Source organism: Bradyrhizobium sp. AUGA SZCCT0283 (genome assembly GCF_018130385.1).
Lineage (GTDB): Bacteria > Pseudomonadota > Alphaproteobacteria > Rhizobiales > Xanthobacteraceae > Bradyrhizobium.
In genome coordinates this window covers 112,656-170,154 of record NZ_JAFCLU010000017.1, presented here as the reverse complement: position 1 = coordinate 170,154, position 57,499 = coordinate 112,656, and the positions used below count along the sequence as shown (strand labels likewise).

The 57,499-nt window shown below is 62.6% G+C and carries 48 protein-coding genes (1 of these 48 running past the window's edge); 18 read left to right on the top strand and 30 right to left on the bottom strand.

Annotated features, from left to right (window positions below; translation table 11 throughout):
* Positions 1-299: 299 nt before the first annotated feature.
* Entirely contained in the window at positions 300-506 is a 207-nt protein-coding gene (locus tag JQ624_RS23215) for a hypothetical protein (RefSeq protein ID WP_212421225.1), read from the top strand.
* A gap of 282 nt (positions 507-788) precedes the next feature.
* On the opposite strand, the gene JQ624_RS23210 is transcribed toward JQ624_RS23215, so the two are convergent.
* From JQ624_RS23210 to JQ624_RS23190, 5 genes are all read right to left on the bottom strand, one after another.
* Positions 789-1,379: a DedA family protein gene (locus JQ624_RS23210; protein ID WP_212421224.1), complete on the bottom strand. Its 591-nt coding sequence runs from the start codon at positions 1,377-1,379 to the stop codon at positions 789-791.
* 371 nt (positions 1,380-1,750) lie between these two features.
* The gene (locus JQ624_RS23205) at positions 1,751-3,262 is read right to left on the bottom strand and encodes a tetratricopeptide repeat protein (protein WP_212421223.1); all 1,512 of its coding nucleotides are present in this window, start codon (positions 3,260-3,262) and stop codon (positions 1,751-1,753) included.
* 340 nt (positions 3,263-3,602) lie between these two features.
* Entirely contained in the window at positions 3,603-4,016 is a 414-nt protein-coding gene (locus tag JQ624_RS23200) for a Rieske (2Fe-2S) protein (RefSeq protein ID WP_212421222.1), read from the bottom strand.
* Positions 4,016-5,119 (bottom strand): amidohydrolase family protein, encoded by a 1,104-nt coding sequence (locus JQ624_RS23195; protein WP_212421221.1) that lies wholly within the window; start codon positions 5,117-5,119, stop codon positions 4,016-4,018. Before JQ624_RS23195 ends, JQ624_RS23200 begins: the two co-directional genes overlap by 1 nt.
* The gene (locus JQ624_RS23190; protein WP_212421220.1) at positions 5,116-6,201 is read right to left on the bottom strand and encodes an amidohydrolase family protein; all 1,086 of its coding nucleotides are present in this window, start codon (positions 6,199-6,201) and stop codon (positions 5,116-5,118) included. Before JQ624_RS23190 ends, JQ624_RS23195 begins: the two co-directional genes overlap by 4 nt.
* Positions 6,202-6,335: 134 nt before the next feature.
* Here JQ624_RS23190 and JQ624_RS23185 point away from each other — a divergent pair, with 134 nt between their 5' ends.
* Both JQ624_RS23185 and JQ624_RS23180 read left to right on the top strand, forming a co-directional pair.
* Positions 6,336-6,818 (top strand): CinA family protein, encoded by a 483-nt coding sequence (locus tag JQ624_RS23185; RefSeq protein ID WP_212421219.1) that lies wholly within the window; start codon positions 6,336-6,338, stop codon positions 6,816-6,818.
* Positions 6,819-6,968: 150 nt separating this feature from the next.
* Complete coding sequence (locus JQ624_RS23180; RefSeq protein WP_212421218.1) at positions 6,969-7,859, top strand: hypothetical protein; 891 nt, start codon at positions 6,969-6,971, stop codon at positions 7,857-7,859.
* Positions 7,860-8,472: 613 nt separating this feature from the next.
* Here JQ624_RS23180 and JQ624_RS23175 read toward each other — a convergent pair.
* From JQ624_RS23175 to JQ624_RS23165, 3 genes are all read right to left on the bottom strand, one after another.
* Positions 8,473-9,783 carry an HlyD family type I secretion periplasmic adaptor subunit gene (locus tag JQ624_RS23175; protein WP_212421217.1) on the bottom strand — a complete coding sequence of 437 codons (1,311 nt, stop codon included), beginning with the start codon at positions 9,781-9,783 and terminating at the stop codon, positions 8,473-8,475.
* Complete coding sequence (locus JQ624_RS23170) at positions 9,780-11,525, bottom strand: type I secretion system permease/ATPase (protein ID WP_212421216.1); 1,746 nt, start codon at positions 11,523-11,525, stop codon at positions 9,780-9,782. The genes JQ624_RS23175 and JQ624_RS23170 overlap by 4 nt, the downstream gene beginning before the upstream one ends.
* Before the next feature lie 139 nt (positions 11,526-11,664).
* Positions 11,665-12,480: a thioesterase family protein gene (locus JQ624_RS23165; protein WP_212421215.1), complete on the bottom strand. Its 816-nt coding sequence runs from the start codon at positions 12,478-12,480 to the stop codon at positions 11,665-11,667.
* Positions 12,481-12,570: 90 nt separating this feature from the next.
* Here JQ624_RS23165 and JQ624_RS23160 point away from each other — a divergent pair, with 90 nt between their 5' ends.
* Complete coding sequence (locus JQ624_RS23160; protein ID WP_212421214.1) at positions 12,571-13,503, top strand: LysR substrate-binding domain-containing protein; 933 nt, start codon at positions 12,571-12,573, stop codon at positions 13,501-13,503.
* Between the two features lie 6 nt (positions 13,504-13,509).
* On the opposite strand, the gene JQ624_RS23155 is transcribed toward JQ624_RS23160, so the two are convergent.
* Positions 13,510-13,779, bottom strand: a complete 270-nt coding sequence (locus JQ624_RS23155) for a GlsB/YeaQ/YmgE family stress response membrane protein (protein ID WP_212421213.1) — start codon at positions 13,777-13,779, stop codon at positions 13,510-13,512.
* 140 nt (positions 13,780-13,919) lie between these two features.
* Here JQ624_RS23155 and JQ624_RS23150 point away from each other — a divergent pair, with 140 nt between their 5' ends.
* Positions 13,920-14,159 (top strand): hypothetical protein, encoded by a 240-nt coding sequence (locus tag JQ624_RS23150; protein WP_212421212.1) that lies wholly within the window; start codon positions 13,920-13,922, stop codon positions 14,157-14,159.
* A gap of 129 nt (positions 14,160-14,288) precedes the next feature.
* Here the strand turns inward: JQ624_RS23150 and JQ624_RS23145 are convergent, their stop codons facing one another.
* The 7 genes from JQ624_RS23145 to JQ624_RS23115 all read right to left on the bottom strand — a co-directional run bounded on the left by JQ624_RS23145 (position 14,289) and on the right by JQ624_RS23115 (position 21,684).
* Positions 14,289-15,272: an ABC transporter ATP-binding protein gene (locus JQ624_RS23145; protein WP_212421211.1), complete on the bottom strand. Its 984-nt coding sequence runs from the start codon at positions 15,270-15,272 to the stop codon at positions 14,289-14,291.
* On the bottom strand, positions 15,269-16,681 hold the full coding sequence (locus tag JQ624_RS23140; RefSeq protein WP_212421210.1) for an amidase: 1,413 nt from the start codon (positions 16,679-16,681) through the stop codon (positions 15,269-15,271). Before JQ624_RS23140 ends, JQ624_RS23145 begins: the two co-directional genes overlap by 4 nt.
* Entirely contained in the window at positions 16,678-16,875 is a 198-nt protein-coding gene (locus tag JQ624_RS23135) for a hypothetical protein (RefSeq protein WP_212421209.1), read from the bottom strand. Before JQ624_RS23135 ends, JQ624_RS23140 begins: the two co-directional genes overlap by 4 nt.
* A complete protein-coding gene (locus tag JQ624_RS23130; protein ID WP_212421208.1) occupies positions 16,872-17,951 on the bottom strand; it encodes an ABC transporter ATP-binding protein in 1,080 nt (359 codons plus the stop codon). The genes JQ624_RS23135 and JQ624_RS23130 overlap by 4 nt, the downstream gene beginning before the upstream one ends.
* Before the next feature lie 4 nt (positions 17,952-17,955).
* On the bottom strand, positions 17,956-18,834 hold the full coding sequence (locus tag JQ624_RS23125; RefSeq protein ID WP_409334364.1) for an ABC transporter permease: 879 nt from the start codon (positions 18,832-18,834) through the stop codon (positions 17,956-17,958).
* Between the two features lie 27 nt (positions 18,835-18,861).
* Entirely contained in the window at positions 18,862-19,815 is a 954-nt protein-coding gene (locus tag JQ624_RS23120; protein ID WP_212421206.1) for an ABC transporter permease, read from the bottom strand.
* A 210-nt stretch (positions 19,816-20,025) separates the two neighbouring features.
* Complete coding sequence (locus tag JQ624_RS23115; protein WP_212421205.1) at positions 20,026-21,684, bottom strand: ABC transporter substrate-binding protein; 1,659 nt, start codon at positions 21,682-21,684, stop codon at positions 20,026-20,028.
* A gap of 198 nt (positions 21,685-21,882) precedes the next feature.
* Here JQ624_RS23115 and JQ624_RS23110 point away from each other — a divergent pair, with 198 nt between their 5' ends.
* Positions 21,883-23,496, top strand: coding sequence for an ABC transporter substrate-binding protein (locus JQ624_RS23110; RefSeq protein ID WP_212421204.1), 1,614 nt, complete (start codon positions 21,883-21,885; stop codon positions 23,494-23,496).
* A 117-nt stretch (positions 23,497-23,613) separates the two neighbouring features.
* On the opposite strand, the gene JQ624_RS23105 is transcribed toward JQ624_RS23110, so the two are convergent.
* From JQ624_RS23105 to JQ624_RS23095, 3 genes are all read right to left on the bottom strand, one after another.
* Positions 23,614-25,842 carry a CHASE2 domain-containing protein gene (locus JQ624_RS23105; protein ID WP_212421203.1) on the bottom strand — a complete coding sequence of 743 codons (2,229 nt, stop codon included), beginning with the start codon at positions 25,840-25,842 and terminating at the stop codon, positions 23,614-23,616.
* Between the two features lie 136 nt (positions 25,843-25,978).
* Positions 25,979-32,776, bottom strand: coding sequence for a VCBS domain-containing protein (locus JQ624_RS23100; protein ID WP_212421202.1), 6,798 nt, complete (start codon positions 32,774-32,776; stop codon positions 25,979-25,981).
* Between the two features lie 394 nt (positions 32,777-33,170).
* The gene (locus JQ624_RS23095) at positions 33,171-33,314 is read right to left on the bottom strand and encodes a hypothetical protein (protein WP_212421201.1); all 144 of its coding nucleotides are present in this window, start codon (positions 33,312-33,314) and stop codon (positions 33,171-33,173) included.
* A 73-nt stretch (positions 33,315-33,387) separates the two neighbouring features.
* On the opposite strand from JQ624_RS23095, the gene JQ624_RS23090 reads away from it, so the two are divergent.
* From JQ624_RS23090 to JQ624_RS23075, 4 genes are all read left to right on the top strand, one after another.
* Positions 33,388-34,188 (top strand): transglutaminase-like cysteine peptidase, encoded by an 801-nt coding sequence (locus JQ624_RS23090; RefSeq protein ID WP_212421200.1) that lies wholly within the window; start codon positions 33,388-33,390, stop codon positions 34,186-34,188.
* A gap of 268 nt (positions 34,189-34,456) precedes the next feature.
* On the top strand, positions 34,457-36,121 hold the full coding sequence (locus JQ624_RS23085; protein WP_212421199.1) for a methanol/ethanol family PQQ-dependent dehydrogenase: 1,665 nt from the start codon (positions 34,457-34,459) through the stop codon (positions 36,119-36,121).
* Between the two features lie 13 nt (positions 36,122-36,134).
* On the top strand, positions 36,135-36,488 hold the full coding sequence (locus tag JQ624_RS23080) for a cytochrome c (RefSeq protein ID WP_212421198.1): 354 nt from the start codon (positions 36,135-36,137) through the stop codon (positions 36,486-36,488).
* Entirely contained in the window at positions 36,485-37,405 is a 921-nt protein-coding gene (locus tag JQ624_RS23075) for an ABC transporter substrate-binding protein (RefSeq protein ID WP_212421197.1), read from the top strand. The genes JQ624_RS23080 and JQ624_RS23075 overlap by 4 nt, the downstream gene beginning before the upstream one ends.
* Positions 37,406-37,617: 212 nt before the next feature.
* On the opposite strand, the gene JQ624_RS23070 is transcribed toward JQ624_RS23075, so the two are convergent.
* The 6 genes from JQ624_RS23070 to JQ624_RS23045 all read right to left on the bottom strand — a co-directional run bounded on the left by JQ624_RS23070 (position 37,618) and on the right by JQ624_RS23045 (position 44,443).
* Positions 37,618-38,817, bottom strand: coding sequence for an ABC transporter substrate-binding protein (locus JQ624_RS23070; protein ID WP_212421196.1), 1,200 nt, complete (start codon positions 38,815-38,817; stop codon positions 37,618-37,620).
* A 94-nt stretch (positions 38,818-38,911) separates the two neighbouring features.
* A complete protein-coding gene (locus tag JQ624_RS23065) occupies positions 38,912-40,750 on the bottom strand; it encodes a long-chain fatty acid--CoA ligase (protein WP_212421195.1) in 1,839 nt (612 codons plus the stop codon).
* A 121-nt stretch (positions 40,751-40,871) separates the two neighbouring features.
* Positions 40,872-41,651 carry an ABC transporter ATP-binding protein gene (locus tag JQ624_RS23060; RefSeq protein ID WP_212421194.1) on the bottom strand — a complete coding sequence of 260 codons (780 nt, stop codon included), beginning with the start codon at positions 41,649-41,651 and terminating at the stop codon, positions 40,872-40,874.
* Between the two features lie 10 nt (positions 41,652-41,661).
* A complete protein-coding gene (locus tag JQ624_RS23055; RefSeq protein ID WP_212421193.1) occupies positions 41,662-42,420 on the bottom strand; it encodes an ABC transporter ATP-binding protein in 759 nt (252 codons plus the stop codon).
* Entirely contained in the window at positions 42,417-43,568 is a 1,152-nt protein-coding gene (locus JQ624_RS23050; RefSeq protein ID WP_212421192.1) for a branched-chain amino acid ABC transporter permease, read from the bottom strand. The genes JQ624_RS23055 and JQ624_RS23050 overlap by 4 nt, the downstream gene beginning before the upstream one ends.
* Entirely contained in the window at positions 43,568-44,443 is an 876-nt protein-coding gene (locus JQ624_RS23045; RefSeq protein ID WP_212421191.1) for a branched-chain amino acid ABC transporter permease, read from the bottom strand. Before JQ624_RS23045 ends, JQ624_RS23050 begins: the two co-directional genes overlap by 1 nt.
* 295 nt (positions 44,444-44,738) lie before the next feature.
* On the opposite strand from JQ624_RS23045, the gene JQ624_RS23040 reads away from it, so the two are divergent.
* From JQ624_RS23040 to JQ624_RS23025, 4 genes are all read left to right on the top strand, one after another.
* Positions 44,739-45,491 (top strand): ABC transporter ATP-binding protein, encoded by a 753-nt coding sequence (locus JQ624_RS23040; RefSeq protein WP_212421190.1) that lies wholly within the window; start codon positions 44,739-44,741, stop codon positions 45,489-45,491.
* Positions 45,488-47,011: a permease gene (locus JQ624_RS23035; RefSeq protein ID WP_212421189.1), complete on the top strand. Its 1,524-nt coding sequence runs from the start codon at positions 45,488-45,490 to the stop codon at positions 47,009-47,011. The genes JQ624_RS23040 and JQ624_RS23035 overlap by 4 nt, the downstream gene beginning before the upstream one ends.
* Positions 47,011-47,592, top strand: coding sequence for a tetratricopeptide repeat protein (locus JQ624_RS23030; RefSeq protein ID WP_212421188.1), 582 nt, complete (start codon positions 47,011-47,013; stop codon positions 47,590-47,592). The genes JQ624_RS23035 and JQ624_RS23030 overlap by 1 nt, the downstream gene beginning before the upstream one ends.
* A 142-nt stretch (positions 47,593-47,734) precedes the next feature.
* Entirely contained in the window at positions 47,735-47,992 is a 258-nt protein-coding gene (locus tag JQ624_RS23025; RefSeq protein WP_212421187.1) for an AbrB/MazE/SpoVT family DNA-binding domain-containing protein, read from the top strand.
* Between the two features lie 146 nt (positions 47,993-48,138).
* Here the strand turns inward: JQ624_RS23025 and JQ624_RS23020 are convergent, their stop codons facing one another.
* Both JQ624_RS23020 and JQ624_RS23015 read right to left on the bottom strand, forming a co-directional pair.
* Positions 48,139-49,158 carry an alpha/beta fold hydrolase gene (locus JQ624_RS23020; protein WP_212421186.1) on the bottom strand — a complete coding sequence of 340 codons (1,020 nt, stop codon included), beginning with the start codon at positions 49,156-49,158 and terminating at the stop codon, positions 48,139-48,141.
* A 3-nt stretch (positions 49,159-49,161) separates the two neighbouring features.
* Positions 49,162-50,046, bottom strand: coding sequence for an alpha/beta fold hydrolase (locus JQ624_RS23015; protein ID WP_212421235.1), 885 nt, complete (start codon positions 50,044-50,046; stop codon positions 49,162-49,164).
* Between the two features lie 212 nt (positions 50,047-50,258).
* Here JQ624_RS23015 and JQ624_RS23010 point away from each other — a divergent pair, with 212 nt between their 5' ends.
* Both JQ624_RS23010 and JQ624_RS23005 read left to right on the top strand, forming a co-directional pair.
* Positions 50,259-51,089 carry an MBL fold metallo-hydrolase gene (locus JQ624_RS23010; RefSeq protein ID WP_212421185.1) on the top strand — a complete coding sequence of 277 codons (831 nt, stop codon included), beginning with the start codon at positions 50,259-50,261 and terminating at the stop codon, positions 51,087-51,089.
* 138 nt (positions 51,090-51,227) lie between these two features.
* Positions 51,228-52,277 (top strand): amidohydrolase, encoded by a 1,050-nt coding sequence (locus tag JQ624_RS23005; protein ID WP_249130003.1) that lies wholly within the window; start codon positions 51,228-51,230, stop codon positions 52,275-52,277.
* A 24-nt stretch (positions 52,278-52,301) separates the two neighbouring features.
* Here the strand turns inward: JQ624_RS23005 and JQ624_RS23000 are convergent, their stop codons facing one another.
* Entirely contained in the window at positions 52,302-53,558 is a 1,257-nt protein-coding gene (locus JQ624_RS23000) for an aminopeptidase (RefSeq protein ID WP_212421183.1), read from the bottom strand.
* Between the two features lie 337 nt (positions 53,559-53,895).
* Here JQ624_RS23000 and JQ624_RS22995 point away from each other — a divergent pair, with 337 nt between their 5' ends.
* Entirely contained in the window at positions 53,896-54,222 is a 327-nt protein-coding gene (locus JQ624_RS22995) for a hypothetical protein (RefSeq protein WP_212421182.1), read from the top strand.
* Positions 54,223-54,451: 229 nt separating this feature from the next.
* On the opposite strand, the gene JQ624_RS22990 is transcribed toward JQ624_RS22995, so the two are convergent.
* Both JQ624_RS22990 and JQ624_RS22985 read right to left on the bottom strand, forming a co-directional pair.
* Positions 54,452-54,742, bottom strand: coding sequence for a DUF1330 domain-containing protein (locus JQ624_RS22990; protein ID WP_212421181.1), 291 nt, complete (start codon positions 54,740-54,742; stop codon positions 54,452-54,454).
* Positions 54,743-54,801: 59 nt separating this feature from the next.
* A complete protein-coding gene (locus JQ624_RS22985; protein WP_212421180.1) occupies positions 54,802-56,694 on the bottom strand; it encodes a DEAD/DEAH box helicase in 1,893 nt (630 codons plus the stop codon).
* A gap of 318 nt (positions 56,695-57,012) precedes the next feature.
* Between JQ624_RS22985 and JQ624_RS22980 the strand changes: the two genes are divergently transcribed.
* Positions 57,013-57,499, top strand: partial view of a DNA-3-methyladenine glycosylase I gene (locus JQ624_RS22980; protein WP_212421179.1) — the 5' portion only. The gene runs 230 nt beyond the window's last position; 487 of the gene's 717 nt are visible here — the first part of the coding sequence; its start codon is at positions 57,013-57,015; its stop codon lies off the right edge, out of view.

Here is a 57,499-nt window from a genome sequence, read left to right as displayed (position 1 = left end):
GATGTAGGGTGGGCAAAGGCGCAGTTGCGCCGTGCCCACCATTCCATCAGCAGCATTATCCTGGATGGTCGGCACGCTGCCGCCTGCGCTCGTTGAGCGACGGCGGATAAACCGCTCACGTCCTCATTCCTCAGCCGTTGATTCGATTCACCGGAATGTGACTGCTCCACGCATTTTCACGATGCAAATTAATGCACGAATGCGCGCAATTTGGTCTGGTGTTGGCGCTCACCAATACCTATCTCTCGATCAGGTAGGAAATTCGCCCCAAGGATAACTCCTAAAAAAGGAGCCATCTAATGGCGAATGTTCTAACCACTGGGGCCTGGATTTCTGCCCCGACCAAAAAACCCTCATTTTTCGTAAGATTGTTGCGCGCTCACGTTGAATCGAATCAGCGGCGGGCTGACCGCGTTGTCGAGGAGTACATCGCTACCCACGGGCTGCAAAAGCTGTCGGACGATGCCGAGCGTCAAATCAGTCGCTTGCTCGTCAAGGCGGGCTAATAGCCATGGTCACACTCATCATCATCCACGTAGCAACCAAGCTCGCTCGTTTTGGGAACGAGGTTCGTGAGACGTGGCGCGAAACGCAGCGCCTTCGTCGCACCCTTGCCGGCCCAATGGACGAGTAGCAAACGTAAGGGGTGGTCAAAGCGACTTGTCCGCCGTCGCTCAACGGGCGAAGGCGGAAGCGCGATCACCGTCCCGAGTGATGCGCGAGATGGTGGGCACGGCGCAGATGCGCCTTTGCCCACCCTGCGGCGATCCGCGACGCGCGCGCTCGCTTCAGTATCGCTCCACAATCTGCTCGAGCTTCCTGCTGAGCAACCAGGACAGGCCGAGAAACCCGACCAGCATCACGATGCCCAGGCCCGAAGAGGCATTGTTGATGGACGTCTCCGAGAACTGACCGAACGCATAGCCGGCCGAGACAACGGCGCCGGACCAAAGGCCGGCAGCTGCGAAGTTGAGCGCAAGGAATGTGGACCAGGGCAGCCGCGATATTCCGTAGGCAAACCCGGCAAGCCCGCGAATGCCATGCGGGAAACGATGAAACAGGATCATCCAGACATAGTGACGGTCCGTCAGGCGAACGACGGTCTGCACGGGGCGTTCGAACCGCGGAAAACGTTCGAGCAAGCGGGCGCCGTAGCGCCGACCGATCCAGAAGCGAATGACGTCGCCGGCGAAACTGCCGACCCAGCAGACCGCAATGAGCGTACCAAGATTCAGCGCACCCGAATGCGCCGCATAACCCGCGAACAGCGCCAGCAGCAGGCTATGCGAGGCCGCATAGGCAAACATGAAGCTGTGGGCCGCATCGCCGTGCTGCCGTATGAGGTCGAGGAACGAGGTCAGATCCGTCGGAAACAGCAATATAAGCCTACCCGCTCATGGAATGTTCCCCCCAAGATGAGTGGGTTCGGTCTGAACGCTAGCACCCCGCGGAAGGCCGCGGAAGCCGATAGGCAGGGGCTTACAGCCGCAGGCCTTGCACGCCGCTCGTGTTTGCGGGTGAGGCGACCCGTACAACGGGTCAGGACGCGTGCCCACTGGTCGAGCCCCATCGGTGCGGCTTGATCGATGTCCGTCATGCCCCGATAGCGACCAAATTCCGAGGCGCAGCGAAAATGACGCGAGGTGCCGAGAGCCGACATCGAGGGTTTGCCTCCGACGACTTCCTATGAAACCGATACCTGCCAATTCGAGTGGTAGCGATCAGATCTGCATTGCACTTCGTATGGAAGTTATTTGCCAGCCACGAAATAAAAGTCATGCCTTCCGGAAATCGAGCCGTAGCTGAAAGGCTTTTGCTTGCGACCGGTCGCTTCCATGACGTCGTCGCGAACGAAATCGAAGAGCCTGCGGACTTCGAGGCCTGGCGTAGGAAGATTTTTGACGAAGGCAGACGCGAACGGACTGTTAATCCCGTCACCGTCGAGCGCGGTCTCGCCATCCTTGGCGGCATAAACCACTAACGTTCCCGCCTCCGGCTCGACTGCGGCCAGACCTCGCGATACCGAACGGGACGCAACTGTTAGCGTACGCTTCATTTGGTTGGCGAATGGGTTGTCGCGGCAGGCATCGAGAATTACGAGGCGCAGTTTCTTGGCACGCTCCGCTGCATTTAGGACCTGTTCAAGCGGTACGGCTTCAAATCCAATATCGCGATCCGCCGCAATTTTGGCGTCGGTCGGAATGAGATAATTGATTCCGCCAACTTCCATACCATGTCCGGCATAATATACGACTGCCCAGTCCGCCGTTTCTGCACGGGCTGCGAAATCGCGCAGGACGCTAACCAAGGCGTCCTTTCGGAGATCGGTCAGCAAAGTAACTGCTTCAAACCCGGTGCGCTTTAAGACGTCGGCGACAAGGTTTGCGTCGCGCACAGGGTTCGGTAATGCGGCCACGTTTTGATAAGCAGAATTGCCAATGACAAGGGCGATGCGCCGATCATTATTCGACACCGGTGCAGTGGACGTAACAATGGCTGTAGCGGCGTTGGTTTTTTCGAGCAACGCCGCTGCAGGTTGCGGTGAAGGCAAGACGGCAAGTCGCTCTCGCGCCTTGTCCTGCGCCCATTTTGTGGCCTTTTGTCCCAATCCTAGCGTAGTATTGAAGTCAGATCGCGCTTTGGCGGAATCTGCGAGTTTCTCATAGGCCAGTCCACGATTGACGTACGCGTTCGCATACGTGGGATCCAGGTGTATCGCCTCGGTGTAGTCGGCAATGGCACGGGCCGTATCGCCTTTGTTGCCGTAGGCGTTCCCCCGGTTGTAGTACGCGTTCGCATTCTTGGGATCCAGTCGTGTCGCCTCAGTGTAGTCGGCAATGGCACGATCCGTGTTACCTTTGTTGCTGTAGGCGTTCCCCCGGTTGAAGTACGCGTTCGCATACGTGGGCTCCAGGCGTATCGCCTCGGTGTAGTCGGCAATGGCACGGTCCGTGTCGCCTTTGTTGCTGTAGGCGTTGCCCCGATTGTAGTACGCGTTCGCATACGTGGGATCCAGCCGTATCGCCGCGGTGTAGTCGGCAATGGCACGGTCCGTGTCGCCTTTGTTGCTGTAAGCGTTTCCCCGGTTGTAATACGCGTTCGCATACGTGGGATCTCGCCGCCCCGCGCTGGAGTTGATCGCACGCGTGCACGCAGCGATGGCGACTTCACCAGTTTCGCGGAAGCAGCGCGTCGTGTCATCTGCGGCTGCGGGGGCAGCGATGACAAGGATTGCAAAGCAAAACAATAATTTGCGAAGCATACGAAAGCCCCCATTACCGCAGCCTGGTCGGAACTAGCATTTGCGATGCAAACTTATCGAGGCAATTGGCCAGGCCTTGTGATCTAAATCACAAAGCCTAGCTCCAAGGACTGCGGGCGCGCCGAGCCGAAAGCATTTATAGGGCGCACGAACCACCAGCCGCCATGTGGCCTGTTTCGACCTTTGGCACCGAGCCGTAGGGCGGACAAAGCCACCGGGTCGCGCGAATGCGCGCCCGATGACAGGCTCCGCGTGCCCACGACCACCATCGAGCGTGAACAGGGTGGGCACGGCGCAGACGCGCCTTTGCCTACCCTGCAAATTTCGCAATGAGGCCCGACTACAAATCCACCACCACGTAATCGCTCTCGACCGAGACGGCGATGGTCTCGGCGATATAGGGCCCCTTCACCACCGCCGATCCCGGCTCGACATTGACCGGATAGGCCCGGGCGCGAAAGCGCTTGGGGTCGCAATAGGATTGGCCGGTGCGGATATCGAATTCCCAGCCGTGCCAGGGGCAGCGGATGATCTCGCCGAGTTTGGTGTATTCGATCTCGCCGGGATCGGAGGATTGCGCGAGCCCGATCAGCGGGCCCTCGCACAAGGCCGCGCCCTGATGCGGGCAGCGGTTCAACAGGCCGAAGAACTCGCCCTTGATGTTGAAGATCGCGATCGGCCGCTCGTCGATGGTGAGGAATTTTCGGGTGCCCGGCGGCAGCTCGTCCACCGGAGCAATGACGTGTCGAACCATCAAGATATCCCGTACAGCTTCTTCGCGTTGCCGAGATAGAACGCTTCGCGGTTGGCGTCGCTGACGCCGGCCGGCAACACGCGCGACGGTTCATCGAAATCCCAATGCGGATAATCCGTGGCGAACAACAGCTTGTCCCAGCCGATCCACTCGATCACCTGGAACAGATGGTCGCGGCGCTCCGGATCTTCCATCGGCTGCGTGGTCCACCAGATGTGGTCGCGGATATATTCCGACGGCTTGCGCTTGAGATACGGCACCTCGCTGTGCAGCCGCTCGAAATTCTTGTCCAGCCGCCAGCCAAGCGACGGCGCCCAGCCGAAGCCGGCCTCGATCATGACCATCTTCAGTTTGGGATAACGCTCGAACACACCTTCGAGCACGAGGCTCGCCAGCACGGTCTGCTGGCATTGCGCATGACCGACCATCTCCTCGATGTAGAAGCTCGGCCAGCCGGACGGGGTGAGCGGATTGCCACCGAAGCCGAAGGCGTGAACGCCGACCGGCAGGCCGATTTCCTGCGCCGCCTCGTAGATCGGCCAGTAGCGGCGCTGGCCGAGCGGCTCGACATTGCGCGAGAGCAGCAGCACCTGAACGAAGTTCTTGTCGCCGGCGCGCTTGCGGATTTCGGCGGCGGCGGAAGGGCCATCTTCATTGGCGACGACGATCGAGCCCTTCAGGCGGGAATCCTTAGCTGTCCATTTCTCGATCTGCCAGTCGTTGATCGCGGTGCAGATCGCGCCGGCCAGATCCTGGTTGCGCAGGCCCTGCCCGCTGGCAAGCGGATTGAGCACGCCGAGCGCGACGTTATAGGGATCGAGCAGCTGCTTCTGCATGAACGACAGCGAGGAGCCCTGCGGCCCGCCTTCCGGCGGCCAGGCGTCGCGGCGCGAGGCGTTGGGCTGCGCCTTCGGATAGGGCGGGCCTTCCATCATGCCGTGATAGGCCTGCTTGCCGTAGGCCTCGAGATGCGCGTGCCAGCGTTTTTCCAGGAAGGGGTACAGTTCATCCGGGGTGGCGCGCGCCGGATGAATGTCGCAATCGGCGATCGCGGTCTTGACGCCAACGGACGCTGACGGCTCGGGACGGAACTGCACGTTCATGGCGTCGTCTCCTTCACCGCCGCCTGACCGAGGCGGCTATAGGTCGCGCGCGGATTGTCGATCATGATCTTGCGAACAAGATCGGGCGACAACCCAGGCGGCAGCACCTCGTCGCCGTCGAATTGCCAGTGCGGATAGTCGGTGGAGAATAGGAGCAATTCGTCCGACTGCATATGGTCAAACAGGCGGTTCAGGGTTGCCGGATCCGGCGGTGCATCGACCGGTTGCAGCGAGAAACGGATGTTGCTGCGCACAATCTCCAGCGGCGCACGATCGACCCACGGGGTTTCCATCCGTATGCCGCGCCAGAACTTGTGCAGCCGCCACAAATAGGCCGGCAGCCAGGTGAAGCCACTTTCCAGCATCACCATCTTCAGATTTGGGTGGCGGGCGAACACGCCTTCCACGATCAGGCTGGTCAACTGGGTCTGGAACGCGGTGGCCTGCGCAACGTAATCCTCGATGTGGTAGGAGCCCCAGCCGACCGAGGTCGGCGGGTTGTGATAGGCGCTGCCGGCATGGATGCCGATGGCGAGGCCGAGCCGTTCGGCCGCCGCATAGATCGGCCAGTAAGCGCGTTTGCCCAGGGGCATGTCGCCCATCACCAGCATCAGCACCTGAACGAAGCGCTTGTCCTTGGCGCAGCGCTCGATCTCGGCGACGGATTTTTCGACGCTTTGCGTCGGGATCACGATCGAGCCGCCCAGCCGCGCATCCCTGTCGAGCCATTCCCTGGCCAGCCAGTCGTTCAGGGCGCGGCAGAACGCGTCCTGCATGTCTTCGGAGAACACCATCTGTACGCCGTACAGGGGATTGCAGATGCCGTAGCTCACCTGAAAGCGGTCCAGCGCCTGTTTCTGCAGGTCGGCGAGGTCTGAACCCGGCTTGCCCTGCGCTGGCCGCCAGTCTGGCCGCGACGAGATCGGCGAATTGGTCGGATAGGATTGCGAGACCAGATCGGTCATGCCGCGCGTCGTCACCTGGTCGCGCCAATAGTCGTTCATGTAGGGCAACAGGCTGGTCAGATGAGGAACGGCGGGATGCAGATCGCAATCCACGCCGCCGGGAAGCGGCGACGTCATGGTGTTTCCTCTTCGGCCCGCTTGGGCGCGGTCGTTTGAGGTATTCAATCAGGGCGGCCGGCGCGCCGCAACTCGGCAAATGTGGACCTCCTGTGCTAGGAAGACATGACTGGCGGCAATTCCGGGGAGTTGAGATGAAAGAGCTCGTGACGATAGCCGAAAAGATTGCCACTCAACTGGTCGCGCGGAAACAGACGATTGCAGTTGCGGAATCCTCAACCGGCGGCCTGATCTCGGCGGCGCTGCTGTCGGTGCCGGGCGCATCGGCCTACTTCCTCGGCGGCGCCGTGGTCTATACGCGCGACGCGCGGCGGCTGCTGATGGACATTCCGGACGAGGCGATGAAGGGCATCCGCTCGGCGTCGGAGCCCTACGCAAATCTGCTGGCAAGCCAGGTCCGGCAGCGCTTTTCGACCGACTGGGGACTTTCGGAAACCGGCGCGACGGGTCCGACCGGCAACCGCTACGGCGACGCAGCGGGCCATTGCTGCACGGCGGTGGCAGGTCCGCAAAACGAAGTGTTCACGCTGGAGACCGAGAGTGCCGACCGGCAGGCCAACATGCAGGCGTTCGCGAAGACGGCGTTGAATCTGCTGCTGGAGAATTTGTCGAAGTGAGGAAGAATCCGTAGGGGGGGCAAAGGCGCGCTTGCGCCGTGCCCACCATTTCGATCCGCAGAAGGAATGGTGGGCACGCTGCGCTTTGCCCATTCTACGATCTTTGCCCACGCTACGATTGTCACCGCAGGCTTATCGAGGATCGCATCCATGCAACAGCCGTTCGACCGCGCAGCAGAAGACCTCGGCAACTCGATCCATTTCGAGCATGTCAACGTCACCATTCCCGATCAGCGGCTGGCGACGCTGTTCTATATTGCAGGCCTCGGGCTGACCCGCGATCCCTATCTGATGGTGTCGGACACCAACATGTGGGTCAATGTCGGCAAGAGCCAGTTTCATCTGCCTGACGGCGCGCCGCAGGTGCTGCGCGGCCACGCCGGCATCGTCATCGCCGGCCGCGAGGCGCTGCTGGAGCGGCTGGCGGCGGTCGCCAAGAAGCTGGAAGGAACGTCGTTCGCGTTCACCGAGCACAACGACCATGTCGAGGCGATCTGCCCCTGGGGCAACCGCCTCCGCTGCTATGAGCCGGACGCCACACGCTTCGGGCGCATCACGCTCGGCATTCCCTATGTCGAGTTCGACGTGCCGGCAGGCACCGCGAAAGCGATTTCCGCCTTCTATCCCGCGATCATGGGAATGCAGGCCGAATTTCTGAACGGCGACGCCGCTGTGGCGCGGGTCAAGGTCGGCAAGGACCAGTATCTGCAGTTTCGCGAGACCGACCGACGGCTGCCGGAATTCGACGGTCATCACGTGCAGATCTACATCACGGATTTCTCAGGTCCCTACCATCGCCTGCGGGAGCGCGGCCTGATCTCGCAGGAAGACAACCAGTATCAATACCGCTTTCGCGACATCATCGACCTCGACGGCGGCAGGCACCTGTTCACCGTCGAGCACGAGGTCCGCAGCGCCACGCACCCGATGTTCATGCGGCCGCTGGTCAACCGCAACCCGGCCGAAACCAACCGCACCTACGCGCAGGGCCATGAGGAATGGGCTTGGGCGATGGGGCCGGATGAATACGACAGAAGGTAGATAGTGCTCCACTCCGAACCTCGCGGTGAAGCGTGTTCGGCAGCGGGTCCACATCCGTCGAGACGTCGCTTTGCGGAATATTTAAGTACTCTTCATCAGGCGCCGATAATAATGCCGGCGCCTGATGTCCCAGACTTGACCAGAGCTGACTGACGGGCAAACGAATGGTCGTCCTAAGATGCGTCAACTTTTTCGGATAATCGTTCTGCTCGTTTTTGCACTGTCCTTTGCTTTCTTGACCGTGTTCTTTGCGTACGTGGCCACGCTTCTGGCCTCGTATGTTTTTCGATTTAGCTTTATCGACGATCCGGCCGCCGCCACGTGGCTCTATGGATCAATGGCCGTTTTCGCGCCAATCTCATTGGCGTTCCTGACTTTCCTCGGGGTCAAACTAATGAGAGGCGAGCTATAGCCGGTCTCGTGGATCAGGTCGGCTTCTGGCACTTTTCGGACCTCGCGCAAGGAGTCCGACTTGAGTCCGGAATGCGCGCCAAAGCGGACGTTCGCCATCTATGGGTTCACACCCTGACCCGCGGGGACACAACACCCCTCATGGTGAGGGGCCGCGAAGCGGCGTCTCGATGGATGTGGCCGCGGTCACGCGCCCACCACCTCACCTCTCCCTGAACGAGCGCATCAGCTGGTCGCTGAACGGTTTCAGCAAATAGGAGAACATGGTGCGGTCGCCGGTCTGGACGAAGGCTTCGACCGGCATGCCCGGGATAATCTTGACGTCGTGGCCGAGGCGGGCGACTTCGGCTGGCGGCAGTGAAACGCGGATGGTGTAGTAGCTCTGGCCCGTGCGCTGGTCGGTGGTGACGTCGGCGGAGACGCGGGTGACGACGCCGTTCAATTCCGGCGTGGTGCGCTGGTTGAAGGCGGATAGCCTGAGCAGCGTCTTCTGGCCGATCTGCAGCTTGTCGATGTCCTGCGGATTGACCTTGGCCTCGACCGAAAGATCGTCGGCCCGCGGCACCACCATCATGATGGCGTCGCCGGCGGTGATCACGCCGCCCACGGTGTGCACCGTCGACTGCAGCACGACGCCGTCCTGCGGCGCGCGGATGTCGATGCGGCGCAATTGATCCTCGGCGGTGACCTTGCGCTCGACGAACTCGCCGATCTTGTCGTTGGTCTCGCGCAGATCCTTGGAGACCTCGCTGACCACGTCCTTGTCGACCTGGATGATCTGCAGCTCGGTTTCGGTGATCTTGCCCCTCGCCTGCGCCCGCGCGGCGATGTATTGCGCACGCTCGCCCGACAGCCGGGCGAGATCGCGCTCCAGCACCGTCAGGCGCGAGATCTGGATCAGGCGCTGTTCGTAGAGCTGGCGGACGCCGACCAGTTCCTTCTCGACCAGCGCGACTTCCTTTTCCTTGGCCTGTTCCTGCGCCGTGAGGCCTGCGATTTCCTCGTTGAGCTGCAACACCCGCTCGCGCAATTGCGATTTTTGCCCGGCGCGTCCGAATACGCGAACCTCGAACAGTTTCGTCTCGCTCGCCAGGATATCCCGCACATCGGGATCGTCGGCGCGATCAGTCAGCATCGACGGGAACTTGATCTTGTCGAGGCCGCGCTGCTCGGCTTCCAGTCGCGCCGCGCGTGCCCACAATCCGTTCAGCGTCTTGACGACGATGGCCAGGCTCGCCTTGACCACGGTCTCGTCGAGCCGCACCACGATGTCGCCGGCCTTGACGATATCGCCGTCGCGCACCCTGACCTCGCCAACCACGCCGCCGGTCGGGTGCTGCACCTTCTTGACGTTGGAATCGACTACCACCGAACCCGGCGCGATCAGCGCGCCCGAAATCTGCACGGTCGAGGCCCAACCGCCGAACCCACCGGCAAGCACCAGCATCAGCGAGAGGCCGACGATCAGATGCCCGCGTATCGAGCGGCGCGCGCCTTTCAGCTCGGTGGTCATGATTTTTTCGCAGCTCCGGCTTCGGACACGATCTTGATCGGCGTCGGCGGCGCAACGCGCTGCAGCACCTGGCCGAGCACGGTTTCCTTCGGACCGAACGCCTGCATGCGGCCGTCCTTCAATACCAGCAATTGATCGACGGCCTCGATGCCGATCGGCCGATGCGCCACCACGATCACGATGGCGCCGCGCTCGCGCGCGCCGCGCACTGCCCGCGTCAGCGCCTCGTCGCCCTCGCTGTCGAGGTTGGAGTTCGGCTCATCGAGCACGATCAGGAACGGATTGCCGTAAAGCGCGCGCGCCAGCGCCACGCGCTGGGCTTGCCCTGCCGAAAGCGCCGTGCCCTGCTCGCCGATCTGGGTGTCGTAACCCTCGCGCATCTTGATGATCATCTCATGCACGCCCGCTTCCTTGGCGGCGGCGATGATCGCGTCCGACTTTGCTTCGGGATCGAAGCGGCAGATGTTCTGCGCCACGGTGCCGGCGAACAATTCGACGTCCTGCGGCAGATAGCCGATGTGGCGGCCGAGCACGTCCGACGACCATTGGTCGAGCGCCGCGCCGTCGAGCCGCACCTTGCCGCGGGCCGGCATCCAGACGCCGACCAGCGCGCGCACCAGCGACGACTTGCCCGAACCGCTCGGACCGATGACGCCGACGCCGGTGCCGGCCTCGACGGCGAAGTTCACGTCCTGCACGATGACGCGCTGATCGCCCGGCGGCACGATGCTGACGGCCTCGACCGACAGCCGTTTCGAAGGCGCCTGCAACAGCGTCTGTTCATTCGCCGCCGGCATTTGCTGCAGAAGCTTGGCCAGGCGATGCCAGCTCTGGCGCGCGGCGACAAAACCCTTCCAGTGGGCGATGGCGAGATCGACCGGCGCCAGCGCGCGCGCGCTAAGGATCGAGCCCGCGATGATGATGCCGGCGGTGGCTTCCTGGTGGATCACGAGATAGGCGCCGACCGCGAGCACCGCCGATTGCAGCATCATGCGCAGCACCTTGGCGACCGCGCCCAGGCCGCCGGCGATGTCGCTGGCGCGCTGATTGCCCGCCAGATAGGTCTCGTTCGCTTCGCCCCAGCGCTTGCTCAGACGTCCGGACATGCCCATCGCGACCAGCACTTCGGCGTTGCGCCGGCTGGTGGCGGCGAGGTCATTGCGCCGCGCCGCCAGCGTCATCGCCTCCTTCGCCGGCGTGCGCGACAGGAACTCGGTGATCAGCGTCAGCGTCACCAGAATGATGGCACCCGCCAAAGCGGTGACGCCGAGCAGCCAGTGAAACGCAAAGCAGATCGCCAGATAGAACGGCAGCCACGGCAGATCGAAGAACGCGCCCGGCCCCATGCTGCCGAGAAACGACCTGACATTGTCGAGATCGCGCAAGGGCTGCAGGCCCTCGTTGCGGCTGCCGACCAGCAGCGGCAGGCGCACCACGGTTTCGAACACGCGCGTATTGATCGCTTCATCGAGTGCGGTGCCGATGCGGCCGAGAATCCGCCCGCGGATCAGATCGAGGCCGCCCTGGGCGATGTAGAGGCCGCCGGCCAGAATGACGAGGCCGACCAGGGTCGGCACGCTGCGGCTCGGCAGCACGCGGTCGTAGACCTCCAGCATGAAGATCGAGCCGGTCAGGTACAAAAGATTGATCATGCAACTCATGACGCCGACGCCGATAAAGGCGTTGCGACAGGCGCGCAGCGCTTCACCGAGCTCGGAACGCCGGACGGGAGCGGCTGCCATTTATGCGTATCTCTTCAAAAGGATAAGGTACGTGCAGGTTTTAGCGGTGTTTTCAGGCACCGTCTATTTATGTCACGTTAACCTGCATCCAGTTCATCCCCATGAAGCGGGGAAAGACGGAAGTCGCGCCTTTGGGCAGCTAATTTGATGCCGGCGCCAGCCCCGCGGCGGGTTCGGGCTTCGTTTTGTGCGGAAACGGCACCAGAATCACCGACATCGAGACCCGGCCGATCTCGCCGTGGATATCGAGCAGGACGCCGCTTCCGACGCCCAACCCGCCCGCCGCCCGCCATTTGGCCTCTGCGCGAACGCCAACCCATCGGCCTTCCGGCTGGCGGAACAATTGAACCGTCAGATTGGGGTTCGGATCCGCCACCACATCATGGAACGGCCGGGCGATGCCATGGGTCCAGTCCGCCGGTCCCAGCACCGAGGACAGCGGCACCTTCGACAGGGGTCCGGCGCCGTCGATGATCGCCTGGTTCATGCGAAACCAGGCGACGCCGTCGCCCGCGCGGGCCTCCATGGCATCCATGAACCAGGTCCGGCCATGTGCCGCCTGCCTTGTGCGGATCGGAAACCGGGTGGGATCGGCGGCGTCGCTTGTGGGCTCGGCAAAGCCGGGCACCTCCACGGCGCGTTCGCGCGACAGCGTCACCCGCACGGTGGCGCAGGGCTGTTCCTCGCCGTCGGGCCAGAGCGTGTTGTCGATTACACTGACGCGGCCGCCCTCGGTCACGACAGACAGTCCGGTCCGTAAAACCGTCATCGGTGTCGGCCGCAGGAACCAGGCCGACGACGTGATCGCCGTGCCCCATTGCCGCTCGCCCGCCAGCGCCTCGACTTCCGCCGTCAACAGGCTTGCGACCGCGCCGCCCTGCAGGCCGGCGAAGGGGCCAGCGGCAAGTGCCGTGGGTTGCCAGCGATTGGGGCCGGCGGGCTCGAAGATGGCCAAGGTTGCGGTATCCCGAGATGAAGAATGCTGAACGTTAGGCTATGCTGTCGGAAACCAAAGCCCGTTACAAAAGGGATTTTCTCACCTCAGATGAATATTATTCAACTCTCGGCGACCCCGCCCCCGCCGCTGCGCGCGATCCCGCCCTTGACCGCCTTGCTGGCGTTTGAGCGCGCCGCTTCGCAACTGAGCTTTCGCCGCGCGGCGCGTGACCTTTCGCTCAGCCCGTCGGCGATCAGCCATCAGATCCGGGGGCTGGAAGAGCAGTTCGGCGTCAAACTGTTCGTGCGCGGCGCGCGTTCGGTGCGGCTGACGGCCGATGGCGAACGCTATTTTGCAAAAATCTCGGCCGCGCTGGCGGCGTTACAGGACGCCAGCCGCGACATGCTGCGGCATCGCCGCGATGCGCACGCCGAACTCTGGATCAGCTCGCTGCCGTTCTTCACCTCGGCCGTACTGATCCCTGCCCTGCCGGAGTTCAAGCGGCGCAATCCCGCGCTTACGCTGCGCATCGAGGCCACGCATCAATATGCCGACTTCAGCGCCTCGCGCGTCGACGTCGCGATCCGCTATGGCCGCGAGCATTCCACGGGACTGAAATTCGAACCGCTGGTCACAGTGAAGGGTTTGCCGGTCTGCGCGCCCGCGCTGGTCAAGGGCGCATTGCGGAAGCCGGAAGATTTGGCGGGCGAGGTGCTGATTCATCTCACGACGCAACCGCGCGCGTGGCCGGCCTGGCTCAAGGAGGCCGGCCTCTCGCATCTCACTCCACGCGGGCACCTGTGGCTCGACAGCGTGCCGGCGATGCTGGAGGCCGCCGAACAGGGACTTGGCGTCACCTTGGGAATGTCGCCGCTGATCAAGGCGCGGCCGGGCTTTGGCAAAAAGCTGATCGCGCCCTTTGCGTTCGAGGCCACGCATAACGAGACGATCTACCTTGTCTCCCGCACCGAGCAGGCGCGCGACCGCCGGATCGCTGCCGTCCGGCGGTGGATCGTGGAGGCGGTTGGCCGCGCGAAATAGCGCTCGCTACAGCCGCCCGCCGGTCCGCACCAGCCGCACGATCAGCAGCAGGATGACGGCGCCGATGGTGGAATAGACGATCTCGGACACCAGCCCGGTGCCGATACGAATGCCGAGCTTGGGAAACAGCAGGCTCGCAAGCAGCGCGCCGGCGATGCCGACGAGGATGTCGCCGATGATGCCAAAGCCGGTGCCGTGCACGATCTTGCCGGCGAGCCAGCCGGCCACCAGGCCGACGAAGAGAATGACGAGAATGCCTTCGTTGGAAATCTGCATTTGAGGTCCCCCCGGGGTTCGCGGCGCAGGCCGGACGGCAGCCTATCCCATCCTTGTCCGATGTGACGAGCCGCAATCCGCGCACCGCCCAACGACGCCCGCGAAGTGAAACTTTTTTACGTCACATGCGTTAGGTCGGCATGAAGCAAGGCGATATTTGGTATGTGACCTTTGGTCCGGACAAGGCGGACGAGACGGCGGAGAGCATGGCCCGCTCGACCCGCACCTTCAAATCGGAAATCGACGCCAAGCTGTTTGCGATGCAGATATTGTCCAAGGGCTGGACCGCGAGCGCGGGTACGCTCAATCCCCATCAGCCGAAGCAGGTCGTGGGACCGGCGCAGATCGAACGCTGGGCCGATCCGGGATTGGGCGGTTGAAATTCGATCTCGTCATGGCCGGGGCTTGGCGTTCAGCCCGGCCATCCACGTCTTAGGCAGACAAGAAGACGTGGATGCCCGGCACAAGGCCGGGCATGACGAACCAGACAACACCTGTCCCGATATCTGTTAGATCGCACCAACCGCCGTAGCCGGCTCCGCCAACACGCAGCGCGCGGTTCGATCTGACGACACCTGCACATTGGGCGGCAGGCGCTCGCTGCAGCGCGGCTGCGCCACCGCGCAGCGCGGCGCGAACGAACAATTTGCAGGCACCTTGTCGAGCGAGGGCGGCGTCCCCGGGATGGTCTCCAGCCGCTGGCCTCTTTTCGCCCCATGGACGGTCGAAGCCAGCAAGCCCTTGGCATAGGGATGAACCGGCGAGCGGACGATGTCGCGCAGGCGGCCCTGCTCCACGATCTGGCCGGCATACATGACAGCGACGCGGTCGCAGATTTCGATGGCGACGCCGATATCGTGGGTCACGAAAATCACCGACATGCCGAACTCGCGCTGCAATTCGCGCAACAGCAGCAGGATCTGGATCTGCACGGTGGCGTCCAGCGCCGTCGTGGGCTCGTCGGCCAGCAGGATTTTTGGCTTGCAGGCCAGCGCCAGCGCGATCATCGCGCGTTGCCGCATGCCGCCACTCATTTCGTGCGGATAGGCCTCGAGACGACGTTTGGCGGAGGGAATGCGCACCACCTCCAGCATTTCCAGCGCGCGCGCCGTCGCCTCCTTCTGGCTCTTGCCTTCGTGGCGCATCACGCTTTCCGCGATCTGGTGGCCGATCGTGTAGACGGGATCGAGCGCCAGCGCGGGTTCCTGAAAAATCATGGAGACGGTCTGGCCGCGAAACGCCGAAAGCTGTTCCTCGTTCATCGCCAGCACGTCGCGGCCCAGAACCTTCACTGTCCCCGAAATCTGCGTCCGCTTCTTCGGCAATAGCCGCATCAGCGCGCGCAAGCTCACGCTCTTGCCGGAGCCGGATTCGCCGAGCAGGCCGAGCACCTCGCCCTCACCGAGCGCAAGCGAGATGTCGTTGACGGCATGAACCGTGCGTTCGCCGGTGAAGCGGATGTTGAGGTCGCGGATTTCGACGAGGTTAGTCATGCCAACTTGGGTACCTTTTGGTGATAGTCCGTGGCGCGCTGGAACGCCGCGCCGATCCGCACCAGCATTGCTTCATCGAACGAGCGGCCGATCAGCTGCATGCCGACCGGCAGACCGGTCCTGGTGAAGCCTGCGGGAATCGATAGCGACGGCAGGCCGAGATAGTTGATCGGCCGGGTGAAGCGCGTGATCCGCTGGATCACGGCCTCCGCATCGAGGCTGTTGCCGACATCGCTCTCGGCAATGGTCGCCGCCGGCATCGGCGCGACCGGCGCGATCACGGCATCGGTGCCGGTGACCGCCGCGAGGTAGGCCGCGAGCGCGGGACCGCGCCAGCGCATCGCTTCGAGATAGGTCACGGCGGGAATCGCGAGCCCGTTCTGCAGCCGCATCAACACCTGCGCGCCGTAATCCTGCGGACGCTCGATCATCCAGCGCTTGTGGAAGGCGGCGGCTTCGGTGGCGAGCACGATCTGGCAGGCGGCAGTGAGCTGGCGCTGATCCGGCAGTTCGAGCTTGACGATCTCGGCGCCCTCTTTTTTCAGGGTGGCAATGGTTTCGTCCAGCACACGCGCCACCTCGGAGTCGAGATCGTCGACATAGAAGGCGGTCGGCACGCCGATCTTCAGGCCCTTGAGCGACCCTGTGGTCGCGGCCATGTAGTTCGGCACCGGGAGCGTGGAGGCGGTGGGATCCTCGGGGTCGGCACCCGCCATCAGGCCTACGAGCAGCGCACAGTCTTCGACCGTTTGCGCCAGCGGCCCCACCGTATCGAGCGATTGCGACAACGGCATCGCGCCGGCACGGCTGATCAGGCCGACGGTGGTCTTGAAGCCGGTGACGCCGCAGAAATGCGCGGGCATCCGGATCGAGCCGCCGGTATCGGAGCCGAGCGCCGCAAAGGTGAGCCGAGCGGCGACCGCTGAGCCTGAGCCGGACGAGGAGCCGCCGGTGATGTGATCGACATTCCAGGGGTTACGAACCGCGCCGTAATGGACGTTGTGACCGGTCGGGCCGTAGGCGAACTCGACCATCTGCAGCGAGCCGAGCCTGACAGAGCCGGCGTCCTTCAACCGCTGCAATGCAGTGGAGGTTGTCGTCGCCACGAAATCTCGGCGGATTTTCGAGCCGCAGGTCACGACCTTGCCGGCGTCGTAATACATGTCCTTGTGCGCCATCGGCACGCCGTGCAGCGGGCCGAGATTCTTGCCCTTGGCGAGTGCCGCGTCGGCGGCATCGGCGGCGGCGAGTGCCTCCTCCGCCTCGATCGCCATGAAGGCGTTGACGCGCGGCTGCCATTGCGCGATCCGGTCGAGACAGGATTGCGTGACCTCGCGCGAGGAGAGCTTCTTGCAGGCGATCGCTTTCGCAACCGCCACCAGCGACATCAAGGCCGGTTCGCCGCTCATTTTAACACCTTCGCGCGCTGCACCAAAAGAAAGCTCGCAGGCTCAAGATCCATCGGCAGTGTGCCGCTGACCGGCGCAAAACCATCGAAGGCCGGGCCGATGGAATTGGCGATGCGCGCGGAAACTTCCGAATCCTGCGGCACACCGGCGATTTCGGTCATTACCTTGACCTGTTTTGGATCGGGTCTTGTCATGCGGTGTTAGCTCCCTTGTCGTTTTGTTTGGCCGGTGCGCGGCTGTGCCCGGAGCCGGCAATGGCCATATAGCACGCCGCCTGATGGCCGATTGTATCGACATCGCTGAGTTTTGGCGTCGCATTTGCGCAGAGCGGCTCCGCAAACGGACAGCGGGTGTGAAACCGGCAACCGGGCGGCGGGTCGATCGGATTGGGCGGATCGCCCGAAATCGGCGGCGTCTCGGTGCGGTTATCAGGATCGGACGACGGCATCGCCGCCAAGAGCGCGCGCGTATAGGGATGCGCCGGCGCATCCCAAACCTTGTCAACCGGGCCGAGTTCGACCACCTCGCCGAGATACATCACCAGCACGCGGTCCGAGATGTAGCGCACCACGTTGAGGTCGTGACTGATGAACAGATAGGTCAGGCCGAATTCGCGCTTGAGATCAGCCAGCAGGTTGAGCACCTGGGCTTCGACCGATTTGTCCAGCGCCGAGACGGCTTCATCAAGGATCACGAGCCGCGGCGACAGCGCCAGCGCACGCGCGATGTTGACGCGCTGGCGCTGGCCGCCGGAAATCTCGTGCGGGTAGCGGTTGGCAAAAGTTTCGGGCCGCAAGCCCACCTTGCCGAGCAGCTCGCGCGCCAGCGCGCGCGCGACGGCATCCGCCATGCCGTGAACCTTTGGACCGAACGCGATCGATTCCTCAATCGTCAGACGCGGGTTGAGCGAGGCGTAGCTGTCCTGAAACACCATCTGCATGCCGCGGCGCAGTTCACGCAGCGACAGCGCGCGGCCGACCTGCATGCCATCATAGACGATATCGCCGGCATCGCGCTTCATCAGGTGCATCAACAATCGCGCGGTGGTCGACTTGCCGCAGCCGGATTCGCCGACGATGCCGACCGTTTCGCCCTTGGCGATGGAGAAGGAAACATTATCGACCGCGCGCACGGTTTTGCGAGGGCTGAACAGATCGCCCCGCACCGGGAAATGTTTGGTGAGGCCGGTGACCTGCAACAGCGGCTGCGCCGCGCCGCCGACGTCCTCGACCGGCTCCAGCAATTCGACTGACGGGCTCGTCTCACTCATCGCGTCAGTTCCTGATGTCCATGGCGCTGCGCATGCCGTCGCTCAACAAATTGAAGCAGATCGACACCGCAAAGATCATGACGCCCGGCAGCGCCGCCACCCATGGGTTGACATAGATCGCGGTGCGCAGCGTGTTCAGCATCAAGCCCCATTCCGGCTCCGGCGGTTTGGTACCGAGGCCAAGGAAGGACAGGCCAGCGGCGAGGATCATCGACACCGAGATCAGCCCGGTGGCGTAGACGAAGATCGGTCCGAGCACGTTGCCGAGCATATGGACGCGCATGATGGTGAAGGGGCCGGCGCCGGACGCACGCGCGGCCTCGACGAAATCCATGTTGCGCACGCCCGTGGTGACGCTTTCCGCGACGCGGGTAATCTGCGGCACGAACACGATCGTCAGCGACACGATGGAGTTGACAATGCCCGCCCCCAGCGCGCCGGAGATCGCAATCGCCAGCAGCACTGACGGAAAGGCATAGAACACGTCGATGGTGCGCATGATCGCCGTATTGAGCTTGCCGCCGACATAGCCCGCGACGAGTCCGAGCGAGGTGCCGATCACGAAGGCGAAGATGACAGGCAAAATGCCGATGATCAGCGACAGCCGGCCGCCGTAGATCAGCCGCGCCAGCATGTCGCGGCCGAGCTCGTCGGTGCCGAGCGGATAGTTCGGCGTGCCGATGTGGCGAAGCCTGCGGATCATCGAGCCCTGGTAGGGATCGGCTAAGCCCAGCCACGGCGCGCACAGCGCCGAAAGGAAAATCAGCGCCAGCACGAAGGCGCAGACCATGCTGACCTTGTCGCGCGCGATACGGCGGCCGACGGTTGCCCAATAGCCGCGCGCCTTGGTGGCGGGCGCAGCTTGCAGGGCGGTATCCGACATCACGGTCATTTGCAGGTTCTCATTGGATCAGCCCCGCTTGATGCGCGGATCGATCGCGGCCTGCGCGATATCGACCAGGAGATTGAGGGCCACGAAGAACAGCGCCAGCACCAGGATCGTGCCCTGCAGCAGCGGCAGGTCGCGCTGGAAGATCGCGGAATTGAGCAGCAGGCCGGAGCCCGGCCATGAGAACACGGTCTCGATCAGGATCGAGCCGCCGAGCATGTAACCGAGCTGCAGGCCCATCACCGCGAGCGCGGTCGGCGCGGCGTTCTTGATGACGTGTTTGAACACGTCCGTCTCGCGCAGCCCCTTGGCACGCAGCGCCTCGACGAAATCCTGCGAGAGGATATCACCGGTCAAGGCGCGCACCGTGCGGGTGACGATGCCCATCGGGATCACCGAGGTCGTGATCGCCGGCAGGATCAGATATTTCATGTGCTCCCAGTCCCAGCCCCAGGCGCCGGAACCGCCGGGGCCGGCGCCGACGGCCGGCAGCCAGTTGAGCTGCACCGAGAAGATGATGACCATCACCATGCCGAGCCAGTAATGCGGCACCGAGACGCCGGCGATCGCGATCGAGGTCGCGACCTTGTCGATCCAGGTGTCGCGGAAATAGCCGGCGATCAGGCCGAACAATAGCCCGAGCGTGAAGCCGATCAGGGCTGCGGCGATGGCAAGCGTGACGGTGTTGCCGACCGCGCGCAGCACTTCCGACAGCACCGGGCGGCCGGTCGCGATCGAACTGCCGAGATCGCCATGGAGCGCCCGCCATAGCCAGAGCCCGAACTGGACCGGCAGCGGACGATCAAAGCCGTAAGCCGTGCGCAGTTGCGCGGCGAGCTCCTGCGACGCATCCGCCGGCAACACGGCAACCAGCGGATCGCCGGGCGTGATGTGCACCAGCAGGAAACACACCAGCGCCACGCTGATCACGATCGGGATGACGTAGACGATACGTCGGGCAATGTAAGCAAACACGAGTCACTTTTTCTTCTTCCTTCTCCCCTTGTGGGAGAAGGTGGCGCGCACTCATGCGCGCCGGATGAGGGGTCTCTACCCGCGGAGATGGAAGTGCATGATGAAGGATCTCTATCCGCGGAGAGAACCCCTCACCCGTCTTCGATGCTGCGCATCGAAGCCACCCTCTCCCACAAGGGGAGAGGGTCAGCAAGCATCACGCTCTCCGCGTCACGGCGCCATCGACACCGGCGAGAAGTCGACGAACCAGCTCTTCGGCTGCACAAAGCCCTTCACCTTCGGGCTCATGGCGCGCGGCGAGACGTCGTGGGCGACGTAGAGGAACGCCGCATCGTCCACCGAGGCCGCATGCAATTCGGCCAGCGCCGCGTCGCGCGCCGCGGGGTCGAAGGTCTGGCGGGCCTTCGTCACCAGCTCATCGAACTTGGGATTGTTGATGAAGCCCCAATTGTTCGAGACCGGAGGGGCCATCGACGACTGCAGGAAGCGCACCAGGGCGAAGAACGGATCCATCGCCGCATAAGTCACGTTGGTAGCGTTGGCGCCGTTGGCGGTCGGGTCCTTGGCGCCGCGGCGCCAGTTGGTGAACAGCGTATTCCACTCGATGACGTCGAGCTGGACGTCGAAGTAGCATTCGCCCAGCGCCTGCTGCAGATATTCGTTCATCGGCAACGGCTGCATCTGGCCCGAGCCCGAGGCCGAAGTCTGGGTCTTCACCGTCAGCTTCTTGCTCGGTCCATATCCCGCTTCCTGCATCAGCTTCTGCGCGGCGGCCTTGTCATACTTGATCTCAAACGTTGGCTTGCCACGCCAGGGATGGCCGGGCTCGAAGGTGCCGGTGGCGGGCACCATCAGGCCGGCGAGCAGGCCATCCTTGAGGCCTTCGCGATCGATACAGAGATTGGCCGCCTTGCGGACACGGATGTCGTTCCAGGGCGAGCCTTCGACGCGCGAGAACTGCCAGGGCCAGACGTGCGGCGATTCGTTGGCCTGAAGCTGGAAGCCGCGCTGCTTGATCTCCTTGACCGCATCCGGCGCCGGCGCCTCGACCCAGTCGACCTGACCGGAGAGCAATGCGGCGGTGCGGGCGTTGGCCTCCGGCATCGGCAGCAGCACCATCTTGTCGACCTTGGGCACGCGCGCCTTGTCCCAATAGCCTTCGTTCTTGACCAGTTCGAGCCGCTCGCGCGGCGTGAACTGCGACATCTTCCAGGGGCCGGTGCCCGAGGCGTCCTTGGCAAACGCCGCCCAGGCCGCCTGCGATTTTGCCTTGGCGTCGGCGCCTTCAGCCTTCTCATAAAACGCCTGCCACTTCGAAGGGCTCGCCATGAACAGATTGGTCAGGTTGATCGGCAGGAAACTGTCGGGTTCCTTGGTGGTCAGTTCCACCGTCATGTCGTCGATCTTGCGGGCGGAGGCCAATGTCGGCATGCGCGAGGCGGTGACGCCGACCTGGCTGGCGTCGAATTGCGGCGCGTCCTGCTTCAGCACTTTTTCGACGTTCCAGACCACGGCGTCCGCGTTGAACGGCGAGCCGTCATGGAATTTGACGCCGGGACGCAGCTTGAAGGTCCACTTCTTCTTGTCGGCCTCGTCGACCTTCCATTCGGTCGCGAGCCCGGGGATCATCACGCTCGGCTTGTCGGCCGAGGACAGGTCCCACATCGTCAGCGCGTCGTACATGGTGAGGCCGGTGAAGCGGTTACCCTCAAAGCCCTGATCGGGCTGGCCGAGCGTGCGCGGAATATCGGCCGCGGTCATGCCGATCCGCAGCACCGTTTCGGCGCTGGCGAGTTGCGGCAATCCGACCACCAGCGCCGTCGCCAGCAGCCACGCGGTGGCCGTCTTCTTCGATTTTTCGTTACGCATATGCAGCAATTCCTTCTCGACTTGGGTGACTAATTCTTATGCAACTGTATGCAACGCCTGTGCCAAGGAAGGCGCTTATCTGGGGGCGATTAGCCGCACAACTCTCAGTGAGTGCGCATGCAAGCGCGCTTTCCATGCTCCATCTGGCACCAAGCTTGCATTTTTCAACTCCAAACCCCGCCCGAAGGAGCTTAATTCATGCGCACCCGAAATTCGATGCTTCTTGCTGCCGCGGCAATGGCCCTCGGCTTGGCTCTTGGCTTGCCTACAATTTCGGCGCAGGCGGAGACCGTTGTGCGCTACGGCATTTCGATGGCGGACATCCCGCTGACCACCGGCCAGCCGGACCGCGGCGCCGGCGCCTACCAGTTCTCGGCCTACACGATCTACGATCCCTTGGTCGCCTGGGAGATGGACGTGTCCGACCGGCCGGGGAAACTGGTGCCGGGCTTAGCCACCGAGTGGAAAGTCGATGACAGCGACAAGAAGAAATGGCGCTTTGCCTTGCGCAAGGGCGTCAAGTTTCACGACGGCAGCGAATTCAATGCCGATGCAGTGATCTGGAATCTCGACAAGGTGCTCAATGACAAGGCACCGCAGTTCGACAAGCGCCAAAGCGCGCAGGTCAAAACCCGCCTGCCTTCAGTGGCCAGCTACGCCAAGATCGACGATTCGACCATCGAGATCACGACCAAGGCGGTCGATTCCTTCTTTCCCTACCAGATGCTGTGGTTCCTGGTCTCCAGCCCCGCGCAATATGAAAAGCTCGGCAAGGACTGGGACAAGTTCGCCAGCCAGCCCTCCGGCACCGGACCTTTCAAGCTCACAAAACTGGTGCCGCGCGAACTCGCCGAACTGACGAAGAACGCCGATTATTGGGACAGCAAGCGGATTCCGAAGGCCGACAAGATCGTGCTGATTCCGATGCCGGAAGCGCTGACGCGCACCAATGCGCTCCTGGCCGGCCAGGTCGATCTGATCGAGACGCCGGCGCCGGACGCGGTGCCGCAGCTCAAATCCGCCGGCATGAAGATCGTCGACAACGTCACGCCGCATGTCTGGAATTATCATTTGAGCGTGCTGCCCGGTTCGCCCTGGACCGACATCCGCCTGCGCAAGGCGCTCAATCTTGCGATCGACCGCGAGGCCGTGGTCGGACTGATGAACGGTCTAGCAAAACCCGCCAAGGGCCAGGTCGACCCCTCGAGTCCCTGGTTCGGCAAGCCCACGTTCGAGCTGAAGTATGATGTCGCGGCGGCGAAGAAGCTGGTGCAGGAAGCGGGCTATTCGAAGGAGAAGCCGCTAAAGACGACCTTCATTATCGCCCAGGGCGGCACCGGGCAGATGCTGTCGCTGCCAATGAACGAATTCCTGCAACAGAGTTTTAAGGAAATCGGCATCGAGATCGACTTCAAGGTGGTCGAGCTCGAGACTCTCTATACCGCGTGGCGCAAGGGCGCGGCCGACGAGATGAACGCCGGCATCACCTCCAACAACATCGCCTATGTCACCTCAGATCCGCTCTATGCGATCGTCCGCTTCTTCCACTCCGGCCAGATCGCGCCGGTCGGCGTCAACTGGGGCGGCTACAAGAATCCCAAGGTCGACGCTCTGATCGATGAGGCCAAGCAGACCTTCGATGTCGCCAGGCAGGACGAACTATTGGCGCAGGCGCATGCGCTGATCGTCGACGACGCCACGCTGGTTTGGGTGGTGCACGACACCAACCCGCACGCGCTGTCGCCCAAGGTGAAGAAGTTCGTGCAGGCGCAGCACTGGTTCCAGGATCTGACGACGATCGGGCTGGAGTGAAGGAATTGTAGCAAGGGTGGGCAAAGGCGCGTCAGCGCCGTGCCCACCATTCCGCGCCGTGCTCGTGAATGGTGGGCACGCTTCGCTTTGCCCACCTTACAAATCCCGCATTTGACGCTACTTCGTCAGCAGCGCGAAGGCGCCGTTCCAGTCTTGCGGCGGCGGATTTTCGAGATAGCCGCGGATGCGGGCTTCGTAGAGATTGTAGAGCAGCTCCAGCGAATTTGCTTCGTCGGTCTTGCGGCCGCGCGCGATGGCCGCAAGCGCGCCTTCCCAGTCGCGGTTGCGATAGCAGGCGAGCATCTCGATGGTCAAATTGCGCAGGCGCTGGAAGCGGCCGGACTGCGCGGTGTCCTCACGGCCGGCGATGGCGTAGATCACCTCCGGCTCCTTCTTGCCCTTGACCATGATGAAGTCGAGTTCGAGGATCGCGAACCTGTCCTTGACCGCCAGCGCGGTCCTGGAGCCGACGATGATCGGGAAACCGTATTCCTTGGACTGCCCTTCGAGGCGCGAAGCAAGGTTGACGCTGTCGCCGAACACCGAATAGTCGAAACGCTGGTCGGAACCCATGTTACCGACCACGCAGGTGCCGGTATTGAGGCCGATGCCGGCATTGAGCGGAATGAACGGGCGGCCCTCCTCCTTTGCCTCCTGCTCGCGCGCCTGATTGAGCTCGTCGACGCGCTCCAGCATGTCGAGCGCCGCCTCGCAGGCGTTGAGCTCATGATTCTTGTCATCGAGCGGCGCGTTCCAGAACGCCATGATGGCGTCGCCCATATATTTGTCGATGGTACCCTTGCGGTTGAGGATGGCGTTGGTCAGCGGCGTCAAGAAACGGTTCATCAGCGCAGTGAGGCCCTGCGGATCGTTCTTGTAGGTCTCCGAGATCGAGGTGAAGCCGCGCATGTCAGAGAACATGATGGTCATCTCACGCTCCTCGCCGCCGAGCACCAGCTTCTCCGGCGACTGCGCGAGCTGCTCGACCAGCGCCGGCGACAGATATTGGCCGAAGGCGGAACGAATTTGCCGGCGCTGCGCCTGCTCGCGCACGAAGCTGGAAAAAATCAGCGTAAGATAGATCGCCGTGGTCGACATCAGAGGATAGGTGAAGTCGATCAGCAGCCGGTGCTGCATGTAGAAATAGGCGGACGTTCCCAGCAGTGCAGTGGCAAACGCAGCACCTAGCGCAACCAGCGTGACCGGCCCGAACAGCGGCGCGAACGCGATCACCAGCATTCCAAACAGTAGCGCTGTCGCGAATTCGACGGCGATGCCGTAGATCGGCTGCGAGATCACGTCGCCGGTCAATGCGCCCTCCAGAATCTGGGCGTGGATTTCCACGCCCGGCATGTTCTGCGAAACCGGCGTGGTCTTGATGTCGTTGAGACCGACGGCCGAGGTGCCGATCAGGACCAGCTTACCCGCTATCATTTCGGGCGCGACGGTCTTTTCCAGCACGTTGATTACCGGAACGTAGAGAGAAGTATCCTGGCGGGCATAGTGAACCCAAAGCTGGCCATTGCCGTCGGTCGGAAGCTGAAAGCCCTTGATGCCGAGACTCTTGATGCCGGTCTTCTCGGATTTGATCAGGATCGTACCCGAACCGGTGGCGACCCGAAGCATCTCGAAACTCAGCGAGGGCATGGTCTGGCCCTGCGCCAACATGATCATCGGCACGCGCCGTACGATGCCGTCACGCTCGGGCCTGATCGTGAACAGGCCGCGCCCGGCAGCGGCGTGTTCAAGCACCTTGGTGTTGCGCAGCAGGCCGGGGAACTGGAACATGAAACGTTGTGGTTCCTCGCCCAGCATCGCCAGTCCGGTCACCGGGAGCGTCTTGTCGAGCGCGGCCAGCTCTTCCGCGGCGCCCGATTCACCAAGCACCACACGCGACTTCCGGATGGCCTCGGCGAAGACCTCGTCGTTGCTCGGCAGCGCTCGCAATTTGGCGCGGGTGTCCTCATCGAGATCGCGGAACGTATCAGCCACATCGGCGGGATTGAGCCGGTCCGGCTCAGAAAACACCGCGTCGAACGCGATTACGACGGCGCCCAGCCTGGTCAGCTCGGTAATGAGATCGGCGATCCGCGTCCGCGGCCATGGCCACTGACCAATCTTTTCCAGGCTCTTGTCGTCGATGTCGATAATCGTCACCGGCCTTGCGGTCTTCTTGCGAGGGTCGATGCGCTGGAAGAAATCGAAGGTTCTGACCCGAATTTCCTCGACGGGAGCCGGATCGGCGACGCGAAGGGCTGCGAACCCGATCAGCAGCGCAAGGCACAGCAGCCGGGCATAGCCGATGCGCCGCGTGAACCATCTTCGCCATACCCGCAGTCGTTTCATGCTGTCTGGATATCACGGACGAATGGATTGATCCAACGGGTTACGACACCGGCCGATATCGACGGAAGCTGCCATGACTGTGGAAGGTGGCTCATCCCTCAATTCGACAGTCGCATGGTCGCGATTGTCGTCAATCTTAGATCGTCAGGTCGTGCGGCACGTAGACAATCAATGTACCGCGGGTGCCATCCGCAACGATGTTGAAGTTGTCGGCTGAATAATCCCCCAGCAGAGACAGCTCAACGGTTTGCGCCCCGCTTGAAATCGTAAGCGTCCCGCCGGTTGCCGTCACGTTTTCATGATAAGTGATCGACGCTGTCGCCGATCCCAGATCCTCAAGATCAATGACGTCGGAATCGCCAAAGCCCGAAATCGTGCCGTTGAAATGGAACGAATCTCCAAGCTTCAGCGTACCTGCCCCTCCCGAGCCAAACGCCACATTCGTCGTTGCGGATGCCTCGAGGTCGAGAGTGCCGCTACCATCAATGATGGCAGTGCCGTTTCCGCTTACCTCGCCCTTCACCGTGATGGCGGCTCCGTTGGCCCACAGCACTCCCGAATTGGCGACCGCACTAAGAATCGTCAATCCGCCGCTTCCGGAAGCTTCCAGCGTTCCGGAATTGGAGATGACATTGGAGCCGGTATCAATGACGAGCGCATGCGTGCCGGTAGCATCGATGATGCCGGCGTTTGTAAGATCCAATTCACCGGCGCCCAACTGGCCGGCGCCAGAAATTGTGTTGTCCATGTTATTCAGCGTGACGCTGGAATTCGTTCCGGAAATGACGTTGGCATCGCTATCGGACAGCAGGACCTTGCCGCCGCCTTGAAGGGTCGTTCCGCTCTCAATCAGTTCCAGATCGGCCCCGGTGCCCGTCGAGCTCAATGCGATCACGCCGGAGTTGGTTATCACTCCGGATACCGGCAGCAGGGCTCCGTCTTCAATTGTCATCGTTCCGGCGTTGGTGAATTCCGGTGTCAGGTCAAACACAAAATTCGCCGCCGTCAGTGATGCGGCGTGAACACCCTGCAAATTAATTGATTGTCCGTCGGCCAACGTGATCACGGCGTTGCCGTTGACGTCCTCTGTCAAGTGCGCCTGGACATCGTCGAAGCTGGTGAAGCCGGTGTAGCCGACCAGATCGATCTGATCCGCCGATGCATCGAAGCTGTAAACCACGTCATGGCCGATCGATCGGGAGAACACCAACAGATCCTTGGCGCTCGACGCGGTCAGGACGTCATCGCTGGATAACGCAAAAATTGGCCCACCTTTGGCATAGACTTCGACATTGTCCGAGATAGTCGTGCTTCCGATACTGCCATCGGGATTGGCCCAGCTCATTGCCACGTCGAGCATCAGCGCGCCGGCATAGTCGTTCGGTGAGATTATGGAAAGCGCAGAGACATCGTTGGTCTGCACCGTCCATCTACCATCGCCATTGCTGCTGCCATCGCTCAAGGACCAGCCCGCTGGCATCCCGTCGACAGTCAATGTGACGAGGCCGAGGTGATCTGGGGACGGCTCGACCAGAGCCAAATTGATCGGCTCGCCGGCGACACCGGCCGGGGCTGTGTAGTGAATCGTGACGCTGTGCGCGACGCTGTCGAGCGTGTCATCGCTGACCACCACGGTCACGATCCGATCAGTCGTGTCCTGGCTTCCGGTTTTGGTGTTGACATATTGGATGCCCTGAAGAATCGACTGATAGTCCGCCAGGCTGGCGGAGCCCGTGATCGTCAACGTCACGGGGTCAGTGCGATGGACGACATCGGAAGTGAAGGTCACCGTGAGATGGTCGGCAGCGGCGAGTGCGGCAGCCTCGGGAGTCAGCGAGAGAATCTCCTTGATGTTAATGCCACCGCCGCCCGAACTGTCATTCAGCGGATTTGTCAACGTAACCGTCATCGACGTGAGGTTCGCCGAATCGACATCGGTGATCAGGGCCGCCCGGGCGATCAGGACCGGCGATTGACCGTGTGGATAACTAACCAGGTTATCGAAACCGCTCGCGCCCCCGTTCAGGTCGACCACAGGGGCGATGTCGACATGCTCGATCGTGATATTGGCGGTATCCGCATTGGTTGAGAACGCAGTCGCGCCGCCATTGATCGAGGCGTCGACCCCACTGATCCCGTTATATCCGCTGGTTTGGTCCCAGGCACGGAACGTGATCGCGTTCGCATCCGTCCCGCTGTAATCAGCGTTGGGTTGGAAATACAGCCGCGTGTTGGCATCAGCCGCCAGCAAGAGCGCCGACGTGTCCGACACCGAGCCGACCGCGGTCCAATGGGCACCGCCATCGATCGAGTAGAACCAGATACCGTGGCTCGTATCGGTACCGGTCAATGCAATTCCGGTGATTGCTGCATGATCCCGATCGGTGACGTTGTCCAGACCGCCCGACGGCGGATCGAGATTCACCAGGCTGGAAACCAGAGTACCGACGGCTGTTCCGTTGACGGGCGGGCCCGCGTTCTGCGTCTCCGCCGCAAGAACTGGAGTTTTCGCGGCATTCAGGACAGGCGCATCATTGGTGCCGGTGACGGTGACGACGAAGGTCTGCGACGTCACGCCACCGTCAAGGTCGTTGATCGCAACCGTATAGGTCAGCGTCAGCTTCTCGCCCACGGCAAGATAGTCGAACGCGGTCGAGGCCGCAGAGAAGGACAGTTCGACCGATCCGGCCGACGAGCCGGAGGTCTTGCTCACTGTGCCCGCGCTCACCAGCGCAATCAGCGCGGCCTCGTCCAGGGCAAGACCTGCTGTCGCCCCGGAAGCGGCCGCATGGGTGATCGCGGCGGCGTGGCCGACATCGGTCAGATCGACGTCGACAAACGTTACCGGAATTGTCGTGGTCAACGGCGCAGTATCGGTCTGCTCGGCGAGATCAGTCTGCGCGATCGCAGCGATGACCGGCGCATCGTTGGTGCCGGTGATGGTGACTTCAACCGTGCGGTCGACGATGCCGCCGTTGCCGTCGTCCAGCGTAATCGTGAACTGCTCGACCTTGGTCTGACCCTTTGCGAGATACTCGACTGCGGCAGCCGCTACGCTGTAATTCCAGTTGATGGTGCCGCCGACGCCGTCGACGGTGTCCGGGCTCACGGAGGCGCTCAGCGACCCCAGCGCGCCGGCGGAAGCCGTGATGGTGGGGGCGATGCTATGAGTGTCCGTGAGGTCAACGTCGGCCAGCGCAATCGTGCCGCCGTCGGTCAGGTTTCCGACGGGCGTTACCTGCTCCGTCACCGCGCCGGTCACATCGGCCGTCGCTACCACAGGGTCGTCATTCGTGCCGGTGATGGTGACGACGAAGGTCTGCGGCGTCACGCCACCGTCACCATCGTCGATCGAAACCGTGTAGGTGAGCGTCAGGACTTCGCCCTTCGCCAGATAGTCGAACACCGTCGAAGCGGCGGAGAACGACAGCACGACCGAGCCGGACGATGAACCGGAATTCTTGGTCACCGCGCCCGGCGTCACCAGCGCAATCAGCGCGGCCTCGTCGAGCGCAAGGCCGGTCGTGGTGCCCGTCGCCACCACGCCGGTGATGTCAGCAGCATGGCCGACATCGGTCAGATCGACGTCGGTGAAAGTGACCGGGATCGTCGCGGTCAGAGCCGAGGTATCGGCCTGCTCAGTCAGATCTTTTTGCGCGATATCGGCGATAACAGGCGCGTCTTCGGTGCCAGTGACGGTGACGACAAAAGTCTTGGGTGTTACGCCCCCGTCGCCATCATCGATCGAAACCGTGTAGGTCAGCGTCAGAACCTCGCCCTTCGCCAGATAATCGAACGCGGTCGAGGCCGCCGAGAACGACAGGTCGACGGACCCGGCCGAGGAGCCGACTTCCTTAGTCACCGCGCCCGGCGTCACCAGCGCGATCAGCGCGGCCTCGTCGAGCGCAAGGCCTGTGGTGGTGCCGGTCGCCACCGCATCGGTGATGGCTGCGGTATGGCCGACATCCGACAGGTCGAGATCGGTGAAAGTGACTGGGATCGTCGTTGTCAGCGGCGCGGTATCGGCCTGCTCGGCGAGGCCCTGCTGCGCGATGTCAGCGATGTCAGGCGCGTCGTTGCTGCCGTTGACGGTGACGACAATGTCCTGCGAGGTGACGCCGCCGTGATGGTCGTCGACCTCTACCGTGTAGGTCAGTGTGACCGCCTCGCCATCAGCAAGGTAGTCGAAATAACTATCCGGCGCCGAGAACGACCAGGTCTTCGAGCCGGTCACCCCGTCGGTGGAATCGGTCAGCGGACCCAGGGACAGCCAGCTGAGCTGGATCGTGCCGTTGGCGAGGCCCGTCATCACGCCGGAGGCGTCGACGCCGGTGATCTTGACCTCATGCGTATCGGCCAGATCGGCATCGACAAACGTGATTGCGCCGCCTGCGGTATCCGGCGTCGCCGAACCGTGGGTGTCGGCACGTTCGGTGAGCGTCGCGGCCTGCGGGTCACTGGTAATTTCAGCCGTATCATTGCTGCCGGTGACGGTGACGGTGATCGGCTTGGTCACCACGCCGCCATGCCCATCATCGACGGTCGCGGTGTAGGTCAGCGTCAGGATCTCGCCATAGGCAAGAAAATCGAACGCACCGTCGGCTATGCTGTAACTCCAGCTCGCCGAACCGTCATTGGTATTGCTGGGAGACTGCACCACCGTCAGCGGCTCATCCACCGCTGATATCGCCGCGAGTTGCTTGGCCGTGAGCTGTGAGGTGACGTCGACGCTGTAGGCGTTCAGGTAGCTGAACGCCGTGAAGGCCGCGCTCGCCACTGGCCGGTCGGTCAGGTCGACGTCGGTGAAGCCGATGGTGCCGGACGCCGTATCGAGCGCGGTGGACCCCCTCGGGTTCGGCTGCTCGAGGTTCGAAAGTTCGGCAAAGGCGTCGCTCGTCGTGGCGATGGTCGGCACGTCGTTGGTGCCGGTGACGACGACGTCGGCGCCATGGATCGAGACCGTGATCGGCGTGGAGACGATGCCGCCGTGGCCGTCATCGACCTGGGCGACGTAGTTGAGGGTCAGCATCTCGCCCTTGGCGATGAAGTCGAACTTGCTGTCCTCAATGCTGTAGGTCCAACTCGCCGAGCCGTTGTGGGTGTTTCCGGCCGCCTGCACCACGCTCAGCGGCGCCTCGACCGCCAGGATCGCCGCCAGCTGCGCCGGCGTCAGCGTTTCGGTGACGTCGTTGCCCTCCGCGTCGTAGTAACGGAATGGATCGGTCGCGGAGATCGCCGCGCTGACGACGGGACGGTCGGTCAGGTCGACGTCGGCGAAGGTGACGGTGCCGGTCACGGTGTCTATCGCCGTATTGCCGGTGCCGATCCGCTCCGTGACCGTGCCGCCGGTCGCGGAGAGCGTCGGCTTGTCGTTGGTGCCGGTGATGACGATCGTAAACGGCACGAACGTCGTCTCGTTGCTCGGCGCATAGTTGTTGTCGACCCGCGCCAGATAGGTCAGCGTCACCGTCTCACCGGCGGCGAGGAAGTCGAACGCGCCATCGGCAATGTTGTAGGTCCAGGTGGCCTGGCCGGTGTTCTTGCCGTCGGGGTCCTGCACCACGTCTAGCGGCACTTCGACCGCCTTGATCGCGGCCAGTTGCTCCGCCGTCAGCGTGGACGTGACGTTGGAGCCCTGCGCGTTCTGATAGGTGAAGGAAGAAAACTGCGCACTCACGCTCGGCGTATCGCCGACGTTGATGTCGACATAGTTGACCGTGCCGGACGTGCTGTCGACGGCGGCGTTGCCGGTGATACCGGCTCGTTCGGTAAACGCGCCGCCAGACGCGTCCGCCTCCGGCGGGCCGGGAATGTGACTAAGCTGGGGACCGGGACCCGTGCCGGGCGATGGAGCAGGCTTGTCCGGGACGTTGATGAACTGAAGCGTCACCGGGACGAAGTCGTTGCTGGCCAGCTTGAGGAACGACGTTTGCGGAACGATCGAGTCGGTAAAGTTGGTCGTGAGCTTGGTGTTCGGGTTGTTCAGGTCGCTGAACTTCAGCGAAAACACGTCGGTGATGATCTTCTGCGCGTCGGGCGATAATTGCACCGACGACAGGAAGCTGACCGTGCCCTGGCCATTGATGATCGTCTGCGTTCCAGCTTGGCTGACGGTCGCGATCGGCGTCAGCGTGGTCTTGTCGAACAGAATGTACGAGCCGGTGGTGCCGTCGGGTTCGACCAGCACCTGGAATTTCGCCGGCGGCGCTCCGCCCTGCGACGGCACCTCGAAATCGATCTCGACCAGCACCGCGGTGCCGCGGATGCCCATGGTCGCGACCGGCGTGTCGACCTTCATGTCGCCCTTCTTGGCGGTGGCGCCGGCGACGAAAGAGATCGTGCCCTGCACCAGGCTGAGCAGCGATTTGTTGTCCGACCCGTTGGGGTCGTAGATCATTTCGTTCAGCACCATCTTGGCGTTCGACGCGAGGCCGAACACGGTGCCGTCGATGAAGGTGATGCCGAGCGTCGAATCGGAGCCGGACTGGACGACGTCGCCTTTGTGGACGGTGTCGCCCTGGTTCAGGATGATCGACACGCCATTGCGGATCGCGGTCGCGTTGCCCGCCAGCTTGGTGACATGGCCGATGACCGCAGGCGCGACACTGGCGCTGCCGTCGGCCTGCGCGAACTGGGTGTGTCCGGCCAGCGCGTTGACGATGTCGCCGGTGAGGTGGGCGCCATCCGGCGAGGCCAGCGCGGCGCGTTTCTCGCCCCTGAAGTAATCATGCAGGACGAGTTCGCGGTCGCCGCTGGTAAGGACCAGATCGACGCCCGAGCGCTTGAAGTCGCCGGTGAAGAGCAGGTGGGCATCAGGAACGATAATGGCGTCGACCGGCGCATGCGTCGAAATGCTGTCGACGTGGACAGGACCATGGGGGTGCGAACCATGGGCGTCAGACAGCACGTCGGTAAATTTGCCGGCTAAACTCAAAATGGCACCGTTGCCGATAAGGTTAATATTTATATAATATTGAAAAGTCTAAGCTTGCATATCATTGAAAGGTCTCCCGCGAAACCATCCAATGCTTGTTAAATCTCAGAAGGCCGCGTTTCGATGAGTCAATTTTTGAGAAACCCGCGCCGAGATGGCAGGTTTCATTTGTCGTCAACGCAGCAGTACGGGGGATTTATCTATTCCGGACAACGTTATCTCAAGTATTCGAAGTATAGATTTTAATAATATACTTTCACACTGCTTCTCCGCGGTTCCACGGGGAATATGACATCATTTTAGAAGTTCAAACTGTGAACCAGCTAACAAGATCACGCGATTCTCAGCAAAAAAGCCACATCAACGGAAAATCAACCATAAGATCTAGTTAAGGCTATTTCCAGCCGCCAAGCACCGCAATCGCGCTTAAGCCGACCGATAAAATTCTCCCTAAATCGGCGGTGGTTATTTTGGGCTGTTGCGCGCTTTCAGCCCCGCGATCGCCGGCATTAAGCGGATCAAAAGCACCCCCGCCCATCCTGCCTCCTGCAAAATGATCCGGTCACGCGCAGGCAGAACACGCCCGCCGATGTCCGGACAAGGGGCGTCAGATGGGGTTGTCAGTCTACTCGCGCGCATGGCGTGCGGGCATCGTCGCGTGCGGCCTGGCCTGGTTCGGACCAGCGGGCCTGCGGGCCGAGACTCTGGAGCCGTCAGCACCGGCAGAGTTGATCCAGCGATCGGTCGAGCCGTTCGGGCTCGCTGCGTCTTCCCTCCCGAGCGGCGGGCTGCGCGACAAATGGCTCGACGTGCAACGCCGGCTCGATGACGAAATGGTGCAGCTTGCGCTCTGCGAAGGCGACCGTGACGGCTGCGTGTCTCCGGCCGCGCTGAAATTCCTCGACATCGTCGGCGCCGCCCGGTTGCGCGAAGGCCGCGCCCGGCTCGGCGAAATCAACCGCGCCATCAATCTTGCCATCCGGCCGATCAGCGACCTCGCCCAACACGGCCAGATCGACGTCTGGACGCCGCCGCTAGCAACGCTCGCGCATGGCGGCGGTGACTGCGAGGATTATGCGATTGCAAAATTCGTCGCCTTGCGCCGCGCCGGTCTCGCGCCCGACGATCTCAGGATCGTGGTCCTGCGCGATACCATCCATGGCGAGGACCATGCGGTGGCTGCCGCGCGGCTGGACGGCCGCTGGCTGACGCTCGACAACCGCCGCATGGCGATGGTCGAGGATACCGACGTCAGAAATTTCCGGCCGACATTCGTGATCGGCCCGCACGGCGTGATGCGGTACGCCGATGCACCCCTGCTCGCCGACGCCTCGGGTAATCATTCTGCAGCTTCGCTCGTCGTGAGTTCTCTGGCCGGCTCCGCGGCCCGACCATTCGAGCGCGCCGACTGACGGCACGCAAATGTTGCGCGGCGGCAGCCGACAACAATCTGCTTTCCTTGCCCGATCTTCCCTGCCTCATGGTCATGGTGCGCTGCAGCCGTAATGCTGATCGCATTCCGAAAACATGACGAGACAAGTTTCTTGCTTTCTCTTCGCAGCGAAGCTCGCGCGTCATCTTCGACTTTCGTATTGACGCTTTCCCGTTTCAGGAAGATTGTTGGTGCGCAGTGCCAGAAAATAGGCGCACAGGAAAAGTTCATAGGGAGGGAGGGACCGCATGAAGAGCATTGCGTTTGCCGCAAGCCTTGTCGTTCTTGCGCCGCTCGGTGCAAGCGCTCAGACGACCGAGCAATTGGTCAAGGGAGCGTCCGATACAGCGAACGTTCTCAATTATGGTATGGGCTATAATCTGCAGCGGTTCAGTCCGCTGACGCAAATCAACAAGGATAACGTCAAGAACCTCGTACCGGTGTGGAACTACAGCTTCGCAGATGACCGAAGCGCGCAGTCGCAGCCGCTGGTATACCAAGGCGTCATCTATGTCACCAGCCACAACGCCACGATGGCGGTTGACGCAAAGACCGGCAAACAAATCTGGAAGACCAAGGTCGAATATCCCGCCGAGACGCCGCGCATTACTTGTTGCGGCATCATCAACCGAGGCGCGGCGCTGTTTGATGGAAAGGTGTTCCGCACCACGCTCGACGCCCATGTGATCGCGCTCGATGCCAAGACCGGCAAGGAGCTGTGGCGCCAGAAGGCGGCCGACATCAAGGAAGGCTATTCGATGACGGTCGCGCCACTGGTCGCCGACGGCGTCGTCATCACAGGCATCTCAGGCGCCGAGTACGGCACGCGCGGCTTCATCGATGGCTGGGATCCGCAGACTGGCAAGCGCCTGTGGCGCACCCATACGATTCCGTCACCAGATGAGCCCGGTGGCGACACCTGGAAGGGCGACACTTGGAAGCTCGGTGGTGGATCAACCTGGATCACAGGCTCCTATGACGCGGAGCTGAACACGGTCTATTGGGGCGTCGGCAACCCCGGCCCGTTCAATGCGGCGGTGCGTCCCGGCGACAATCTCTACACCTGCGCGGTCCTGGCACTCGAGCCGAAGACCGGTAAGATCAAGTGGCACTACCAGTTCTCGCCGAACAATCCATTCGACTATGACGCGGTTGCCGAGATGGTGCTGGCCGACATGACGATCGAGGGCAAGCCGACCAAGGTCTTGATGGACGCCAACCGCAACGGCTTCTTCTATGTGCTCGACCGCACCAACGGGAAGCTGATCGCGACCAATCCTTACGTGAAGGTCAACTGGGCGAGCGGCATCGACATGAAGACCGGCCGTCCGATCGAAACCGACATCAGCAAGGATGCGCGCGACGGCAAGAAGGTGATCGTCTGGCCGTCGATTCTCGGCGGCAAGAATTGGGAGCCAATGTCGTACAATCCTCAGACCGGCCTGGCCTACGCCAACACACTCAACATCGGCGGACGCTACAAGTCCGAGCCGGCGGTGTACAAGCAAGGCGAATTATATCTCGGCATGGATCTGACCGACCCGTGGGAGTGGCCTGACGGACCGCGCGGTCATCTCAAGGCCATCGATCCCATGACCGGCAAGGCAAAGTGGGAAGTGCCAAGCGATATACCGCGCTTCTCGGGCGTGCTGTCGACGGCCGGCGGGGTCGTGTTCTCCGGCCAATTGACCGGCGAGTTTGACGCCTTTGACGCCAACGACGGCAAGAAGCTGTGGAGTTTCCAGACCGGCTCGGGCATCGAGGGACAACCGGTGACCTGGCAGCAGGACGGCGTCCAGTATATCGCCGTCACCAGCGGCTATGGCGGCGTCTACTCGATCTTCTCCGGCGACGAGCGGCTTGCGAATGTGCCTACCGGCGGTTCGCTGTGGGTGTTCGCGGTAAAGAATTGATCGCGGAACGCTGATGACTAACAAGGTATCGAAGCGGACGGCGGCGTCTCTCGCCGCCGTTGCGGCGGCGGCCATCGCGTGGATGACGACGCCGGCCACCGCACAGCAACAGGCCGCCGTCAGCGACCAGGCGCTGATCGGTCCCGGCAGGACCGCTTATGCGCAGAAATGCTCGCACTGCCATGGCCCGAACATGGTCACTGCGGGCACGGTCGCACCCGACTTGCGCGCATTCCCGGACGACAACGCGCGATTTGTCACCACGGTGAAGCAGGGCAAGAACAACATGCCGCCGTGGAAGGACATCTTGAGCGACCAGGAGATCACCGAGATCTGGACCTTTGTATCGAGCCGGAGGAAGCAATGAAGCGCCGGCTCGCAGTCGTTGCCGCGCTACTGGCGGCGGTGACGGCAGCGCGTGCGGCTGAGGATCCGCTGAAAGTCTGTCTCGACGAGAACCTGCCTCCCCTCTCAATGCATCAGCGTGGAAAGCCCGACAGCGGGTTTGATGTCGCGCTTGCGCATGCTGTTGCCGATCGCCTCGGCCGGCCGCTGAAGATCCAATGGTTTGAAAGCAAGCTCGACGAAAGCTCGAGCCCGGCCCTCGAAGCCAATGCCTTGCTCTCCGACGGCCGCTGCGCGCTGGTCGGCAGCTATGTCTTCACCAAGGACTCGCTCGTGGTACCTGGCGTCAAGACGGCGAAGCTGCCGGATTTCGAGGGCGCCACCCGCGACGACCGCCGCCGCCGCGTGCCGCTCGGCGTGCTGGCACCGAGCCAGCCCTATATTTACGCGCCGCTGACCGTCGTGCTCGGTGAGAAGGCGCGCGGCCGCAAGATCTCCGGCGTCGGCGATCTCGCCGGGCTGCGCATCGCGATCGAAAGCGGCACGCTTGCCGACGCGATCCTGATGACTTTCGAAAAGGGACGGTTGATCGACAGCATCTCGCATCTGGTTCCGGGGCGGGAAGACTTGCTCGGCGCGCTCAATCGCGGGGACTTCGACGCCACATTGCTCGACCTCCGCCGCTTCGATGCCTATCGTGCCGCCCATCCAAATACCAACCTCGCCGCATCCGGATACTTTTATCCGATAGGCGTCAATCGGGGCTATGTCGGCCTCGCCAGCGATCCGGCTCTCATCGTCGCTGTCAACAGGGCGCTCTCCGATTTGCAGGCGGCAGGAACCATAGCCGATCTCGCGCGCGCGGCCGGCCTCACCTATCTGCCGCCCGTAGAACCAGCGATCCTCGGCGACGAGTTGCTGAAGGTACTTCAGAAATAACGACGAGAGTGTGTGGATCGTGCTGGTTCTACGTCATTGCGAGCGAAGCGAAGCAATCCATCTTACGGCAAGAAAGAATGGATTGCTTCGTCGCTTCGCTCCTCGCAATGACGGTGTTTGCCGCCCGAGCTAAAGGCACAAACAAAAGGGCTGCGCGAGACGATCGCGCAGCCCCTATTGTCAGCCTTTGCCGTTAGGGGCGAGCAGCCCGCTCAGAACATCAGGCCGTCCTTGACCAGCACCCAGCGGCCGTTCTTGATCTGCTGAACCTGGGTGATCGTGTTGGCGAGATGGTCGGTCTTGGAGAACTTGGTCGGCGGCGAGTTGAAGATGTCGAGGAACTTGTCGCCGGATTCCAGCGCGTCCATCATCTTCTGGCCGGTCAGGTCCTTGCCCGCCTTGTTGGCGTAGAACGCGAAGGTCATCATGGCATTGTAGCCGATGATCGCCTGCGTGTTGGCGTCGGTGCCGAACATCTTCTTGTAGTTGGCGAGCCAGTCCTTGACCTTGCCCTTTGCGGTGTCTTCGTACGGGATTTCGAAACCCGAGGCCGCGTAGAGGCCTTCGACCGCGTCCTTGCCGAGTGCCGGCACTTCGAGCACGTTGGTCGGCGTGGCGCCGAGGAAGGTAACGTCCCAGCCGAGCTTCTTGGCCTCGCCCATCGCGCCGATCGTTTCGCGAATGACCGTGCCGAGCACGACCATGTCGCAGCCGTCGGACTTCATCTTGGCGATCTGCGCGCTGAAGTCGGAGGCGCCGCGCTTGTAGCTCGTGACCGACGCAGGCGTCAGCTTCATCGCGCTGACCTGCTGCGTGAAGCCGTCAAGCACGTTCTTTCCGTACTCGTCGTCCTGATGCAGGATGCAGGGCTTCTTGAAGTTCTTCCCCTCGATCATGTATTTGACGGCCGCACGCGTGCTCTCGACGTAAGGCAGCAAATTGTTGAACTTCAGCCGCTCCTGCGGCTTGGCCGGATCGAACTTGAAGGTGAATTCGGCGGCGGTCAGCGGGAAGAGCTGCAAGACGCCGGCATCGAACAGGATGTCCTGCGCGGCGAGCACGGTGGGCGAGCCCATCGGACCGACCATGGCGAAGACCTTGTCGCGTTCGACCATCTTCTGCGACGCCAGCACGGCGCGCTTCGGATCGTAGCCGCTGTCCTCCAGGATCAGCTTGATCTTGCGGCCGTGGATGCCGCCGGCGGCATTGATTTCCTCGGCCGCCATCTTCATGCCGTTGGAAACCGGAACGCCCCAGACCTTGATCGGGCCGGACAGGTCCTGATGGGTGCCGACGACGATCTCGCTCGCCGAGATGCCTTGATCGGTAACCTTGGTCTGGGCTGCGGCCGGCAGTTGGGTCAGCGCAAGGGCGCTCACCGCAAGGCCCAGCGCCTTGAACGATTTCGACATTGCAGTCTCCTCTTCGTTTGGCCCGTGTTGAGCGAAGGGTGGGGCCTTCTCAGTCCTTCGCCGTTTCCAGAAAACTCCGCTTGTGCCTGACGACTCACGCCACCGCCCGCTCGCCATACATGGCGTTGATTTCGGCGGCATAACGCTTGTTCACGAAACTGCGCTTCAGCTTCATGGTCGGCGTCAGTTCCTCGTCCTCGGGCGTGAGCTGACGTTCGATCAGGTAGAACTTCTTGATGGTTTCGACGCGCGCGAAGTTGACGTTGACCGCCTCGATCTCGCGCTGGATCAAGTCCTGGATCTCGGGCGCGCGGCACAGGCTGGCGTAGTTGGTGAAGGGAATGTCGTGATCCTGCGCGAACTTTTCGACATTCTCCTGATCGATCATGAGCAGGCACGTCAGATACGGCCGCTTGTCGCCGATCACCACCGCGTCGGAGACATAGGGCGAGAACTTCAACTGGTTCTCGATTTCCGACGGCGTGATGTTCTTGCCGCCGGAGGTGATGATGATGTCCTTCATCCGGTCGGTGATCTTGACGAAGCCTTCATTGTCGATCGAGCCGACATCGCCGGTGTGCAGCCATCCCTTGGCGTCGATGGTTTCCGCGGTCTTTTCCGGCTGGTTCAGGTAGCCCATGAACAGGAAATCGCCGCGGATCAGGATCTCGCCCTGCGGTGAAATCGCGACCTCGCCCCAGGGCGCGGCCTTGCCGACCGAGCCGAGCTTGATGCGGTCGGGCGGCATCACGGTGGCGACACCGCAATTTTCCGTCTGGCCGTAGACCTCGCGCATGTCGATGCCGAGCGCGAGATACCAGCGGATCAGATCGGGCGCGATCGGGGCCGCGCCGGTAAACGCCAACCGGCAACGGTCGAGACCGAGCATGCGGCGGATGTTGCGGAACACCAGATAGTAGGCGGCGCTGTTGGCGAGCCGCAGCGACAATGGCGGTGTATCGCCCTGCAGCTTGTATTCGGTCACGCGATTGCCGATCGCGAGCGCGTTGCGGTACATCCAGTTCTGGAACGCGGTCGCATCCTTCAACGCGATCGTGATTCCGGAATAGAACTTTTCCCAGACCCTGGGCACCGCAAGGAAGGCGGTCGGCTGCACCTCACGCAAATTGTCCGGCACGGTTTCCGGGCTCTCGGCGAAATTCATCACCGATCCCAGCGCCAGCGAGATGTAATAGCCGCCGACCCGCTCGGCGACGTGGCAGAGCGGCAGAAACACCAGCCGTTCTTCGTTGTCGCTCGACGGAAACAGGTCGTTGGCGTGGCGCATCTGATGCGTCACGCTGCGATTGGAATGCATGGCGCCCTTGGGCGGGCCCGTGGTGCCGGAGGTATAGACGAGGATGGCGAGATCGGAGGCTGAGCGGCTTCCGATCATCTCGTCCCACAGCGCCTGATTATCCTGCTCGTGGTTACGCCCCAGCGCCATGAACTCGGCCAGCGACAGCACCATCGGGTCGATAAAGCCGCTCAGGCCCTCCATGTCGAACACGACGATCTTCTGCAGCGTGGGACACCGCGAACGGCACGACAGGATCTTGTCGAGCTGCTCCTCGTCCTCGGCGAAGATCACCTTGGTCGAGGAATCGTTGATCAGGTATTCGACCTGCACCGACGAATCGGTCGGATAGATTCCGGAAGAGACGCCGCCGGCGCACAGGATGCCCATGTCCGCGAACACCCATTCCGGAACCGCGTTGGCGATGATGGAGGCAACGTCGCCGGGCCGGAAACCCGTCGCATGCAGGGCGTAGGCAATGTCCTTGGATATCTGCAGCCACTCGCGCCAACTGGTCGGCTGCCAGATGCCGAATTTCTTTTCGCGGATCGCCGGTCGGTCGCCGCGGGTTTCCACGGACTTCAGGAAACTCTTCGCGATCGTGTCGGCGACCGTCAGCACTGCCGGTCTGGCCATGCTCTCTTCCTCCCTCTGTCGCCTGCCTCGGCCACCGGTCTTGAGAGCCGGTCCTGGTTTCGAAGCAGGGCTCGAATTTAGCTCGAATTCGTTCGGAACGCCAAGGTCTTAACTTTCCCGTCTAGCGCCAGGTCTTCTTCTTTTTCCAGCGCCGTTCGCCGCGGGCGCCTTCTTCCTTGGCGCCGAGATAGAATTCCTGGATGTCCTTTGAATTCATCAGCCGCTCGCAGGTGTCGTTCATCACGACCCGGCCGATTTCCAGAACATAGCCGTAATGCGCCGTCTCCAGCGCCACCTTGGCGTTCTGCTCGACCAGGAGGATGGACATGCCCTGCTCCTCGTTGACGCGCTTGATGATGGTAAAGATCTCCTTCACCAGGATCGGCGACAGCCCGAGCGACGGCTCATCCAAAAGTAGCAGGGTCGGCCGGTTCATCAGCGCCCGCCCGATCGCCAGCATCTGCTGCTCACCGCCGGAAAGCTGCCCGGCCGGCTGGTTGATACGCTCCTTCAGCCGCGGGAAATAGCCGTAGACGCGCTCGAGATCCTCCGCGACACCGTCGCGGTCCTTGCGCGGATAGGCCCCCATCATCAGGTTTTCGCGCACCGACAGGAACGGGAAGACCTCACGCCCCTCCGGCACGTGGCTTAAGCCCAGCCGCACGATCTTGTCGGCCTCCATGCGCTGGATCGGCTTGCCCAGAAATTCGATCGAGCCCTTCTGGGGATCGAGAATGCCGGAGATGGTCTTGAGCACCGTGGTCTTGCCGGCGCCGTTGGCGCCGAGCAACGTGACGATACGGCCGCGCGGCACTTCGAGGCTGATGCCCCTGATGGCCATGATCGGCCCGTAATAGCTCTCGATATTGCTGAGCTTGAGGATGATGTCGGAAGCGCTCATGGCATCATCCTCATGCGCCGAGATAGGCGGCGACGACGTCGGGATGGCGCTGCACCTCGGACGGCGAGCCCATCGCGAGCACGCGGCCGTAATTGAGCGCAATCACGCGGTCGGAGACGCGATTGACCAGCGTCATGTCGTGTTCGACCATCAGCACGGTGATGCCGAGCTCGGTCTTCATGTCGCGGATCCAGAACGACATGTCGTCGGTCTCCTCGACGTTCAGCCCGGATGACGGCTCGTCCAGCAGGATCAGTTTGGGCTCCGAGCACAGCGCACGCGCCAGCTCAATCACCTTGCGGACGCCGTAGGGCAGCCCCGAGATCAGCTTGTCGCGATAGGCTTCGAGATCGAGGAATTCGATCACCTGCTCGACGCGGCGGCGATGGACCTTTTCGCCGGCGCGCACGCTCGGCAGGAACAACAATTCCTGCCAGAGCTGCGTGGCGGAGTGCCGGTGACGGCCGACCAGGAGATTGCTCAGCATGGTCGCATTCTCGAACAATTCGATGTTCTGGAAGGTGCGGGCAATGCCGAGGCCGGCAATGTCGTAGGCCGGCTGCTCGGTAATGTCCTGGTCTTCGAAAAAGATCCTGCCCGAAGTGGGCGGATAGATCCGCGAGATCAGGTTGAAGATCGAACTCTTGCCGGCGCCGTTGGGGCCGATGATCGAGAGGATCTCGCCCTTCTCCACGGCGAAGCTGACGGAATCGACCGCCTTCAGGCCGCCGAAGTGCAAAGACAGGTTTTCCGCACGGAAGTAGCTCATCGGTTCCGCTCCGACTTCACGTAGATTTTCTGACGCTTGAAGGTGGCGCGCTTGTAGAGCGGGAACAGCTGGAAGAAGAGTTTTATCTTCAGCCAGCGCCCGTACAGACCGAGCGGCTCGAACAGCACGAACAGCACGATGATCACCCCGTAGATCGCGCCCTTGAGGCCGTTGGCGGAGGCAATGGCGGCGACATTGCTGTAGACTTTCCCTGCCGTCACGCTATCGGCTCCGAACGTCGCGGCCAGCCCTGAGATGATGCCCGGCAGGTCGTCCTTCAGATAGGTCAGGAACGGATCGATCATGACCAGGAAGATCGCGCCGAGCACCGCGCCGTGCAGGCTGAAGGTGCCGCCGATCAGGATCACGATGATGAACTCGATCGAGAGCTGCAGCGTGAACATTTCCGGGCTGATGAAGGAGAGCTTGTGCGCGAACAGCACACCGGCCAATCCGGTAATCGCCGCGCTGATCGCAAACGACTTCACCTTGTAGAGCGAGACGTTGACGCCCATGCTGCGCGCCGCCGTTTCGCTGTCGCGGATCGCGACGAAGGCGCGGCCCGTCGGCGAGCGCAGCAGGTTGAGCGTGCCGACGATGGTGAGGATCAATACGCCGAGACAAAGGAAATAGAAGGTCGGCCCATTCTGCGGCACCGCCTGCCCGAACAGGCTCAAGGTTTTGATGCGCATGCCCTCGTTGCCGTGGGTCACGCTTTCCCAGCGAGCCAGCACTTCCTCGACGATGAAAGCAAAGGAAATCGTCGCAATGACGAGATAGATGCCCGTCAGCCGCAGCGCCGGGAATCCGACCAGTGCACCGACCACGCCGGTCAACAGGCCGCCGGCCAGGAAGTAGACCGGGAACGGAACGTTGTATTGCTGCAGATAGGCCGCCGTATAGGCGCCGATCGCCAGAAAGGCGGCGTGGCCGAGCGAAGCCTGCCCGGTGAAGCCGGTGAGGATCATCAAGCCTACGCCCACCGTGGCGTAGATGCAGACGAACACCAGCTGGCTGACCAGATAGCTCGACAGCACGAACGGCGCGATCACAAGAAACGCCAGCAGGATACCGTAGGAAACGATGTAGCCGCTGTGCGGAAACAGTCTGATGTCGTCTTCGTAATCCGTCTTGAAGAGGAACCGCATTAGACTTTCTTCCGCGTATGAACACCGAACAGGCCTTCGGGCTTGAGCAACAGCACCACCAGAAGAACGATGTAGGGCGCGACGTCCTTCCAGCCCTGCGGCAGGTAGAAGCCGGCCATGCTCTCGATCACGCCGATCAGCACGCCGCCCACCACGGCGCCCGGGATGGAGCCGAAGCCGCCGAGCACCGCGGCGGGAAACGCCTTCAGGCCCAGCACGAGACCGACATTGGAATGAATGAAGGTGATTGGCGCCAGCAGCACGCCGGCAGCCGTCGCGACCGCCGCAGAGATCGCCCACACGATCGACACCACGCGCTTGACCGGAATGCCCATGTAGTAGGCAGCCAGCATGTTCTCCGAACTGGCGCGCATCGCGGTGCCGAGCGTGGTGCGGTTGAAGAACAGGTACAGCAGCGCGCAGAGGATGACGGTTGCCGCGATCACCGAGAGCTTGTCATAGGCCAAGACCAGCGAGCCGATCCGCAACACGCCGTCGCTGAACGGCGTCTCGATCTTGAAATCGTCGGTGCCCCAGATCATGCCGACCACGGAGCGCAGGAAGTATCCAAGCCCGATCGTCGCCATGATGATGGAAAACTGCGGATAGCCGAGGATCGGACGCACCACGACGCGCTCGGCCAGCATTCCGAACGCCGCCATGGCGATGACCGCGCCGGCGAATCCGAGCCAGTAATTGAGACCGAGCATGCCGATGAAGGTGAAGGCGAAGAACCCGCCCAGCATCATCAAATCGCCCTGGGCGAAATTGACGACCTCGGTTGCCTTGTAAACGAGCACAAAGCCGAGTGCGATCAAGCCGTAAACGCAGCCGAGCGCGATGCCACTCACCAGCTGCTGAACGAAGTCCAGCATCATTTCCCTCCCCGATGCCAGGCGATTCTGTCGACCGCCTTTTCCGCATCTTGTGTCTACACGCTATCGAGCATCCACGATGCCTGTAGCCGCATATGTCCCGCTGCATTGAGCCCAAAGCGTCGACCGCTGTCAACAAAGCGCTGGCCGCGGAGTTGTTAAGAATTGCGCAGAAATGCCGCAGCCCGGGAAGTTGCGGGGTTCGGCACGATTTGGGCCGCTGGATTCACCGCGCCGAAAGTTCTTCGGTCCATGTTCCTCGAACGACGAAACGAAATCGGACCGTCCCGTCATCATGCAGTCAGATGTATCGGCGCTCGAAGTGCGAGGGTTAACGAAGCGTTTTGACCGCCCCGCGGTCGACGCGCTCGACCTGACCGTTCGCGCGGGCGAATTTTACGCCCTGCTCGGCCCCAATGGCGCCGGCAAGACCACGACCTTGCGGATGGTCGCCGGCCTGCTGCGGCCCGACGCCGGCTCTGTCTCCATTTTGGGCATCGACGCACTCGCTGATCCCGTCGCCGCCAAGCAGATCATGGCATGGGTCTCCGACGAACCGATGATCTACGACAAGCTGACGCCGCTGGAATATCTCGAATTCGTCGCCGGCCTCTGGGGCATCGATCCCGCGGTTTCCGGCCCCTCGGCGCAGCAGCTTCTGGTGTCGCTCGGACTGGAGCCGCATCTGCACGAGCGCTGCGAAGGATTCTCCAAGGGCATGCGCCAGAAGGTGGCGCTGGCCGGCGCGCTGGTTCACGATCCCCGGCTGATCATCCTGGACGAGCCGTTGACCGGCCTCGATGCGCTGTCGGCGCGTCACGTCAAGGGATTACTGCAGGACCGCGTCCGTGCCGGCTGCACCGTGATCATGACGACGCATATTCTCGAAGTCGCCGAACGGATGGCCGATCGCATCGGCGTCATCGCCGCCGGCCGGCTGGTGGCCGAGGGCACGCTCACTGAGCTGCGCCAGCAGAACGGCCGCAACGATACCAGCCTCGAAGACATGTTCATCGCCCTCGTCAACACTGAGGCAGCCGCCGCATGAGTTCGGCCGCGGCGCTCAGCTGGTTTGCCCGGCACGAGATCCGTCTGGCCTGGCGCGAATGGCTGGCGATGATCGCCGGCAGCCGCGGAAAGCGAAAGCGCGCGATCATCGCCCTGATCGTGTTCGTCGCCATCATGCACCTGCCGGCCTATGCGGTGATCGGCCGCTTCGCCGATCTGCAAGCCCCGCTCGGCAAGCCTGAATTGATCGTCATCACGGCGACCATCTTCCTTGCCTGGGCCCTGATGCTGTCGCAGGCCATCGAATCCGTGACGCGGGTGTTTTACGCCCGCGCCGATCTCGACCTCATCATGTCGTCGCCTGCGAACCTCGCCAACGTGTTCTCGGTGCGGATCGCGGCGATTGCGCTGTCGGTCACCGGGATGGCGCTGTTGCTGTCGACGCCCTTTGTCGACGTTCTCGTGATTGGCGGCGGCATTAGATGGCTCTCGACGTTCGGCGTCGTCGTCGCCATTGGCCTCACCGCTGCCGCCGTGGCGATCGCGATCACGGTCGCGCTGTTCAGGTTGATCGGCCCGAGCCGCACCCGTCTCGTCGCGCAGATCGTTGCCGCCATCATCGGCGCCGGCTTCGTCATCGCGCTGCAGGTCGCCGCCATCCTTTCCTACGGTACGTTGTCACGCTTTGCGGTGCTGACCTCCGATGCCGCTGCGGCCTATGCGCCGGCGCTCGACAGCCCGCTGTGGTGGCCGGCGCGCGCGGCGATCGGCGATGGCATGGTGCTGTCGTGGCTGATGGCCGGCGGGCTCGTGCTGCTCGGCGCCGTGATGGCGGTGTTCTCGCCGAGATTTGCCGATACCGTCGTCAGTGTCGCCGCAACCGCCCGGTCCGTCCGTCGCGGAGCGCGCGCGACCGCATTTCGCGGCGGTTCGCGGCAACAGGCGCTGCGCGCCAAGGAGTTCCTGCTGCTGCGCCGCGATCCGTGGCTGTTGTCGCAGAGCCTGATGCAACTGCTGTATCTGGTGCCGCCGGCCCTGATGCTGTGGCGAAGTTTTTCCGAAAGCTCGACCGCGATCGTCTTGATCACGCCCGTGATCGTGATGGCGGCGGGCCAGCTTGCCGGCGGCCTTGCCTGGCTGACGATCTCGGGCGAAGACGCCGCCGACCTGGTCGCGACCGCGCCGCTGCAGCCGTCGCGCGTGACCCGCGCCAAGGTCGAGGTGGTGCTGATCGCAATCGGCGCCATCTTCGCGCCGCTGATCGCAGCCCTTGCCTTTGCTTCCGTGACACAGGCGATCGTCACCGCGCTCGGCGTCATCGTCGCAACCGTCTCGGCGGCTGCGATCCAGTTTTGGTTCCGCGTGCAGGCCAAACGCAGCCAGTTCCGCCGCCGCCAGACCTCGTCGCGGCCGGCGACATTCGCCGAAGCCTTCTGCTCGATCGGCTGGGCCGCGACCGCGGCGCTGGCGCTCACGATACCGATCGCCGCCGTGATCAGCGGCGCGATGACCGCGGCCATTCTCGCGGCGACGTGGAAGATCAGCCCGCGGCGGGGGTGATGAAAGCACGATCGCGCTTATTTCTGGAGGCATGGGAAGCATACAACCGCGACGATAACGTTGCCGCTCTTCGACTGATGGAGGCCGCCGCGGAACAAGGTGATCCCGTTGCTTGTTTCCATGCAGCATTCTGGCATGCAGGGAGAGAGGAAGGATTTCCGATTGACCCGGCGCGAACCGAGCACTGGCTTGGCAGACTTGAAGATCTGGCCGAGGGCGACAACGCAGAGGCTCAATGGGAGCTCGGAATGCACATTCGCTTCGGCAATCTCCAGGCTCGAAATATCGAACTAGCTAACTACTGGCTCGAACGTGCGGCCGAGAATGGATACGGCGAAGCGCAGCACCACTTGGCGTGGTATTTGGAAACCGGGCAATATGGGTATCCGGTCGATCCCGAGGGCGCACAGTCGTGGTACGGCCGAGCTTATGCGCAAGAGCACCAGGAGACGTTGTACCTCTTTGCCATAAGGCAGTTCGTCGACGGCCGCCCGAGCGAAGAGGCGCTGCGGCTGCTGAGGAAGGCGGCTGAGATGGGCTTCGAACAAGCCCGCTATGTCCTGAGGACTTATACTCACTGATTGCTGAGGCCGCGAACGCAACACTCACCGTCACGCCCACGGCGGGCGTGAGCAGCCAAACCCCGCGCAAAACTATTCTCGGTTGATCTTGAATCATTGGCTTTCCAGCCTCACTTTTCAGAGATCAAATTCGAGATTGGCCATGAGCGCGGTTGTCGTCACCACTAAAGGTCAGGTCACCCTGCGCAGGGACTTGCTTGAACAGCTAGGTGTGCGCCCCGGCGGGAAAGTCACCATAAGCAAGCTTCCCAACGGGACAATAGAGATTAAGGCAGCTCAGTCGACGGGCAAAATTTCCGATGTTTTCGGCTTCTTGAAAACGAAGCAAAAAGGCAAGTCGCTTTCAATAAACGAGATGAACGACGTTATCGCCCGAGGATGGAGTGGCAAGCGACGCTGATCTCTCCTTTGTCATGGCCGGGCTTGTCCCGGCCATCCACGTCTTTCTCGCCCAAGGAAACGAAGACGTGGATGCCGGCACAAGGCCGGGCATGACGAACTAGATGACAAAACGCCCGCGGCCGCTGGCCATGCGGCAAAGTCGACCTAAGCGCGGATCAGCTCCATGACCGCCGCTGCAAAAGCCTCCGGCGCTTCCAGCGGCATATTATGTCCGGCACCCGGCACCACGCGGTGGATGCGGCGGCCGGAGAATTTGGACGCGCTGGCGCTTCCGTCGCTCGCGGGCAGCACGCCGTCCTTGTCGCCATCCAATGTAATTGACGGCACGGAGATCGGAGGTAGCAACGCCAGCCGCCGCTGCACATCGGCATAATGCGGATCGCCTGCCGCCGCGCCGAAGCGATGGCGATAGCTGTGGATCACGACGTCGACATAATCGGGATTGTCATGCGCCCTAGCGGAGCGCTCGAAAGTGGCGTCATCGAAATCCCACTCGGGCGACCACTGCTCCCATAATATCCTGCCGATCTCACGCCGGTTGGCAGCCAGCCCGGCCCGCCCGCGCTCGGTCTGAAAATAATACTCGTACCAGAGCGCGACCTCATATTTGGGGCTGATCGGCACCGTAGCGCGCGCAAGGTCCTGGATCAGGTAGCTGTTCACGCTCACCATGCCGCGGCACCGCTCCGGCCACAGCGCGGCGGCGACGCAAGCGGCTCGGCCACCCCAATTGTGCCCGGCGAGCACCGCGCGCGGAATGCCGAGCGCATCCATCAGCGCGATCACATCGGCGCCGATGGCCGCCTGCTCGCCGGAGCGAAGCGTGGCGGAATCGCGAAAGTGCGTCGCGCCGAAGCCGCGTAAATAAGGGACGATGACGCGACAGCCCTGCGCAGCCAGTTGCGGGGCCACATCTACATAAATGTGAATGTCATAGGGAAAGCCGTGCAGGAGGATCGCAACCGGACCATCCGCGGGGCCGTCCTCATAATAGGCGATGTTGAGGACACCGGCATCGACATGCTTCAACGGCTCCATCCGCCGCGACGACGGCGCGGCCGCCGGACGCGCGGGCGCATCAGCCTGGGCGAACGCCCTGCCAGCTACTCCCGACAAGGCCGCGCCGAGCAGCAGACGGCGCCCGCGATCGACAGAATCAGACATTGCTTACGCCTTGACCAGCTCCATCACCGCCGCGGCAAACGCCTCGGGCGCCTCCTGCGGCAGATTGTGCCCGGCGCGCGGCACCACGCGGTGAACGCGGCGGCCAGTGAATTTCGCCGCGCTGGCGGTGCCATCGGTTGCCGGCGCAACGCCATCGCCGGCGCCGTCCAATGTGATCGTGGGCACGGTGATGGGAGGCAGCGCCGCCAGCCTGCGCTGGATATCGGCATAGTGCGGATCGCCGTCGGCCAGGCCAAAACGGTGGCGATAGCTGTGGATCACCACATCAACGTAATCGGGATTGTCATGGGCCATTGCAGTCCGCTCAAAGCAGGCATCGTCGAACGGCCAGTTCGGCGACCATTGCGTCCACAATATCCTGGCGATCTCGCGCCGGTTGGCGGCCAGTCCCGCGCGGCCGCGTTCGAGCTGGAAGTAATATTGGTACCAGAGCGCGACCTCGCGCTCGGGGCGCAGCGGCGTCATGGCCTTCGCAATATCCTGGATCAGATAGGAATTCACGCAGACGAGGCCAATGCAGCGCTCCGGCCATAACGCCGCGCCGACGCAGGCCGCGCGGCCACCCCAGTCATAGCCCGCGAATACCGCGCGCTTGATCCCAAGCACGTCCATCAGCGCCATCATGTCGGCGCCCATGGCCGCCTGCTCGCCCGAGCGCGGCGTCGCGGAATCGCGAAACCGGGTCGGGCCGTAGCCGCGCAAATAGGGAACGATGACACGGCAGCCCTGGGCCGCCAGTTGCGGCGCGACGTCGACATAGCTGTGAATGTCGTAGGGGAAGCCGTGCATGAGCATCACGGCCGGTCCCTCGGCGGGACCCGCCTCATAACAGGCGATGCTGAGGACACCGGCATCGACCTGGCGCAACGGCTCCAGCCGTTTCGATGACGGGGCATGCGGGGCCGAGGCGGCGGTCTTTTCAGTCACGGCGAACTCCCTGGGTGAATTTTATAATACGGCATTTGCCCGTCCCCGATGAAGCAATTCCGGCGCGCTGCCGTGCGCGAATGCCATCATGACGTCCACGGAATTCGAAGATACAGTATCGGCTGCGGCCTGTGCCGCGGATGGGTCATGCCATGATGCGATCGCTGAACGTATCCCTTGCCACAGCCCTTGCCTTCCTCGGCTCGCTGATCGGCCCAGCGGCAGCCCAGCAGCAACCCTTGCGCAGCGAATGCCTGGCGATGGCGAACGCCCCGCCGCTCGCGGTGCCGGTCAGCTTCCGGCGCATAGCCGCCAAGTCGCAGGAAGTCGCCATTACCTATGTCGGGCATTCCACTTATTATATCGACACGCCCGAGGGCGTGCGGATAGCGACCGATTTCAACGGCGCCTACCGGACCGGGCGGCTGCCCGATGTCATCACCATGAACCGGGCGCACTCGACGCACTACACTTTATTTCCCGATCCAAAAATTCCGTACGTCCTGCAGGGCTGGGGCGAGAACGGGCAGGCGGCGCATGTCTCAACGCGCGTCGGCGACGTCTATATCCGCAACGTGCCCACCGACATCCGCCGCTACTATGGCGAGGGCACCAGCGGCGCGATGATCAAGGATGGCAACTCGATCTTCATCTTCGAGGTCGCCGGCCTCTGCATCGGTCATCTCGGCCATCTCCATCACAAGCTCGACGACACGCATTTCGCGGCGATCGGCCGGCTCGACATCGTGATGGTGCCGATCGACGGCACCTATACGATGTCGCTCGACGGCATCTCCGAGATCACCAGGCGGCTACGCTCTTCCGTGGTGCTGCCGATGCACCGCTTCGCCACCCCGCTCGATGAATTCATGCGCCTGATCGGCCAGCAGTTCGTCGTCGATCAGCGGACGGAGCGGACGCTGAAGATTTCGCGAGACACACTGCCGGGAACACCGACGGTGATAATCCTGGATGGGGTGTGAGCCCGGTGCGCAAATGCCTGCCGCCGTCATTGTGAGCGCAGCGAAGCAATCCATAGTTCAGCGAGCCGAGAGATGGATTGCTTCGCTGCGCTCGCAATGACGAAAACAAAAATCAACAACACTAGGGGAGCGAAACTCATGGCCAGCACTGCACCCGCCTCGAAGAGCGGGCTCTACACCGATCCGCGCGAGGACTGGCTCGCGCAACACACCGAGGAGATCATCGATCCCGCCCGCCCGATCGTCGATCCGCATCACCATCTCTGGAACCGCGGCGGCTTGCGCTACATGATCGAGGAGATGGCGGCCGACATCGCCTCCGGCCACAACATCATCGCGACAGTCTATGTCGACTGCCGCTCGATGTACCGCGCGCACGGCCCTGAGGCGTTCCGGCCCGTCGGCGAGGTCGAGTTTGCCAATGGCGTGGCGGCGATGGCAGCAAGCGGCGGCTATGGCAAGGCCGCGATCTGCGCCGGCATCGTCAGCCACGTCAATCTGCTGCTCGGCGACGGTGCGAAGGCCGTGCTGGAGGCGGAGATCGTTGCCGGCAACGGCCGCTTCCGCGGCATTCGGCACTCGTCGGCGTGGGATGCCGATCCCAACGTGGCCGGCATGTATGCGACACGGCCGAAAGGACTGCTGCTCGACAACACCTTCCGCACGGGCTTTGCCTGCCTCGCGCCATTGGGCTTGAGCTTCGACGCCTGGCTGTTTCATCCGCAGATCGGCGAACTCACCGATCTCGCCCGCGCCTTTCCCGACACCAAAATCGTGCTCGATCATTGCGGCGGGCCGATCGGCATCGGCAGCTATGCCGGCCGGCGCGAGGAAATCTTCCCGGTGTGGAAAGCCTCGATCCAGGAAATCGCCAAATGTGAAAACGTCGTCGTCAAGCTCGGCGGACTCGCGATGTGCCTGCTCGGCTACGATTTTCATCTGCGGCCGAAACCGCCGTCTTCCGAACAAGCCGCGGCCGCATGGCGTCCCTACATCGAAACCTGCATCGAGGCCTTCGGCGCCAACCGATGCATGTTCGAGAGCAACTTCCCGCCGGATAAAGGCCAGTGCAGCTATCAGGTGATCTTCAACGCCTTCAAGCGGCTGGCCGCGCAATATAGCGAAGCGGAGAAGACGGCGCTGTTCTCCGGGACGGCGACCGGGTTTTACAAGCTGACGTTCGATTGACGTCGGCCGGCGCGACAGATCGCCTCACGCCCACTCGCCCTTGCGGAATACCGGCACGCGGCTTCCGTCGGCGTGAATGCCGTCGATATCTGTCTCGCTTGATCCGATCATCCAGTCGATGTGAATGATGCTCTTGTTGCCGCCTTGCGCCGCGATCTGCTCCGGGGTCAGCTTGTCGCCGCCGACGAAACATTTCGAGTAGCATTGGCCGAGCGCGATATGCGAGGCGGCGTTCTCGTCGAACAGGGTGTTGAAGAACAACAGCCCGCTTTTGGAGATCGGCGAGGAATGCGGCACCAGCGCCACTTCGCCGAGACGGGCCGCGCCTTCATCGGTGTCGAGCACTTTCTTCAAGACCTCCTCGCCGCGCGAGGCTTTTGCCTCGACGATGCGGCCTTCCTCGAACCGCACCGCGATGTTGTCGATCAGGGTGCCCTGATAGGACAGCGGTTTTGAGCTGACGACATGGCCGCTGACACGCCGGCAATGCGGCGTCGTGAAAACTTCCTCGGTCGGGATGTTGGCGTTGCAGGTGATGCCGTTCCTGGCGGTCGACGCGCCGCCTTCCCATTCATGGCCGTCGGCAAGCCCGATCGTCAGGTCGGTGCCGGGGCCGGAATATTTCAGCGCGTGAAAACGCTGGCCATTCAGCCAGTCGGTCCGCTCGCGCAGCACCGCGTTGTGCTTTTCCCAGGCCGCGACGGCGCCGTCCTGATCGACGCGCGACGCCGCAAAAATCGCGTCCGCCAGTTTTGCTACCGCGACGTCCTCCGGAACATCGGGGAAGACCTGCTTCGCCCAGGACGGACTCGGATAGGCGATGATGTTCCAGTTGGTTTCGAAATTGACGATCTTCTCCAGCGCCGGCTGATAGGCGATCGAATTGGCCTTGCTGGCGCGCGCCACCTTCACCGGATCCTCGCCCGACAGCAACATCGGGTTGTCGCCGACGATGGCCAGACGCGCGGTGTTGGCGGTGAACGCCTTCGCCATGCCCTCATAGAGCCAGCCGGCGGCGCGATCAAAACTGTCGTTGTGGCCGTAGCGATAGCGCGCCAGCGTGATCTCCTCATCCGACAGGAACGGGGTCACGATACCCGCGCCGGCCTTGTAGGCATGTTCGGCAATCCGGCGTACCAGCGGCAGCGCGACCGAGGGCGCGGTCAGCAGCAGGTCCTGTCCCGGCTGCAGCCGCAAGCCAACCTTCACGGCGACTTCGGCGAGGCGGTCGAGTTTCACGGGATCGATCGAGGCGGAAACGTTGCGCTGATGTGCGGTCATGATTCTCTTTGGCCAAATGGATGTCGCGGCCCCGAAGCTCGGCCCGCCAGAATCAGGCCAAGCGAGGCGTCTGAGATCACCAATAGCACAAGAATCGTTCTTCGAAACCCGACCTCGCCGATGTTCCGGAATGCAACAATGCCGAGCATGGAACCTGCAAACAGCGCCGGCAGACTGTCCAGCCCCCTCGTAAGTCGGTTAGTCAAACGGCAGCGACGGTGCCGGCGACCTCGCGTCCGCCGGACACTTCGCTTCATCGTCCGGCGCAGCAACCGACGCATGCGCCTGCGAACGAGCGAGCAGGTCGCCGCCTGCGACATGGAGGACCAGTACGAGGATGGCGATGATGGCAAGCGCAGTGATGCTGAGCGGCGTTACGTCATGCGAATTCATTCCTGGCATTCTGGCGCGCTCGGCGGATGGCGCAGGCAAGCGTATCATTTCCGTGGGCATTTCGGCTGCTCTTTTCGGCTTGTCCGGATTCCGGAACATGCCTCGCGGGACGAATCTGCGCCTGCCCGGCAATCAAATGACGGTAACGGCGCAGTACCCGTATCGCGTCGCGGCGCCGCGAACGGTGAAGCGCTTCAAGCAGGCGCGTAAAAAATCCCCTGCGCTTCGTGCGCGGCCTGGGCTCGCCTTCGGAGGAAGTACGCATTGCTGATGCCCCGCGTGCTGGTGTGTGGTTCGCGCGGGCAAAATGTCAGCGAACGCGACGAAGGGCTGTGAGATAGTTCACAGGAGCTTCGTCGCGCGAGACAAATGGACGTGAGGAAGCTTGATAAACCCTTGACACGCGCTTGAGGCGAGACGCGCTTATGTCATTCAAATGCAGGATGGCTGACGACCACCGCCCCTGGCCATTTTCAAGACCACGAGGCAGCGCGTTGCGCTCAGCTCAGCCCGCGGACGGTGAGCACAATGGCGTCGGCGCCCGCTTTCCGATCCACCGATATCTCCTGATATTCGGGAGAATTCTGAAATTCCTTCGCCGCGGCTTCATCCGGGAATTCCATGATCACGACCTTGTCGCGCAGCCATTCGCCTTCCAGCACGACCGGGTGCGCGTCCGCCACCAGCAGCTTGCCCTTGAATTTGCTGAACACACCCATGAAGCGCGACTGATAGCGGTCGTAGAGTTCGCGGCGGGTGAACTTCAGTTGGGCGATGATGTAGACGCTCATGATAGCTCCTCATCTGCGTGGCAGGTGAGCGCCCGCGCTATCAGCGATGGTCGCACCGATCAGCCACGAAACTTCTTCTTTTTCTTCTTTCCGAATGCGGGCTTCGCAGATGCTGCATTTTCATGCCGCGGCTTTCCCGCGTGCGCCTGCTCGCCTCGATCCCGCCTTTTGGTATCGTAACGCGGTTTCTTGTCAAACATCGGCTTGTCGGAGGTCTTTGGGTTTTTTCCGTGCGGCTTCGGTGTCCACGCCTGTTCACGAACCTCCTCGCGCGGCGAGGGACCTGCGAGCGCCTCGATCCGGATGTTGTCTTCCTTGTCGGGACGCCGGATCTTGATGGCAAAGGATTCCGCGGCACGGGCGGAAATCTCGAATTCGGAGGTGGTGTCCATGATGCGGATGGCACCGATGTCAGACTTGTCGATGCCGCCGCGGCGGCAGATCATCGGCAACAGCCAGCGCGCTTCCGCATTCTTCCGGCTGCCGATGGAGGCGCTGAACCAGACGCTGCCTTCGCCCATGGCGTGACGCGGCGATGATTTTCCCTTCTTCGATCGCGGCGCGGCGCTGCGATCCTCGCCGCGCGGCGGACGGCCTTCCCTTTCCCGGCCGCGATCCTCGCGGGACCGGCCACTGCCCTGCCCGGGATCGATGATATCCTCGGGCGAAGGCAATCGCGCGCGATAAAGCCGCGCCAGCGCCGCGGCGATGTCCTCCGCCGACCGCTCGGCGAGCAAGGCCTGTGCCAACGCCAGATCCTCAGGCGTCGTCTCTTCCGAAAACAGCGCATCTTTCAGCATGCGCTCCTGATCGAGCTTGCGAATTTCATCCGGCTGGGGCGCAGTGCCCCAAACCGTATCGATGCCGGCCAGGTTCAGCAGTACCTCGGCGCGCCGCCTGCGCGCCGGCGGCACCAAAATGATGCTGACGCCCTTGCGGCCCGCGCGGCCGGTACGGCCGGAGCGATGCTGCATGACTTCCGGATCATTCGGAATGTCGGCGTGAATGACGAGGTCGAGGTTCGGCAGATCGATGCCGCGCGCGGCGACGTCGGTCGCGACGCAGACGCGGGCGCGGCCATCCCGCAACGCCTGCAGTGCCTGGGTTCGCTCGTTCTGGGTCAGTTCGCCCGACAGCGCGACCACGGAGAAGCCGCGCTCCAGCAGCGTCGCCTGCAAATGCCGGACGGCTTCCCGCGTGTTGCAAAACACCAGCGCGCTCGGCGATTCGTAGAATCGCAAAATGTTGACGACGGCGTGCTCGACATCGCCGGCCGCGATCCGGATCGCGCGGTACTCGATGTCGGCATGGCCGCCCTCGTCGCCCGCAACTTCGACACGAAAGGCAGCTTGCTGATATTCCTTCGCCAGCGCCACGATGCCGCGCGGCAATGTCGCCGAAAACAGCAGCGTGCGGCGTTCGTCCGGCGTGGCCTCAAGGATGAATTCCATGTCCTCGCGAAAACCGAGATCGAGCATCTCGTCGGCCTCGTCGAGCACGATCGCCTTCAGTTCCGAAACATCGAGCCGGCCGCGCCGCAAATGGTCGCAGAGCCGCCCGGGCGTGCCGACCACGATGTGGGCGCCCGCGGCGAGTTCACGCTGCTCGCGGCGCGGATCCATGCCGCCGACGCAGGAAACCACGCGTGCTTCGGCATATTGATAGAGCCAGGCAAGTTCGCGGTGCACCTGAAGCGCCAGTTCGCGCGTTGGCGCGACGATCAGCGCCAAGGGGGCGGCGGCCCGCTCGAACCGCTCGGCTCCATCCAGCAGGTTGCTCGCAAGCGCCAGACCATAGGCGACCGTTTTGCCCGAACCGGTCTGCGCCGAAACCAGCAGGTCGCGGCCGGCCGCATCGTCGGCCAGGACGGCGGTCTGGACCTGTGTTAGCCGATCGAAGTTGCGTTCCGCCAAAGCTCGGGCGAGCGGCGGATGGGTGGGCAATAATGTCACGAGATGTCAGACCCCAGGTTGGCTCTATCAGCCGGAAAATGTTGAATACTGCCCCGAACCGAAATGGCTCGAAGCTGCGCGTTCACGAAGCGCAGCCGTACGGCCTGACCGATTTCACTGAGGTTGCGGGTGCTTTAGGCGAAAACGGGCCAATACGCCATCCATTCTTTGCAGGTCAGCCGATCACTTCTGCGACGGTTAACCTTTCACGCGGCATGCAGCGACGCTGGGAATCAGGGAATGATCGGCTACACTGCGGTTTTGAGGCGTTTTACGCCTGTTTTCACAATCAGCCGTCGTTCAAGGGGGCCGTAAACCGTGACCGCGTTCAAGACCATTCGCGCCCGGGCCGAGAAGCGCAAGGGCGGTCCCAAGGCGCTCGCCAGGCTGCTGCCGGCCAAGCCCGACCCGAAAGCGCTCGCCAAACTCGGCGACGACCGGATTCTCGCCGAAATGACCAGGCGGGTGTTCTCGGCGGGGTTTGCCTGGAGCGTGATCGAGAGCAAATGGGCAGGCTTCGAGAAGGCATTTCTCGGCTTCAAGCCCGGGCCGCTGTCACTGAAGCCGGACGAGTTCTGGGACGACCTGATGAAGGACGCGCGCATCGTCCGCAACGGCGCCAAGATCATGTCGGTCCGCGCCAATGCCAGCTTCGTGAGGGACATCGCCAGGGAGCATGGCAGCTTCGGCAAATTCCTCGCGAACTGGCCCTCATCCGACGAGGCCGGGCTGCTCGAACTGCTGGCCAAGCGCGGCAGCCGGCTCGGCGGCAATACCGGGCAGATGATGCTGCGCTTCCTCGGCT

What these genes read in the sequence shown, in the direction of transcription:
- JQ624_RS23215 (WP_212421225.1), top strand. Translation starts at nt 300, where the DNA reads ATGGCGAATGTTCTAACCACTGGGGCCTGGATTTCTGCCCCGACCAAA.
- JQ624_RS23205 (WP_212421223.1), bottom strand. Translation starts at nt 3,262, where the DNA reads ATGCTTCGCAAATTATTGTTTTGCTTTGCAATCCTTGTCATCGCTGCC.
- JQ624_RS23200 (WP_212421222.1), bottom strand. Translation starts at nt 4,016, where the DNA reads ATGGTTCGACACGTCATTGCTCCGGTGGACGAGCTGCCGCCGGGCACC.
- JQ624_RS23195 (WP_212421221.1), bottom strand. Translation starts at nt 5,119, where the DNA reads ATGAACGTGCAGTTCCGTCCCGAGCCGTCAGCGTCCGTTGGCGTCAAG.
- JQ624_RS23190 (WP_212421220.1), bottom strand. Translation starts at nt 6,201, where the DNA reads ATGACGTCGCCGCTTCCCGGCGGCGTGGATTGCGATCTGCATCCCGCC.
- JQ624_RS23185 (WP_212421219.1), top strand. Translation starts at nt 6,336, where the DNA reads ATGAAAGAGCTCGTGACGATAGCCGAAAAGATTGCCACTCAACTGGTC.
- JQ624_RS23180 (WP_212421218.1), top strand. Translation starts at nt 6,969, where the DNA reads ATGCAACAGCCGTTCGACCGCGCAGCAGAAGACCTCGGCAACTCGATC.
- JQ624_RS23175 (WP_212421217.1), bottom strand. Translation starts at nt 9,783, where the DNA reads ATGACCACCGAGCTGAAAGGCGCGCGCCGCTCGATACGCGGGCATCTG.
- JQ624_RS23170 (WP_212421216.1), bottom strand. Translation starts at nt 11,525, where the DNA reads ATGGCAGCCGCTCCCGTCCGGCGTTCCGAGCTCGGTGAAGCGCTGCGC.
- JQ624_RS23160 (WP_212421214.1), top strand. Translation starts at nt 12,571, where the DNA reads ATGAATATTATTCAACTCTCGGCGACCCCGCCCCCGCCGCTGCGCGCG.
- JQ624_RS23155 (WP_212421213.1), bottom strand. Translation starts at nt 13,779, where the DNA reads ATGCAGATTTCCAACGAAGGCATTCTCGTCATTCTCTTCGTCGGCCTG.
- JQ624_RS23150 (WP_212421212.1), top strand. Translation starts at nt 13,920, where the DNA reads ATGAAGCAAGGCGATATTTGGTATGTGACCTTTGGTCCGGACAAGGCG.
- JQ624_RS23145 (WP_212421211.1), bottom strand. Translation starts at nt 15,272, where the DNA reads ATGACTAACCTCGTCGAAATCCGCGACCTCAACATCCGCTTCACCGGC.
- JQ624_RS23140 (WP_212421210.1), bottom strand. Translation starts at nt 16,681, where the DNA reads ATGAGCGGCGAACCGGCCTTGATGTCGCTGGTGGCGGTTGCGAAAGCG.
- JQ624_RS23135 (WP_212421209.1), bottom strand. Translation starts at nt 16,875, where the DNA reads ATGACAAGACCCGATCCAAAACAGGTCAAGGTAATGACCGAAATCGCC.
- JQ624_RS23130 (WP_212421208.1), bottom strand. Translation starts at nt 17,951, where the DNA reads ATGAGTGAGACGAGCCCGTCAGTCGAATTGCTGGAGCCGGTCGAGGAC.
- JQ624_RS23125 (WP_409334364.1), bottom strand. Translation starts at nt 18,834, where the DNA reads ATGTCGGATACCGCCCTGCAAGCTGCGCCCGCCACCAAGGCGCGCGGC.
- JQ624_RS23115 (WP_212421205.1), bottom strand. Translation starts at nt 21,684, where the DNA reads ATGCGTAACGAAAAATCGAAGAAGACGGCCACCGCGTGGCTGCTGGCG.
- JQ624_RS23110 (WP_212421204.1), top strand. Translation starts at nt 21,883, where the DNA reads ATGCGCACCCGAAATTCGATGCTTCTTGCTGCCGCGGCAATGGCCCTC.
- JQ624_RS23105 (WP_212421203.1), bottom strand. Translation starts at nt 25,842, where the DNA reads ATGAAACGACTGCGGGTATGGCGAAGATGGTTCACGCGGCGCATCGGC.
- JQ624_RS23095 (WP_212421201.1), bottom strand. Translation starts at nt 33,314, where the DNA reads ATGGGCGGGGGTGCTTTTGATCCGCTTAATGCCGGCGATCGCGGGGCT.
- JQ624_RS23090 (WP_212421200.1), top strand. Translation starts at nt 33,388, where the DNA reads ATGGGGTTGTCAGTCTACTCGCGCGCATGGCGTGCGGGCATCGTCGCG.
- JQ624_RS23085 (WP_212421199.1), top strand. Translation starts at nt 34,457, where the DNA reads ATGAAGAGCATTGCGTTTGCCGCAAGCCTTGTCGTTCTTGCGCCGCTC.
- JQ624_RS23080 (WP_212421198.1), top strand. Translation starts at nt 36,135, where the DNA reads ATGACTAACAAGGTATCGAAGCGGACGGCGGCGTCTCTCGCCGCCGTT.
- JQ624_RS23075 (WP_212421197.1), top strand. Translation starts at nt 36,485, where the DNA reads ATGAAGCGCCGGCTCGCAGTCGTTGCCGCGCTACTGGCGGCGGTGACG.
- JQ624_RS23070 (WP_212421196.1), bottom strand. Translation starts at nt 38,817, where the DNA reads ATGTCGAAATCGTTCAAGGCGCTGGGCCTTGCGGTGAGCGCCCTTGCG.
- JQ624_RS23065 (WP_212421195.1), bottom strand. Translation starts at nt 40,750, where the DNA reads ATGGCCAGACCGGCAGTGCTGACGGTCGCCGACACGATCGCGAAGAGT.
- JQ624_RS23060 (WP_212421194.1), bottom strand. Translation starts at nt 41,651, where the DNA reads ATGAGCGCTTCCGACATCATCCTCAAGCTCAGCAATATCGAGAGCTAT.
- JQ624_RS23055 (WP_212421193.1), bottom strand. Translation starts at nt 42,420, where the DNA reads ATGAGCTACTTCCGTGCGGAAAACCTGTCTTTGCACTTCGGCGGCCTG.
- JQ624_RS23050 (WP_212421192.1), bottom strand. Translation starts at nt 43,568, where the DNA reads ATGCGGTTCCTCTTCAAGACGGATTACGAAGACGACATCAGACTGTTT.
- JQ624_RS23045 (WP_212421191.1), bottom strand. Translation starts at nt 44,443, where the DNA reads ATGCTGGACTTCGTTCAGCAGCTGGTGAGTGGCATCGCGCTCGGCTGC.
- JQ624_RS23040 (WP_212421190.1), top strand. Translation starts at nt 44,739, where the DNA reads ATGCAGTCAGATGTATCGGCGCTCGAAGTGCGAGGGTTAACGAAGCGT.
- JQ624_RS23035 (WP_212421189.1), top strand. Translation starts at nt 45,488, where the DNA reads ATGAGTTCGGCCGCGGCGCTCAGCTGGTTTGCCCGGCACGAGATCCGT.
- JQ624_RS23030 (WP_212421188.1), top strand. Translation starts at nt 47,011, where the DNA reads ATGAAAGCACGATCGCGCTTATTTCTGGAGGCATGGGAAGCATACAAC.
- JQ624_RS23025 (WP_212421187.1), top strand. Translation starts at nt 47,735, where the DNA reads ATGAGCGCGGTTGTCGTCACCACTAAAGGTCAGGTCACCCTGCGCAGG.
- JQ624_RS23020 (WP_212421186.1), bottom strand. Translation starts at nt 49,158, where the DNA reads ATGTCTGATTCTGTCGATCGCGGGCGCCGTCTGCTGCTCGGCGCGGCC.
- JQ624_RS23010 (WP_212421185.1), top strand. Translation starts at nt 50,259, where the DNA reads ATGATGCGATCGCTGAACGTATCCCTTGCCACAGCCCTTGCCTTCCTC.
- JQ624_RS23005 (WP_249130003.1), top strand. Translation starts at nt 51,228, where the DNA reads ATGGCCAGCACTGCACCCGCCTCGAAGAGCGGGCTCTACACCGATCCG.
- JQ624_RS23000 (WP_212421183.1), bottom strand. Translation starts at nt 53,558, where the DNA reads ATGACCGCACATCAGCGCAACGTTTCCGCCTCGATCGATCCCGTGAAA.
- JQ624_RS22995 (WP_212421182.1), top strand. Translation starts at nt 53,896, where the DNA reads ATGGCGATGATGGCAAGCGCAGTGATGCTGAGCGGCGTTACGTCATGC.
- JQ624_RS22990 (WP_212421181.1), bottom strand. Translation starts at nt 54,742, where the DNA reads ATGAGCGTCTACATCATCGCCCAACTGAAGTTCACCCGCCGCGAACTC.